Annotated in this window: 48 protein-coding genes, 3 tRNA genes and 2 pseudogenes (2 of these 53 cut by a window edge); 36 read left to right on the forward strand and 17 right to left on the reverse strand. The window is 57.7% G+C overall.

The window, feature by feature from the left end; translation table 11 throughout:
* The 24 genes and pseudogenes from AC1P02_RS14525 to AC1P02_RS14640 all read left to right on the forward strand — a co-directional run.
* Positions 1-2,925, forward strand: partial view of an RHS repeat-associated core domain-containing protein gene (locus AC1P02_RS14525; protein WP_485182526.1) — the 3' portion only. The gene continues 1,908 nt to the left of window position 1, outside the view; the window shows 2,925 of its 4,833 coding nt (coding positions 1,909-4,833); the start codon falls outside the window, past its left edge; its stop codon occupies positions 2,923-2,925.
* Positions 2,922-3,140 (forward strand): hypothetical protein, encoded by a 219-nt coding sequence (locus AC1P02_RS14530; protein WP_485182527.1) that lies wholly within the window; start codon positions 2,922-2,924, stop codon positions 3,138-3,140. Before AC1P02_RS14525 ends, AC1P02_RS14530 begins: the two co-directional genes overlap by 4 nt.
* Positions 3,141-3,244: 104 nt before the next feature.
* A pseudogene (locus AC1P02_RS14535) lies at positions 3,245-3,932 on the forward strand (transposase); the annotation flags it as partial.
* A gap of 125 nt (positions 3,933-4,057) precedes the next feature.
* Entirely contained in the window at positions 4,058-5,416 is a 1,359-nt protein-coding gene (locus AC1P02_RS14540) for a tetratricopeptide repeat protein (RefSeq protein WP_485182528.1), read from the forward strand.
* Positions 5,417-6,071: 655 nt separating this feature from the next.
* Positions 6,072-6,575: a type VI secretion system contractile sheath small subunit gene (gene tssB, locus AC1P02_RS14545; protein WP_485182529.1), complete on the forward strand. Its 504-nt coding sequence runs from the start codon at positions 6,072-6,074 to the stop codon at positions 6,573-6,575.
* Between the two features lie 38 nt (positions 6,576-6,613).
* Positions 6,614-8,092, forward strand: coding sequence for a type VI secretion system contractile sheath large subunit (gene tssC, locus AC1P02_RS14550; RefSeq protein WP_256688174.1), 1,479 nt, complete (start codon positions 6,614-6,616; stop codon positions 8,090-8,092).
* Positions 8,093-8,098: 6 nt separating this feature from the next.
* The gene (gene tssE / locus AC1P02_RS14555) at positions 8,099-8,530 is read left to right on the forward strand and encodes a type VI secretion system baseplate subunit TssE (RefSeq protein ID WP_087755878.1); all 432 of its coding nucleotides are present in this window, start codon (positions 8,099-8,101) and stop codon (positions 8,528-8,530) included.
* A gap of 3 nt (positions 8,531-8,533) precedes the next feature.
* The gene (gene tssF / locus AC1P02_RS14560) at positions 8,534-10,300 is read left to right on the forward strand and encodes a type VI secretion system baseplate subunit TssF (protein ID WP_159166139.1); all 1,767 of its coding nucleotides are present in this window, start codon (positions 8,534-8,536) and stop codon (positions 10,298-10,300) included.
* Positions 10,264-11,262, forward strand: coding sequence for a type VI secretion system baseplate subunit TssG (tssG, locus tag AC1P02_RS14565; RefSeq protein WP_485182530.1), 999 nt, complete (start codon positions 10,264-10,266; stop codon positions 11,260-11,262). The genes tssF and tssG overlap by 37 nt, the downstream gene beginning before the upstream one ends.
* Before the next feature lie 40 nt (positions 11,263-11,302).
* Positions 11,303-12,538 (forward strand): type VI secretion system-associated FHA domain protein TagH, encoded by a 1,236-nt coding sequence (gene tagH / locus AC1P02_RS14570; RefSeq protein WP_447831696.1) that lies wholly within the window; start codon positions 11,303-11,305, stop codon positions 12,536-12,538.
* Positions 12,538-13,053, forward strand: coding sequence for a type VI secretion system lipoprotein TssJ (tssJ, locus tag AC1P02_RS14575; RefSeq protein ID WP_485182531.1), 516 nt, complete (start codon positions 12,538-12,540; stop codon positions 13,051-13,053). Before tagH ends, tssJ begins: the two co-directional genes overlap by 1 nt.
* A 2-nt stretch (positions 13,054-13,055) precedes the next feature.
* Positions 13,056-14,390 carry a type VI secretion system baseplate subunit TssK gene (gene tssK / locus AC1P02_RS14580; RefSeq protein ID WP_485182532.1) on the forward strand — a complete coding sequence of 445 codons (1,335 nt, stop codon included), beginning with the start codon at positions 13,056-13,058 and terminating at the stop codon, positions 14,388-14,390.
* A 23-nt stretch (positions 14,391-14,413) separates the two neighbouring features.
* The gene (gene icmH, locus AC1P02_RS14585) at positions 14,414-15,193 is read left to right on the forward strand and encodes a type IVB secretion system protein IcmH/DotU (protein ID WP_201302828.1); all 780 of its coding nucleotides are present in this window, start codon (positions 14,414-14,416) and stop codon (positions 15,191-15,193) included.
* Positions 15,194-15,214: 21 nt separating this feature from the next.
* The gene (tssH, locus tag AC1P02_RS14590) at positions 15,215-17,857 is read left to right on the forward strand and encodes a type VI secretion system ATPase TssH (RefSeq protein WP_485182533.1); all 2,643 of its coding nucleotides are present in this window, start codon (positions 15,215-15,217) and stop codon (positions 17,855-17,857) included.
* A 2-nt stretch (positions 17,858-17,859) separates the two neighbouring features.
* Positions 17,860-19,398 (forward strand): sigma-54 interaction domain-containing protein, encoded by a 1,539-nt coding sequence (locus AC1P02_RS14595; RefSeq protein ID WP_485182534.1) that lies wholly within the window; start codon positions 17,860-17,862, stop codon positions 19,396-19,398.
* On the forward strand, positions 19,398-20,003 hold the full coding sequence (gene vasI / locus AC1P02_RS14600) for a type VI secretion system-associated protein VasI (protein ID WP_485182535.1): 606 nt from the start codon (positions 19,398-19,400) through the stop codon (positions 20,001-20,003). The genes AC1P02_RS14595 and vasI overlap by 1 nt, the downstream gene beginning before the upstream one ends.
* Before the next feature lie 8 nt (positions 20,004-20,011).
* Entirely contained in the window at positions 20,012-21,457 is a 1,446-nt protein-coding gene (tssA, locus tag AC1P02_RS14605) for a type VI secretion system protein TssA (protein WP_265434592.1), read from the forward strand.
* 41 nt (positions 21,458-21,498) lie between these two features.
* Positions 21,499-24,996 (forward strand): type VI secretion system membrane subunit TssM, encoded by a 3,498-nt coding sequence (tssM, locus tag AC1P02_RS14610; RefSeq protein ID WP_485182536.1) that lies wholly within the window; start codon positions 21,499-21,501, stop codon positions 24,994-24,996.
* Between the two features lie 44 nt (positions 24,997-25,040).
* Entirely contained in the window at positions 25,041-26,477 is a 1,437-nt protein-coding gene (locus AC1P02_RS14615; protein WP_408134147.1) for a VasL domain-containing protein, read from the forward strand.
* A 291-nt stretch (positions 26,478-26,768) separates the two neighbouring features.
* The gene (locus tag AC1P02_RS14620) at positions 26,769-27,056 is read left to right on the forward strand and encodes a type VI secretion system PAAR protein (RefSeq protein WP_111588344.1); all 288 of its coding nucleotides are present in this window, start codon (positions 26,769-26,771) and stop codon (positions 27,054-27,056) included.
* An 11-nt stretch (positions 27,057-27,067) separates the two neighbouring features.
* Entirely contained in the window at positions 27,068-29,113 is a 2,046-nt protein-coding gene (locus tag AC1P02_RS14625) for a type VI secretion system Vgr family protein (protein ID WP_485182537.1), read from the forward strand.
* Positions 29,114-29,147: 34 nt separating this feature from the next.
* Positions 29,148-31,874: a glycoside hydrolase family 19 protein gene (locus AC1P02_RS14630; protein ID WP_485182538.1), complete on the forward strand. Its 2,727-nt coding sequence runs from the start codon at positions 29,148-29,150 to the stop codon at positions 31,872-31,874.
* Positions 31,864-32,430, forward strand: a complete 567-nt coding sequence (locus AC1P02_RS14635; protein ID WP_485182539.1) for a hypothetical protein — start codon at positions 31,864-31,866, stop codon at positions 32,428-32,430. The genes AC1P02_RS14630 and AC1P02_RS14635 overlap by 11 nt, the downstream gene beginning before the upstream one ends.
* Positions 32,431-32,735: 305 nt before the next feature.
* Entirely contained in the window at positions 32,736-33,860 is a 1,125-nt protein-coding gene (locus AC1P02_RS14640; protein WP_485182540.1) for a hypothetical protein, read from the forward strand.
* Here AC1P02_RS14640 and AC1P02_RS14645 read toward each other — a convergent pair.
* The 3 genes from AC1P02_RS14645 to AC1P02_RS14655 form a co-directional block, all read right to left on the reverse strand.
* Positions 33,861-33,936, reverse strand: a tRNA-His gene (locus tag AC1P02_RS14645).
* A gap of 52 nt (positions 33,937-33,988) precedes the next feature.
* Positions 33,989-34,065, reverse strand: a tRNA-Arg gene (locus AC1P02_RS14650).
* Between the two features lie 37 nt (positions 34,066-34,102).
* Positions 34,103-34,179, reverse strand: a tRNA-Pro gene (locus AC1P02_RS14655).
* A 203-nt stretch (positions 34,180-34,382) separates the two neighbouring features.
* Here AC1P02_RS14655 and folD point away from each other — a divergent pair.
* Positions 34,383-35,246 carry a bifunctional methylenetetrahydrofolate dehydrogenase/methenyltetrahydrofolate cyclohydrolase FolD gene (gene folD, locus AC1P02_RS14660; RefSeq protein WP_485182541.1) on the forward strand — a complete coding sequence of 288 codons (864 nt, stop codon included), beginning with the start codon at positions 34,383-34,385 and terminating at the stop codon, positions 35,244-35,246.
* A gap of 110 nt (positions 35,247-35,356) precedes the next feature.
* On the opposite strand, the gene cspD is transcribed toward folD, so the two are convergent.
* The gene (gene cspD / locus AC1P02_RS14665) at positions 35,357-35,575 is read right to left on the reverse strand and encodes a cold shock-like protein CspD (protein ID WP_005300025.1); all 219 of its coding nucleotides are present in this window, start codon (positions 35,573-35,575) and stop codon (positions 35,357-35,359) included.
* 229 nt (positions 35,576-35,804) lie between these two features.
* On the opposite strand from cspD, the gene clpS reads away from it, so the two are divergent.
* Positions 35,805-36,122, forward strand: a complete 318-nt coding sequence (gene clpS, locus AC1P02_RS14670; protein WP_005310725.1) for an ATP-dependent Clp protease adapter ClpS — start codon at positions 35,805-35,807, stop codon at positions 36,120-36,122.
* 59 nt (positions 36,123-36,181) lie between these two features.
* On the forward strand, positions 36,182-38,434 hold the full coding sequence (clpA, locus tag AC1P02_RS14675; RefSeq protein WP_485182542.1) for an ATP-dependent Clp protease ATP-binding subunit ClpA: 2,253 nt from the start codon (positions 36,182-36,184) through the stop codon (positions 38,432-38,434).
* 68 nt (positions 38,435-38,502) lie between these two features.
* Here clpA and infA read toward each other — a convergent pair whose 3' ends face one another.
* From infA to aat, 3 genes are all read right to left on the reverse strand, one after another.
* The gene (infA, locus tag AC1P02_RS14680; RefSeq protein ID WP_005300033.1) at positions 38,503-38,721 is read right to left on the reverse strand and encodes a translation initiation factor IF-1; all 219 of its coding nucleotides are present in this window, start codon (positions 38,719-38,721) and stop codon (positions 38,503-38,505) included.
* A 68-nt stretch (positions 38,722-38,789) separates the two neighbouring features.
* Positions 38,790-39,506, reverse strand: coding sequence for an arginyltransferase (locus AC1P02_RS14685; protein WP_005310729.1), 717 nt, complete (start codon positions 39,504-39,506; stop codon positions 38,790-38,792).
* Positions 39,503-40,210 (reverse strand): leucyl/phenylalanyl-tRNA--protein transferase, encoded by a 708-nt coding sequence (gene aat / locus AC1P02_RS14690; RefSeq protein WP_485182543.1) that lies wholly within the window; start codon positions 40,208-40,210, stop codon positions 39,503-39,505. Before aat ends, AC1P02_RS14685 begins: the two co-directional genes overlap by 4 nt.
* Before the next feature lie 19 nt (positions 40,211-40,229).
* Here aat and AC1P02_RS14695 point away from each other — a divergent pair, with 19 nt between their 5' ends.
* Positions 40,230-40,700: an outer membrane lipoprotein gene (locus AC1P02_RS14695; RefSeq protein ID WP_485182544.1), complete on the forward strand. Its 471-nt coding sequence runs from the start codon at positions 40,230-40,232 to the stop codon at positions 40,698-40,700.
* Between the two features lie 102 nt (positions 40,701-40,802).
* Here AC1P02_RS14695 and AC1P02_RS14700 read toward each other — a convergent pair whose 3' ends face one another.
* From AC1P02_RS14700 to AC1P02_RS14715, 4 genes and pseudogenes are all read right to left on the reverse strand, one after another.
* Positions 40,803-42,050 carry a diguanylate cyclase gene (locus tag AC1P02_RS14700; RefSeq protein ID WP_125609316.1) on the reverse strand — a complete coding sequence of 416 codons (1,248 nt, stop codon included), beginning with the start codon at positions 42,048-42,050 and terminating at the stop codon, positions 40,803-40,805.
* A gap of 57 nt (positions 42,051-42,107) precedes the next feature.
* The gene (trxB, locus tag AC1P02_RS14705; protein WP_021140586.1) at positions 42,108-43,058 is read right to left on the reverse strand and encodes a thioredoxin-disulfide reductase; all 951 of its coding nucleotides are present in this window, start codon (positions 43,056-43,058) and stop codon (positions 42,108-42,110) included.
* Between the two features lie 58 nt (positions 43,059-43,116).
* Complete coding sequence (locus AC1P02_RS14710; protein ID WP_485182545.1) at positions 43,117-43,494, reverse strand: hypothetical protein; 378 nt, start codon at positions 43,492-43,494, stop codon at positions 43,117-43,119.
* Positions 43,495-43,782: 288 nt separating this feature from the next.
* Positions 43,783-43,980, reverse strand: a pseudogene (locus AC1P02_RS14715) (alanine dehydrogenase); the annotation flags it as partial.
* 150 nt (positions 43,981-44,130) lie between these two features.
* Here AC1P02_RS14715 and lrp point away from each other — a divergent pair.
* The 5 genes from lrp to serS all read left to right on the forward strand — a co-directional run bounded on the left by lrp (position 44,131) and on the right by serS (position 51,146).
* Positions 44,131-44,622, forward strand: coding sequence for a leucine-responsive transcriptional regulator Lrp (lrp, locus tag AC1P02_RS14720; protein WP_005300047.1), 492 nt, complete (start codon positions 44,131-44,133; stop codon positions 44,620-44,622).
* Positions 44,623-44,824: 202 nt separating this feature from the next.
* Entirely contained in the window at positions 44,825-47,347 is a 2,523-nt protein-coding gene (locus AC1P02_RS14725; RefSeq protein WP_485182546.1) for a DNA translocase FtsK, read from the forward strand.
* Positions 47,348-47,424: 77 nt separating this feature from the next.
* Complete coding sequence (lolA, locus tag AC1P02_RS14730; protein WP_034523846.1) at positions 47,425-48,033, forward strand: outer membrane lipoprotein periplasmic chaperone LolA; 609 nt, start codon at positions 47,425-47,427, stop codon at positions 48,031-48,033.
* Between the two features lie 118 nt (positions 48,034-48,151).
* Positions 48,152-49,495, forward strand: a complete 1,344-nt coding sequence (locus AC1P02_RS14735; RefSeq protein ID WP_485182547.1) for a replication-associated recombination protein A — start codon at positions 48,152-48,154, stop codon at positions 49,493-49,495.
* A 355-nt stretch (positions 49,496-49,850) separates the two neighbouring features.
* The gene (serS, locus tag AC1P02_RS14740) at positions 49,851-51,146 is read left to right on the forward strand and encodes a serine--tRNA ligase (protein ID WP_485182548.1); all 1,296 of its coding nucleotides are present in this window, start codon (positions 49,851-49,853) and stop codon (positions 51,144-51,146) included.
* Here serS and AC1P02_RS14745 read toward each other — a convergent pair.
* Positions 51,143-51,280 (reverse strand): hypothetical protein, encoded by a 138-nt coding sequence (locus AC1P02_RS14745; RefSeq protein WP_485182549.1) that lies wholly within the window; start codon positions 51,278-51,280, stop codon positions 51,143-51,145. The two genes, serS and AC1P02_RS14745, sit on opposite strands and share 4 nt — an antisense overlap.
* Positions 51,281-51,333: 53 nt before the next feature.
* Between AC1P02_RS14745 and AC1P02_RS14750 the strand changes: the two genes are divergently transcribed.
* From AC1P02_RS14750 to miaE, 3 genes are all read left to right on the forward strand, one after another.
* Positions 51,334-51,822, forward strand: coding sequence for a CvpA family protein (locus tag AC1P02_RS14750; protein WP_005310746.1), 489 nt, complete (start codon positions 51,334-51,336; stop codon positions 51,820-51,822).
* Positions 51,823-51,843: 21 nt separating this feature from the next.
* A complete protein-coding gene (purF, locus tag AC1P02_RS14755) occupies positions 51,844-53,364 on the forward strand; it encodes an amidophosphoribosyltransferase (protein WP_005310748.1) in 1,521 nt (506 codons plus the stop codon).
* Positions 53,365-53,577: 213 nt separating this feature from the next.
* Complete coding sequence (miaE, locus tag AC1P02_RS14760) at positions 53,578-54,336, forward strand: tRNA isopentenyl-2-thiomethyl-A-37 hydroxylase MiaE (RefSeq protein WP_021139607.1); 759 nt, start codon at positions 53,578-53,580, stop codon at positions 54,334-54,336.
* A 156-nt stretch (positions 54,337-54,492) separates the two neighbouring features.
* Here miaE and AC1P02_RS14765 read toward each other — a convergent pair whose 3' ends face one another.
* The 5 genes in view from AC1P02_RS14765 to AC1P02_RS14785 are tightly spaced (at most 35 nt apart) and all read right to left on the reverse strand, a layout consistent with a single transcriptional unit that may run on beyond the window.
* Positions 54,493-55,278, reverse strand: coding sequence for a peptide ABC transporter ATP-binding protein (locus tag AC1P02_RS14765; RefSeq protein WP_485182550.1), 786 nt, complete (start codon positions 55,276-55,278; stop codon positions 54,493-54,495).
* A gap of 34 nt (positions 55,279-55,312) precedes the next feature.
* Positions 55,313-56,311: a peptide ABC transporter ATP-binding protein gene (locus AC1P02_RS14770; RefSeq protein ID WP_017411679.1), complete on the reverse strand. Its 999-nt coding sequence runs from the start codon at positions 56,309-56,311 to the stop codon at positions 55,313-55,315.
* Positions 56,311-56,439: a hypothetical protein gene (locus AC1P02_RS14775; protein ID WP_290045896.1), complete on the reverse strand. Its 129-nt coding sequence runs from the start codon at positions 56,437-56,439 to the stop codon at positions 56,311-56,313. The genes AC1P02_RS14770 and AC1P02_RS14775 overlap by 1 nt, the downstream gene beginning before the upstream one ends.
* Entirely contained in the window at positions 56,439-57,332 is an 894-nt protein-coding gene (locus tag AC1P02_RS14780; protein WP_058394657.1) for an ABC transporter permease subunit, read from the reverse strand. The genes AC1P02_RS14775 and AC1P02_RS14780 overlap by 1 nt, the downstream gene beginning before the upstream one ends.
* A 35-nt stretch (positions 57,333-57,367) precedes the next feature.
* A protein-coding gene (locus AC1P02_RS14785; RefSeq protein ID WP_005310757.1) for an ABC transporter permease crosses the window boundary here: on the reverse strand, positions 57,368-57,671 show its end. It continues 656 nt past the right edge of the window; 304 of the gene's 960 nt are visible here — the last part of the coding sequence; its start codon lies beyond the right edge, outside the window — the gene reads right to left on this strand; it ends in the stop codon at positions 57,368-57,370.

The raw sequence follows: 57,671 nt of genomic DNA on the forward strand, positions 1-57,671 counted from the left end.
CGTCTCGCGGGTGGAGCCGGTTTCTTCTGGGAGTGGGAAGGAGAGGGGCGTGTTGCCCGAGCAACCCGACACTGGAGTGACGTCGCCCGTTTTGATGTCAGCTATCGTTGGGATGATGCCAGGGGGGAGGTGAGCGTCAGCAATGCGGATGGTAGCCTGGAAGTGTATCAGCATGACAGCAATGCTCGCCTCGTTCGAAAGCAGGATCCTGACGGTGCAGTCACCGAGTTTGGCTACAACGACAAGGGTCAGAAGGTATTGGCCCGTGATGCACTCGGTGGCGAAACCCACTACCACTACAACGAGCAAGGATTGCTGGCATTCGAAGTAGCTCCGGATGGCAGTCAGACAGCCTATCACTATTGGGATGGGCGTGTCCGCAAGGTGGTGCAAGGGGATCGTGAGTGGCGTTTCGATCGCGACGAGTATGGGAATGTGGTCACAAAAAGAGACCCCCTAGGTCGTGAGACTCGTTACGGCTATACCGCACAAGGCAAACTCTGTTCGGTCGTACAACCGGATGGCAGTCGTGTCGAACTTGTCTGGAATCGCCAGGGACAGCTGATCGAGGAGAAGGGGGCCGATGGTGCGCTAACTCGTTGGCGTTATGACGAGCGTGGTCGTCAGATCGTGCGACGCGATCCGCGTGGTGGCATCACCCGTTATGAGTGGGATGCCGCCGACCGTTTGCAGGTGGTACACCTGCCTGGTGGTGGTACCCGTCGTTTCGAATACAACGCCTATGGCAAGGTGACGGCCGAGTGGGATGAGCTGGGCCGCGAGACCCGCTATGAATATCACCCCGGCCTGCATCTGATAAGTCGTCGCATCAATCCCGATGGCAGCGAGCTCAAGTATCGCTATGACAACGCCAAGTTGTTCCTGAGCGAAGTCGAAAACGAGCACGGCGAGCAGCATCGCATCCACTACTACCCCAATGGTCTGGTTGCGCGAGAAACCGGCTTTGATGGCCGCACCATCGCCTATCGCTACGACCTCAATGGTCATCTGAGCGAGAAGATGGAGCAGGGCAAGCAGGAGACCGAGCTGGTGACTCGCTATGAGCGGGATGCTATGGGGCGCCTGCTCAAAAAATGCCTGCCAGATGGTCGTGAAATTCAGTTCAGCTATGACCAATATGGCCAGTTGACTCAGGTTGATGATGGCGCTTGGCCATTGGCCTTTGAATATGACACCGGCGGCAATCTGGTAGCGGAGCACCAGGGCTGGGCTTCCAGCTATTTCAAGCACGATGCCATGGGGCAGCTTGTTCATTGGCAGTTGCCGGATGGCAATCAGCTCGATTACCTCTATCAGCACGGCACATTAAGCGGCATCGATCTTAATGGGAGCGAGCTGACCCGCCACCAGATGGTGGGCGGGCTCGAGATGCGCCGCAGCCAGGGGGCGCTGACCCAGCAATATGAATATGACGAGCAGGGGCGCCTGACCGCGATGCGTGTGCAGCGGGGCAAGCAGGTAGCCCGTGAGCGACGTTACGGCTATGACAGCACAGGTAACCTGCTGCAGATCAATGACAGCGTACAAGGGGAGCAGCACTACCGCTACGACCCGCTGGATCGGTTGCTGGAGGTGCGCGGTGAACTGACCGAACGGTTCCTGCACGATCCGGCGGGCAATCTGTTGAGCCAGACCCTGGGGAGCCAGTTTGATGGGGCGCGTACTCAGGGCAACCGGCTGCTGTTTAGTGGCGCTCGCCATTTTGAGTACGACGAATTTGGCCGACTGGCAGTAGAGCGACGTGGCAAAGGCCAGTCGTTGGTCACCCGCTATCACTACGACTGTCAGCATCAACTTATTCGGGCCGAGTTACCCGATGGCAGCATAGCCCGCTATGACTACGACGCCTTTGGCCGCAGGATTCGTAAAACAGTCAGCGGGCATAAAGGGCCATCTGGCGAACAGGTTACCGAGTTTTTGTGGCAGGCCAACAACCTGATTGCCGAGAGCCGTCGCGATGGCGGATACCGCAGCTTTATCTACCAGCCGGGCAGCTTCAAGCCATTGGTGCAACTGGAAGGAGAGGGGCAGGATGCAGAGGTTTTCCACTATCAGCTGGATCATCTCGGCACCCCGCTGGCGCTGACCCGCGACAATGGGGCGACAGCCTGGCAGGTGCGTTATCGCGCTTATGGCAATGTGTGGCGGGAGGAGGTTGCTGAGGTGGCAACTCCCTTGCGTTTCCAAGGTCAGTATTATGATGCTGAGACAGGGTTGCACTACAACCGTCACCGCTACTACCAACCTGAAACGGGTAGATTTATCACCCCCGACCCGATAGGCTTGGCTGGCGGGCTCAACAACTACCAGTATGCCCCCAACCCGATCGGTTGGGTGGATCCGCTGGGGTTAAGCAATGTCCCCGGGCAGTGCCCGCCTATGTCAACAGTGCCAGATGGGGTACCATTATCTCAACGTAAATTTGATGAAATCTTAAATACTCCTAAAGGGGAGAGACCTTCCCCGGAGGTTTATTTACCTAGAGCATATATTGATACGCACCTAGCTCAGTTTGATAATGGCGCCTCACGAATCATGAAAGCATCAGATTACCATGAATATGGGTTGGGCAAACCTGACACAATGAAATCTGAATTTGTTAGCACTAAAGGTGATATAGATAATGTCATTTCACAATCAGATGGAAATATGAATGAGATAGCAAAGCAACTTGGCATCCCCCCAGAGCAGCTGCAAGGTGACGTTCTATTAAGAATAGACTTCCATAACCCTAAAAAACTAGGTTTACAGATTCCCTCTGGTAATGAGTGGGGTGCAAACTCACAATGGATTCCAGGTGGAAAGCTACCGACAGGAAAAAGTGAAGCTGTTATATCAACTGACGGCCTTAAAAGAAGCGATTTCATAATAACAAATCTAAAGACAGGGGAAATAGTACAATGAAGCTAATTGCAAAAAAAAATTGGTTTTACTCCTTGTATGATAATGGTGAATACCTGATTCTAAAAGTCGCTTATTGTAACGGTGCTGTAGATTTCACTAGAAATTTCAAATTTCATAAAGATGAGGTGGCTCTAGATGAAAAAAGCCTTGATGAGTTAGCCAAAGATATTATAGATAAATATGATAATTATAAATTGAGGGAGGTGTTTATATAAAGATGTTGGTGTCTTTATATTTTCTGATAGCGGTGTATGTAGTGGTCTAATCATCCCGGACACCATTTAGGTGGTACAGTCGCTATCATAACCTGAGGCGTTCAATGACAAGATTACGTCGTTCATTTACTGCCGAGTTCAAACTGGAAGCCGGCTCGGTCAAGGGTATTCAGTCCCGACGCTAGTCGTTCATTGGATGTCGGTGAAACCGTACTTCGCCGATGGGGCAGCAGCTTCAATCCGAATGAAGTGGCACAGCCCCTATTAGCAGGCTCTGACTCCAGAGCAGTGGAGAATCCAGCAGCTGGAAGCCCGCATCAACCGGCTTGAACGCGAAAATGGCATTCTAAAAAAGCTACTGCTCTCTTGCTGGCGGACGAATCCATACGTGCGCGCTGACCAATTAAGGGAGCAAACCCCACCACGCGGTCTGCTGTGTTTTCGATGTGCCAAATGACTGTCTTTATGACTATCTGGCTCGAAAGTGGACGATTAACCGTAAGCGGATGCCGCCACAAAGCGAGTTGCGTCGTTTTTTCAAAGAAAGCCGGAGCTCAGTGGTCAGCAGTGCCTTGATATCAATGATGCGGGAGTTGGGACATCAGACTGTCCGATTCAAAGTGCGCAGTCTGATGAAGGAAGCAGGGCTGATATCCAAACAACCGGGCGCTCATCGCTATCAGGTCGCCCGGTCTGAACGACTGGATATTCTCAATCTGTTGGCGCGAGAATTTGATGTTCTGCGACCCAATCAAGTGTGGTGATATCACCTACGTCTGGGCCGCTAGTCGTTAGTATTTCCCCGCCGCTGTGCTCGACTTGCATGCTTGCCGCATCGTGGGCTGGGCGATTTGATAAACCTCTGAAATGGCCATCGTCCATCAATCCATTAATTTCACTTATCGTAGATAGAAACCATGAACCATCGAATTTTATGGCTTGCACTGGCGAGCAGCTGGTTAACCGCTTGTACCACAACTACATCACTCACTGAGTCAGAGCTATCTCAAACAGCCCAACAGGGCCATGGCAAAGCCCAGTATGAACTGGCCAAGCGTTTGGCGGCCAAGCCTGATTATCCCGAGGCGATGCGCTGGATGAAGCAGGCGGCGCAGCAATCTGGCCCCTTGGCGGCGGATAGCAATATTCGTGGTGAAGCGGCGTTGCAGGTGGGTCGCTGGTATCAGTCCGGCCTGGGTGAGCCGAAGAGCCCAACGTTGGCCAATGACTGGTGGCAACGTGCGGCCAAACTGGGTAATCGTGAGGCCAGTTATCAGCTGGGGATGGATTGCCAGCTCCACCATAAAGGCAAATTGGTCAGCGAGTGTCTCGACTGGTTCGAACAGGCGGCCAAACAGGATCATGCCCAAGCGCAACTGATCCTGGGGCAGTGGTATGCCAAGCAGTCCGGTGCCGATACAGAGGCCATCAAATGGCTGGAAAAAGCGGCCGAGCAGGGCAATCGTGACGCTCAGTACCAACTCGGGCTGCGTTACGAGCAGGGGAAGGGGGTAAACAAGCGCTCCGATATTGCCCAGCGCTGGTTTGAGAAGGCTGCCGCCCAGCAACAACCGGACGCCTTGCTGGTGCTTGCTCGCCAAGCAAGTTCGGCAGAGGCATTTACTGCCTATCAGCGTGCGGCTAACGCGGGTTCGGCGCCAGCACAGTTGTGGTTGGGATTGGCCTATCAGGCCGGCGATCTGGTAGCGCAGGATCTTGCGCTGGGTCGATATTGGCTGGAGCTGGCGGCTGGTCGTGGTTCCCATGAGGCTGAATATCAGTTGAGCTTGCTGCAGACCGATGTTGTTTCACGTGAGCATTGGTTGACGCTGGCGGCCCAGGGAGGGTTCAGTCAGGCACAAGTTGCATTGGCGGAGCTGCAACAAGAACGGGGGGAGCTGGCCTCAGCCCGTCAGAGTTTTGCGCAGGCAGCCCAACAAGGCAATGTCGATGCCCGGTACGCTTATGCCGAGATGCTACGACTGGGGTTGGGCGGAAAGGAGGACTACAGTCAGGCACTGCAGCAGTATCGACTGGCAGCCAATGCCAATCACAGAAACGCGCAATATCGTATGGGGATAATGCGTGAGCAAGGGTGGGGAGCACCACGCAATAGATTGCATGCTTATGCATGGTACTTGCTTGCTGCAACGGATGGTAATAGTGATGCAACCAAGGCGCGCGATGAGCTGGAAAAGGGGATGACAGAAAAAGAGAAGAGTACCGGTCAGAAACTGGCGCAGCACTGGTTCGTTAAGTTGAAAGGCGCGATTTAAACGAATGAATTTTTTATTAAAAGCGTTGTAAATCATATGCCTGTCATCTGGGTGTTGAGTATCACCTCTTATTATATTCATTTTGTTTGAACGTATCTTTTTACCCTTCCATTGGTAATTCCTGTGTCAGATGAGTTTTAAAATGAGTGAATGAACGTATGTGACAAGGGTTGACGCAGCAGTAGGTGCTTGGCGTCAATACCTGTCGCGTCGTCATTGCTTTATTGGATGTTCTTTTATAATAGTCATCTCGAATATCTTTTGTTTCATCTTGCATGCAGGTTTTAATATTTTTTGTTTTTTCATGGATGGAGCATAAGTATTTGTTTTTTAACGTAAATATTTTATTTTAATCATGTCTTATTGACGTTTCTGAATGGATGAATATACCATTCGCCGCAATTGGCACTTTAAGCCAACATGACCTCTGACAAAGAGCAGAGGCATAATCGGGTTGTATAGATAACAAGGTGTATATTGTGTTTTTGATTATTAGGGTCTCTGCTCTTTTTATATCAAAAACATATCAGTCGGCCTATGGAGTCGCGTGTCGCTATTCAGCAACACAGTCAACTGTCATTTTTGACAGTTGTTGGTTAATCCATCGGCTATAAGCTTTTGGGTCTTGGCAGATCCACAACTTGGTATTTAGAGCATGGGAAAGAGTATCGATGGCGCCACAGTTGCGCCCAAAGAACGCATCAATATCAAATATGTGCCGGCAACCGGTGGGCAGCAGGGAGAAGTTGAACTTCCGCTGACCATGATGGTGGTAGGCAATATGAAAGGCCGTACCGAAGAAACCCCTATCGAGGAGCGTCAGACCGTCTCCATCGACAAGAACAACTTTTCTTCCGTCATGAAAAAATCTGCACTGGAACTGAATTTTTACGTTCCCAACCGCCTGGAGGAGAACAGCCAGGAGGAGATGCCGGTTTCGATCAAGATCCAGTCACTGGATGACTTCACCCCTGACAGCGTGGCCCAGCAGGTACCCGAACTGCGCACGCTGCTGGAACTGCGTGAGGCGCTGGTTGCCCTGAAGGGACCGCTGGGAAATATTCCCTCCTTCCGCAATCGTTTGCAGGATCTGCTGTCCAGTGATGAAGCTCGTGAGCAACTGCTCAAGGAGCTGGATTTGATTAAGCCTGCCGAGTGATCGGTAGGTTGGATTGATTGACGAGAAAGGAAAACAACATGTCTTTGGTCGAAGAACAGGTTCAAGCGGGGGCCAATACCGCCTCCCCGTCCTTGCTGGACGAAATCATGGCGCAGGCCCGTATCAGCCCGGTTGATGAGGGTTACAGTGTTGCCAAACAAGGCGTTGCCGCCTTGATCGCCAATATTCTTGATAACGGTACCACCAGCGATCCTGTCAACAAGGCGCTGGTAGACAGCATGATTGTCGAACTCGACAAGAAGCTGAGCAAACAGATGGACGTCATCCTGCACGCCAAAGAATTGCAGGAGATGGAATCTTCCTGGCGTTCACTCAAGTTGCTGGTGGATCGCACCGATTTTCGTGAAAACATCAAGATCCAGGTGCTGCATGCGACCAAGGAAGAGTTGCTGGAAGATTTCGAGTTCTCCCCCGAGATCACCCAGTCCGGCCTCTACAAGCATGTTTATTCCAGTGGTTATGGCCAGTTCGGTGGCCAGCCCGTCGGTGCCGTGATAGGTGATTATGCTTTCACCCACAGCTCACCCGACATCAAGTTGATGCAGTATGTCAGTGCCGTTGGCGCCATGGCGCATGCCCCCTTTATCTCCTCGGTTGCACCCGCCTTCTTTGGGGTCGACAACTTCACGGACTTGTCCTCCATCAAGGATCTCAAGTCTGTCTTCGAAGGCCCGTCCTACACCAAGTGGCGCGCACTGCGCGAATCGGAAGATGCCCGCTATCTGGGGCTGACCGCACCGCGTTTTCTGGCGCGTCTGCCGTACGATCCGACCGAGAATCCGATCAAGGGTTTCAACTATCAGGAAGACATCAGCTCGGATCACGACCACTACCTGTGGGGCAATACCGCGTATCTGATGGGCACCTCCCTGACCGACAGCTTTGCCAAGTATCGCTGGTGTCCGAACATTATCGGTCCGCAGAGCGGTGGTGCCATCCACGATCTGCCGGTACATGTCTACGAGGCCATGGGTCAGCTGCAAGCCAAGATCCCGACCGAAGTGCTCATCACCGATCGTCGCGAATATGAGCTGTCAGAAGAGGGTTTCATCACTCTGACCATGCGTAAAGACAGCGACAATGCAGCCTTCTTCTCTGCCAACTCGGTGCAAAAACCCAAGGTATTCCCCAATACCAAGGAAGGCCGGGAAGCTGAGACCAACTACAAGCTGGGTACCCAGCTGCCCTACATGTTCATCATCAACCGCCTGGCGCACTACATCAAAGTGCTGCAGCGCGAGCAGATCGGCTCCTGGAAAGAGCGTCAGGATCTGGAGCGTGAACTGAACGGCTGGATCAAGCAGTTCGTCGCGGATCAGGAGAACCCGCCGGCAGAGGTGCGCAGCCGTCGCCCATTGCGTGCCGCCCAGATCAAGGTGCTGGACGTGGAAGGGGAGCCGGGTTGGTACCAGGTTGCCATGGCTGTGCGTCCGCACTTCAAGTACATGGGAGCCAGCTTCGAGCTGTCTCTGGTAGGTCGACTGGACAAGGAATAATGCCCGATGCCGTATCTCTCTTCCTGGGATAGAGGAAATGCGGCCAGTCTGTTTGATCGTATCCGGGGGGAGGGGCTGAGCTCTTCCCCCCGCACGGAGTCTGAGGAACTGATCGCATCTGTCAAACGGCAGCTCGAACAGGTTCTCAATACTCGTCCCGGCAATTGCCGCAGTGCTCCTGATCTTGGCGTCATTGATCTCAATGACGCTACTCAGGGCAGTGCGGATATCAAGGGGCGGATCCGTGAGGCGATCCGGCAGTGCATCCGTCGTTATGAACCTCGGATCATTCATGTGGATGTACGGTCACCCGACTATCAGGCGAGTCCGCTTGAGATGTCGTTTCAGGTGACGGCTCACGTGAGGCTGGAGCATATCGAGCAGGTCACCTCGTTCAACGTCCATATGGACAGTCACCGTCACTACCGCATGGTCTGATCAATGTCGCTGGAACATTACTTCAGGGATGAATTGGCTTTTTTGCGCCTGCAAGGGCGCGAATTTGCCGACACCTATCCCGAGCTCACCCGTTTCCTGTCGGAGCAAAATACTGATCCGGATGTGGAGCGCTTGCTGGAAGGCTTCGCGTTTCTCACCGGCAATCTGCGCGCCAAGATCGAGGATGAGTTTCCCGAGCTGACCCATGGTCTGCTCAATATGCTCTGGCCCAACTATCTGCGTCCCGTACCCAGCATGACCATAATGCAGTTTTCGGTTATTCCGGGGGCCATCGCCCAACCGGCGCTGGTCAAGCAGGGGTGTCAGCTCGACAGCCTGCCCATCGACGAGGTGACCTGTCACTTTCAGACCTGTCACGATGCCTGGGTCTATCCGGCAGATATCCGCCATATCTCGGCGCAAAGTGGTAACGATCTCTCCACCATCTCGCTGGATATTGCCCTGCATGCTCCCTTGCCGCTCTGCGAGTTGCAGCTGGACAAGCTGCGTTTCTTCCTCGGTGGCGACAGCTATACCGCCTATGAGCTCTATTTCTGGCTCGCCAACCAGCTCTCCCATATCGAGCTGGAGATCGATGGCAAGCGCTTTCGCCAGGAAGCCAAGGCACTGAAATCGGTCGGTTTCGAGCGCGACGACGCGCTCCTTCCTTATCCGAACAATGTCTATTCCGGCTACCGGATCTTGCAGGAGTATTTCTGCTTCCCGGAAAGCTTTCTCTTCTTTGAACTCAGCGGCGGCGATTGGCCGAAACAACCCTTGCCGGTGAGCGAATTCAAGCTCCATTTCTGTTTCGACAAGCCCTTGCCTGCGGAGCTCAAGATCCGGCCCGACTCCTTCATGCTCAACTGTGTGCCGGCCATCAACCTGTTCCAGCACGACAGTGAGCCGGTCAACCTCAATGGCCGTCAGGCGGAATATCCCCTCAAGGCGAGTTATCGCCATGCGGACAGTTTCGAAATTTTCTCGGTGGATCAGGTCGAGGGCTGGGTGGAAGGCAACCTGGGACGCTCCCGCGGTACGCCGCGTATCTACCAGCCGTTTGAAAGTTTTCAGCACCAGATCGAACGGGCCAAGCACAGGTTGGCACTCTATTACCGGGTGCGGGTCAAAGAGTCGGTCAGCGGCGATGGCTTCGAGCACAACCTCTCGTTTGTACGCGGGGATGAGACCACCACGGTTGAGCTGGACGAATCCATTTCGGTCACGCTGACGTGCACCAACCGCTCCCGAGCTGCCCGTCTCAAGGCTGGCAGCATTTGTGTGCCCACCGGCAGCTCGCCTTCGTTTGCCACCTTTCGCAACTTGATCCGGCCGACCCGGCCGCTGCGTCCGGCGCTGGATGGCAGTCTGCACTGGACCCTCATCTCCAATCTGTCGCTCAACTATGTCTCTCTGCTGCGTCGGGATGCCCTGGTGCAAGTACTGCGCACCTATGACTTCCCCGCACTCCATGACAAGCAGGCAGAACAGGCATCGCGCAAGCGACTGGCGGGGATTGAGGAGATCGAGACCAAACCGGTGGACAGGCTGGTGCGCGGCATGCCGGTGCGGGGGCTCAAGTCGGTACTCTCCATTCGCCAATCCGCCTTTGGCAGCGAAGGGGAGCTTTATCTCTTCAGCACCGTGCTGGCTCACTTTTTCTCCCTGTATGCCAGCGTCAATGCTTTCCACCTGCTGGAGGTGGTCAATCTCGACAACAAGGAGCGCTATCAATGGCCAGTCCAGATCGGTCAGCACTCCCTGATGTGACCTCCACCAGGGACGCGCCCCGTTTCAATTTCTTCCAGCTGGTTGAACTGCTCAACCGGCTGGACGGTGCCGATCAGGAGCGCGGCCTCGATCATTTGCCGAGTGACGAAAATATCCGCTTCAAGGCGACCGCGTCCCTGGGTTTTCCCACCAGCGATGTATTGCAGGTGGGTCGCGATGGCAAGGGTCGCCATGCGCTTGAAGTAGCGTTTCTCGGCTTGCACGGCAGCCAGTCACCCATGCCCGGTTATTACCTGGATTCGTTGGCGTGGGAGTACGCGCAAGGGGAGCAGAAGCTCGGGTTGTTTCTGGACTTCTTTCACCACCGCCTGCTGACGCTGCTGCACAGGATCTGGCGCAAGTATCGCTATCACGTGCGCTTTCAGGACAACGGCGAGGATGGTTTCTCCCGCCTGATGTTTGCCCTGGTGGGGCTGGGCAATGAGGCCGTCTGCCAGAGCCTGCCGGTCAATCGCGCCAAGATGCTCTCTTATGCAGGCATGTTGGCCAGCCCCAGCCGCTCGCCCGAGGTGGTGGCCGGTCTGGTGGCGCACTGTTTCGATCTGGCGGATGTGGAAGTGAGTGCCTGGCAGTGGCGCAAGGTACCCATCCATCAGGATCAGCAAAACCGGCTGGGCGGAGCTTGCGCCACGTTGGGCGGCGACTTCGTCATCGGTGACAAGGTGAACGATTGTGCGGGCAAGTTTTTATTGAAGATCAATGACCTGAGTTTTGGCCAGTTTCTCGGTTTTCTCCCGAACGGGGAACACTTCCATGCGCTGGTGACCTTTGTCTCCTTCATCCTGCGTGACCAATTGGCCTGGGATCTGCGACTCGGCTTTGGCCAGGAGCAGGCCAGGGGGTTGCGATTGGGGGAAGAGCAGAGCGCGCGCCTGGGGTGGAGTACCTTTCTCGGCCAACCGCCGAGCGACCCGTTTGTGACTATCTGTGTACAGGAATAAACGCAGGAAATTCGGTGTAGGAATCAGTGCAGGAGTGAATGTGGACGATTTTAATCAGCAACTTTCCCTGGTGGTGCTCAACAGCGAACAGCTCGATGGCAGCCAGCAGGTGCAGTACCGCTTCGACGAGATGGGGGGCACTCTGGGTGCCTCAGAGCAGGACGACTGGCAACTGCGTGACAGATTGGGGTCGGTCATGCCAGCCCACGCCCGGATCGAGTTGAACGATGGCCGTTTCTGCCTGTGCGATCTGAGCGGTCAGACCTACATCAACGGCGCGACCTCGCCCATAGGGCGGGCCCGCAAGGTACACCTTGAGCAGGGTGACGAACTGATCGTCGGTCCGTTCCGGATGCGCGCCTATCTGGGGGCCATCTCCCCCGAGCAGAACCTGCACCAGGTGCTGGGCAACCGGCCCTCCGAGCAGCTTGATGAGTGGCTTGCCGGGGAGGATACCGGTCAAGCCATGGAGGATCCACGCGCCCTCGCCGTCGACCCCTTGCTGGCACTGCAACATGAACGCTCGGTGCTGACCCCGCTGGTGGATCCCCGCCAGCCGTCACCACTGCGTTCACAACCGGATATGGATGCCGTATCCCTCGCCCCTTTTTCTGCTGTCGAGAACACCATGAACCAAGAATTTCTGGATATGCCCACCATAGAGAATCACCCCGATTACCACCCTCCGCTGGAGGGGGTGGACCACGTGGCGCTGACCCCATTGATGCGCGGCCTGGGTCAGTCCCTGCAGTTGCAGGATACCCAGCAGGCTCACGACATGCTCGAAGAGATGGGCAAAACGGTGCGCGCCATGGTGGAAGGACTGCTGCAGTTGCAAACCGATCAGGCGGCGCTGGCAGACAAGCACCTGCGTCCCATCGAAGACAACCCGCTGCGCCTTGGCCTCGACTATGACGAGACCCTGGCGGTGATGTTTGCCGAGCAGAAGAGTCCGGTGCACCTGACCGCGCCTGCGGCCGTGGCCGAGAGCCTGCGCAATGTGCGCATTCATCATGTGGCGAACCAGCAGGCCATTGGCGCGGCGCTGGACAGCATATTGCAAGCCTTCTCGCCAGAGGCACTGATTGGCCGTTTCGAGCACTACCGTCGTACCGGCGCCCCCGGTGTAGCCGACGAAGGCTGGGCCTGGAACATGTACCAGCACTACTACCGCGAGCTCACTTCTGCCCGTCAGCAGGGGTTCGACAAGCTGTTCCATCAGGTCTATGCCCAGGCATACGACCAGGCCGTGCGTCAGCAACAGGGACTGATTTGATGATACGTGCGCTGATGCTGGGGGCCTGTCTGCTGGCCCTGGCAGGCTGTACCACCATGGGCAAGATGGCCGATGTGATGATGGATCCGGACATCCAGGTGGGCAGCAATGATGAACAAGCCACCACCCTGGGGCTGAGCCTGCTGGCCGAGCGGGATGTCAATCCCAACGAGAGCGGGGAGGCGGCACCCATCGAGTTCCAGGTGGTGTTGCTGGCCGAAGACTCCAAGCTGCTCGCCACCGATTACGACCAGGTGACCGAGGATGTGGAGAAGGCTCTTGGCAAGAACTACCTGGATCATCAGGACTACACACTGCTGCCAGGCCAGTTCAAGTATCTGCCGCCCATCAAGCTCGATGAGAAGACCCGCTACATCGGCGTGATCGCCCGTTATGCCGATCCTGACAGCGCCGAGTGGCGCAAGGTCATCAAGGTGAAGAGCATGGGACGAGCCTATCAAATCCTGGTTCATCTGCGTCTGGATGAAGTAGAACTGCAAAAAGAAGAAGAATAATCATGTCGAGTCGAAATCGGGTTATCTGGCGTGAGGGGCTCTTCATCAAGCCCCAGCACTTCCAGCAACAACAAAGACATTCAGAGTATGCGCTGCACGCCAGACTGAGTGCGCTCAGCGACTATTTCTATGGCTTGCAGTCGCTGGCCATCAACGAGGACTACCTGGGGTTTGGCCGTATCGCCCTGGTAGGTGCCACCGGCATACTGCCCGATGGCACCGTCTTCAATATTCCCAATGACGATGTGCTGCCAGCGCCCCTGGAAATTACCGATGCCTCGGTCGCCAACCAGAAGGTTTACCTGGCATTGCCGCTCTCGGTGAACGGGGTCAACGAAGTCAATCAGGGCGGCCAGGTCGCCACCCGCTTGCAGGCCCATCGCCACGATGTGCGCGATCTGCACAGCGAAGGGGGAGATGTTGTCTCCCTGGAAGTGGGGCGAGTCAGCCTGCGGCTGATGCTGGAGCGCGAAGACCGCAGCGCCTATGCCTCGCTCGCCATCGCCCGCATTCTGGACAAGCGTCCGGACGGTGGTCTGGTGCTGGATCCCAACTTCATGCCCTGCAGCATCAGCGTCTCCGCCATCCCGACCCTCAAGCGCTTCCTCGGCGAGTCGGCCGGGCTGGTGGCCGAGCGGGCTCGCAGCCTCTCCCAGCGTATCGCCACCCCCGGTCAGCAGGGGGTCGCCGATGTGGCCGAGTTCATGATGTTGCAACTGCTCAACCGCGCTCAGCCCCAGCTTTCCCATCTGGCGCGTCTTGGCACCCTGCATCCGGAACGGTTACACGAGGCCCTGGTGCAGATCTGTGGCGAGCTGATGACTTTCACCGATGAATCCCGTCTGCCGCCCGAGTTTGCCGCCTATCGTCACGACGATCAGCAGGTGAGTTTCGAGCCTGTGATGCTGGCCCTGCGTCAGGCACTGAGCACAGTGCTGTCGCCACGTGCCGTCTCCATCCAGCTGCGCAAGCACCAGTACGGCGTCATGGTGGCCATGGTCAACGAGAGCGAGCTGATGCAAAGCGCCGACTTCGTGCTGGCGGTGCGTGCCCGCATGCCGCAGGAGCAGCTGCGCAAGCAACTGCTGCAGCAGACCAAGGTGGCGTCGAGCGAAAAGATCCGCGAGCTCATCAGCCTGCAGCTGCCCGGCATTCCGTTGTTGCCGCTGCCGGTGGCGCCGCGCCAGCTGCCCTATCACGCCGGTTACAGCTACTTCCAGCTCGATCGGCAAAGCCCGGCCTGGCAGATGCTGGCGGTCAGCAACACGCTCGCCTTCCACATTGCCGGTGATTTCCCCGAGCTCGACATGCAGCTCTGGGCCATTCGCAGCCAGTGATCGCATCAAGGAAACAAGCAGAGATGACCACGGACATTATCAAGAACGAGCAACTCAGCGATCTGCTGTTCGATCATGCCGAGCAGCTGGACATGGACTCGGACTACTGGTTCCGCCTGCGCGGCCAGAGCATCAACCCCATGATAGATGCGGTGACCCCCTTGCTGGGGCTGGTGCAGCGGGTGCGCCTGCTGTCGCGCTACGACCGGGTGCCCGAGCTGTACCAGCGGGTGGTGACCGAGATCCAGGCCATAGAGCAGGAGCTGATGGCACAGGGCTACGAGAACGGTGTGGTGCTGTCGTTTCGCTACATCCTCTGCACCTTCATTGACGAGGCCGTAATGGGTCGCGACTGGGGTAGCCAGAGCGAATGGTCGGAACACTCCTTGCTGACGCGTTTTCACAACGAGACCTGGGGCGGGGAGAAGGTATTCGTGCTGCTCGCCCGCCTGCAGGAAGACCCGGTGCGTTATCGCGACATCCTGGAGTTCATCTATCTGTGCCTGTGTCTCGGTTTCGAGGGGCGCTACAAGGTGATGAACAAGGGGCGGGACGAGTTCGAGCGTATCGTCAAACAGTTGCACAAGCAGCTGGCCCCCGAGACAAGCGGTGAAGCCCCCAGCGTCTTTCACCTCGACCTCGGTCGTCAGGCTTCCCGTTACAGACTGCGCAAGCAGATTTCCCTGCGCAGCCTGTTCATGGGGGGCACGCTGATCCTGGCCATCATCTTTGGCCTCTATCATCACCAACTCAATAACCAGACCCAGGACGTACTGCGTCAACTGGGCGAATTATTAAAATAATTATTCTGAGGAGAGCACGCCTTGATTCGTATAGAGCTACCCGTACTGGTGGAAAGACTCAACCCCATCTGTCGTCATATGCTGGAGGAGGCTGCGGCCCTCTGCGTCAACCATCAGGGGGCCGAGATCCGCATCGAGCACCTGCTGCTCAAGATGCTGGAGACACCACTCAGTGATGTGCGCCAGATCCTCAAGCGGGCCGATGTCGGGGTCGACGAGCTCAAAACCCTGCTCCAGCCTGCCGGTGCAGACAGTGGTTATGTCCAGGGTTATCCCTCCTTCTCGCCGCTCCTGGTGGAGTGGTTGCAAGACAGCTGGCTGCTGGCTTCCGCCGAGCTGCAGCACGCCCAATTGCGCAGCGGCGTCATGCTGCTGGTGCTCTTGATGACCCCCCAGCGTTACCTGCCAGGCTCTGTGACGCGCCTCTTGGCTAACGTCAACCGCGAGCTGCTGCGCCAGCAGTTTGACGAGTGGGTGAAAGAGTCCGCCGAGACCCAAGTTACTGTTTCTACAAACGGCACCTCAACTCAGGCCGCCCTGCCAGCTGATGCCAGCCTGCTGGCCCGCTTTACCATCAACGTGACCGAGCAGGCACGCCAGGGCCGTCTGGACCCTGTTTTGTGTCGGGATCACGAAATCGATCTCATGATCGACATCCTGTCGCGGCGCCGCAAGAACAACCCCATAGTCGTGGGGGAGGCCGGGGTCGGCAAGAGCGCACTCATAGAGGGATTGGCGCTGCGCATCGTGGCGGATCAGGTGCCTGAAAAATTGCGCGAGGTGGAGCTGATGACGCTCGACCTTGGTGCCATGCAGGCCGGTGCGTCGGTCAAGGGGGAGTTTGAGAAGCGCTTCAAGGGGGTAATGCAGGAGGTCAAGGAGGCGGTGCGTCCTGTCATCCTCTTTATCGATGAGGCCCACACCCTGATCGGTGCCGGCAATCAGGCCGGTGGGCTGGATGTCTCCAACCTCATCAAGCCGGCGCTGGCCCGGGGCGAGCTGCGCACCATAGCCGCCACCACCTGGGGTGAGTACAAGAAATACGTGGAGAAAGATGCCGCCCTCTCGCGCCGCTTCCAGCTGGTGAAGGTGGGCGAGCCCAATGCTGATGAGGCTACCGTGATACTGCGCGGCCTGCGCAGCATCTACGAGAAGGCCCATGGTGTGCTGATCGACGAAGAGGCGCTGCAAGCCGCTGCCCAGCTTTCCGCCCGTTATATTTCAGGTCGCCAGTTGCCGGACAAGGCGATCGACGTGCTCGATACCGCCTGTGCCCGGGTGGCCATCAACCTGACTACGCCGCCGCGTGCCGTCAGCCATCTGCAAAACGCATTGCGTCAGCGTGAGCTGGAGATCCGCCAGCTGGAGCGCCAGAGCCTGATCGGGCTGGGTGACAACACAGAGCGACTGGCCGAGCTGCAGTCTGCCCAGCAGACCAGCCGTGATGCCCTGCGCGAGCAGGAAGCCAAGTGGCAACAACAACAAGGGCTGGTACATCAGATCGTTGAACTGCGCGCCGCCCTGCTCGCTGATCAGCAGGATGAGATGCTGACCAGAGAGGCGCTGGATCTCGCTGATGCGCCTCTGGATCCGCAAGCGGCCGCCGAGCAGCTGTCCGGGCTTGAGCGCGAGCTGGCCGAGCTGCAACAGGGTGAGGTGCTGGTCTCGGCCCATGTCGACAAAACCCAGGTGGCGGCGGTGATCGCCGAGTGGACCGGAGTGCCCCTCAATCGCATATCCCAGGGTGAGCTGGATGTGGTGACCCGTCTGCCGGAGTACCTCGGCGAGCTTATCAAGGGGCAGGATGTGGCGGTGGCCCACCTGCACAAACACCTGCTCACGGCTCGCGCCGACTTGCGCCGCCCGGGCCGACCGCTGGGGGCCTTCCTGCTGGTGGGACCGAGCGGGGTCGGCAAGACTGAAACCGTGCTGCAGATTGCCGAGCTGATGTTTGGCGGTCGCCAGTATCTGACCACCATCAACATGTCCGAGTATCAGGAGAAGCACACAGTCTCCCGCCTCATTGGTTCGCCGCCCGGCTATGTCGGCTTTGGCGAAGGGGGCGTGCTGACCGAAGCCATTCGTCAGAAACCCTATTCGGTGGTGCTGCTGGACGAGGTGGAGAAGGCCCATCCGGACGTGCTCAACCTCTTCTATCAGGCGTTCGACAAGGGCGAACTGGCCGACGGGGAAGGGCGCATCATCGACTGCAAGAACGTGGTCTTCTTCCTCACCTCCAACCTCGGCTTCCAGACCATAGTCGATTACGCCGAGCAGCCCGACGAGCTGCTCAATGCGCTGTATCCGGAGCTGGCCGCCTTCTTCAAGCCGGCCCTGCTGGCACGGATGGAAGTGATCCCCTATCTGCCGCTGGGTCACGACACGCTAGTGCAGATCGTGGGTGGCAAACTCAACCGACTGGTCAAGCTGCTCAAGGAGCGTTTCGGTGCCGAGGTAGTGCTGGAGGACGAGGTGGCGGAGGAGATACTGCGCCGCGCCAATCGCAGCGAGAACGGGGCCCGCATGCTGGAATCCGTCATCGACGGTGCCCTGCTGCCGCCAGTCTCCCTGCAACTGCTGCAGCGTCTCTCGGCCGGTGAGCCCATCAAGCGGGTGCGTTTCTCTGTGAGCGAGCGCCAGTTCGTGGCCGAGGTGGAGGGCTGAACATGGAACAAGCCCTCGCATTTGCCCTCGCCTTGACCCAGCAGCGCGATGAGCAGCACCTGTGCCACTGGTGGACCTCGACCCTCAATGCCAGCTTCCAGCCCAAAGGGATACTGCTGGGCATGCTGGACGTGAGCGGCCGTCAGCTCGAATGCAGCGGTTGGGTCAAGGGGCAGGCGGTGTCGCTGGCGCTGGCTGTGGATGACTTTTCCCATCCGCTCGCCTATGTGCTGCACAAGGCGCAGTCCCGCACCTGGGACTCCCTGCACGGTGGCGCCCGCATTGAACACGCCGCGTTTCGTACCTTGCTTGCCAATCTGGGCCAGCAGTGCGGCCTGCATGCCTTTCCCCTCAATGATGGCAACGGCAAGCCGTTTGCCGTGCTGGCCATGATGGACAGCGGCGATGTGCTGCAAGAGTGGGCGGCCCGCCCCGAGCTGGTTCAGTTGTCACAGGTGTTTTGCAACCAGCTCACCCTTATCCGCGATCTGGGGCTTAGCCGCCGGGATCAGAGCGTGCTGCGCGACTCCTTGCGCCAGATGAAGGGGGAGGGAGAGCGCCAGCGCCAGCATGAGAAGTTGCTGGGCGATCAGTTGATCGGCCAGTCGGCGGTGATCCGCGGGCTGCGCGAGCAGATAAGCCTGGCGGGCCGGCACAAGCTGACCGTGCTTATTCAGGGGGAGACAGGCAGTGGCAAGGAGGTGGTCGCCCGGCTGGTGCACCAGTGCTCGGATCGCGCCGCCAAGCCTTTTGTGGCCATCAACTGCGCCGCCATTCCGGAGAACCTCATCGAGAGCGAGCTGTTCGGTTACCAGAAGGGGGCCTTCTCCGGCGCGCTGTCCAACAAGACAGGGCTGGTGGCCCAGGCCAACGGCGGCACCCTGTTTCTGGATGAAGTCGGCGACATGCCCGCCGCCATGCAGGCCAAGCTGCTGCGGGTGCTTGAGACTCGCAGCTATCGGCCGCTCGGGGCAGAGCAGGAGTGCCACTCCGATTTTCGCCTCATCGCCGCGACCCATCAGCCGCTCACCCGCCATGTGGAGGAGGGGCAGTTCCGGGCCGATCTCTATCACCGCCTCTGCCAGTGTCTGCTGCTCATCGCCCCCCTGCGGGAGCACATGGATGACATCCCCCTGCTGTGCCAGCACTTCATGGCCCAGTTTGCCGACCAGGATGGAAAGACCCTGGCGGGGCTGCAGCGCAAGTTCTTGAAGCAACTGCAAAGTTATGACTTTCCCGGCAATGTGCGCGAGCTGCGCAATCTGCTGGAGGTCGCCTGCGCCCACACCCGTCACGGGGAAGAGGTGGTACTGGAGGCGCTGCCCCCCGAGCTGCGCGAGCGAGTCTGCGTCGAGTTGCCCGGCTCCATGGATGATTACAACCACATCCGGGATCTGCGCCGGGCCATGCAGCAGTACGAGGCTTCCGTCATCGAGGCGCGTCTACGCTACTTCCAGGGCAATCGCATGCTGGTGGCCGAGAGCCTGAATATTCCCAAGCGCACCCTGGATCACAAGTGCCAGAAACTGGAGGTGAACTGATGAGTGCCCTTGGCCTTTTGCCCCTGTTGCTGGCGACCGGCAGCGCATTACCCCCACAAGACATGGCCAGTTTGCAGGCGTGTCGCCGCGAGCCATCGCCGCTGATCCGGCTGGCCTGCTATGACGCCATCGGCAATGGCCTCGCCCAGACGAGCGAGGGCGGTGCCTCCAAGTCTGCCGCCTGGCAGGCCATCTGGGAACAGGAGCAGGCCCGCATGCCAGAGAGTGCTCCCTTCCTGCTGCAAAGCGATGCGGGGCGTGGCAGCGAAACCCTCACTCGCCCAGCCTTGCGCGGGGCGACCCTGGCCATAGGCTGTGTCGACAGCATTACCCATATCCGGTTAAGGCTTGATGCCCCCTGGGTTGGTGAGCGGGTACAGATTGAACTGGATGGCCAGCCCAGCCGCAACGCCCAGAGCTGGTTTATCCGGGATCAGGGCCTGCTGCTGGAATATGGCCGTGGCTTGCCCGCCATCGAGGAGCTCAAGCGCTGGATAGGTCACCGCGAGCTGCAGGTGAAGGCCGACAACGGCGCCTTGTTCCGGGTCGATCTCAGCGGTTTGAAAGAGGCGCTGCAGCCCCTGCGCCAACAGTGTCGCTGGTAGGGGGCGCCATGAGCTATCAACACCCCTGGTGTGCCCGTTTGCTCACCAGTTTGCCGGAAGAGCAGATCAAAGGTGCCGTGCTGGCCGACGAGCCGCGCTGGGATTACGTGGAGACCGAGCTGGTCAAGCTGGGATCCCTGGCCCACAGCCAGGTGGATCTCAATGCGGTGGCCGAAGCCTGCCTTGGCTTGCTGGAGAGCCGTACCAAGGACATGCGGGTGCTGGCCCAGCTGCTGCGCTGCCTGCAACATCCGGCCAAGGCGACCCCTCTGGGGGCTGCGCTCAGCTTGCTGGAGTCCTGGATCCGGGCCTACTGGCTGCAAGCCTGGCCCGGTAATACCAGCCAGAAACAGCGGCTGATGGTGCAGATCGTCAAACGCTTTGAAGGGGCTTTACCGCGAGTGAGCGAGAGCGCCTCGCCGGCTGAACTGGCCCAGCTGCTGGCCCAGGCCGAGCAGCTGGAGGCTTGCTGGCTGGCCCAGTGCCCGGACAAGGGGGAGCTGCTCGATCCCTTGTTGATGGGGCTGAAACGGGCTCAGCGCCAGCAGGTTGCCCAGGCCCAGGCAGATGCCGGTGGCCAACCTTCAAGCAGCACTGTTGCTGCCACCGCCAGTGCGAGCGGCATGTCGGGAACCATGGTGCTCAGTGGCAGCAGCAAGGGCTCCGGGGTCGAGATTGACAGCTCCAACGATCGTGCCTGGCGCCAGACCCAGCTCAAGGTGGCCGAGTTGCTTATCGAGCGCCAGCCGGAAGCGGCGGTGGGCTATCGTCTGCGTCGCCACGCCATCTGGGCCGGGATCACCACGCCACCCATGACGGCTCAGGGCAATAAAACCCAGCTGGCCCCCATGTCGGTGGACATGGTGGATGAGTACCGCGCCGCTCTGGCCACACTGGAGCGGTCCGCGCCGGATCTGGCGCTCTGGCAGCGGATCGAACAGAGCCTGACCCTGGCGCCCTACTGGTTCGAGGGGCATCGGCTCTCGGCCGAAGTGGCCCATAAGCTGGGGTTTGGCACCGTTGCCCAGGCCATAGCGCAGGAGCTGGATGGTTTCTTGCAGCGTCTGCCGGCGCTGCGGGATCTCACCTTCAGCGATGGCAGTCCCTTCCTGTCACCCGAGTGCAGCCGCTGGTTGCAGCCCGCCAAGGTGGGTGGTGCAGGTGGGGATGGGGAGTCCAGTCTGGCCGAAGAGGTTGCCCTGCGTCATGGGGAGCTGGGGGTGGCTGCGGCCCTCACCCTGCTCGATGAAAGGATGGCGCAGTTGAAAGAGCCAAGAGCCCGCTTCCATGCCCAGTTGGTGCAGGCGGAGCTGTTGGCGCAGGAAGGCATGAATTCGCTGGCTAGCCAGCACTATCAACACTTGTGGCAAGAGGCAAGTCGCCTGGGATTGGCGCAATGGGAGCCCGGGCTGGTCAGTCGCCTGGAAAGCCATGCGGCCCCGTTGTCGAAATAAGTGCCGAAATGAGTCATTGAGTCGGAGTTGGATCACATTTTATGTTCAAAACCATCTTTACTTTTCTGCGGCAACAGCTGCCGAAATTGAAACCCTCCTGGCCCCTGCTCGGCGTGGTGCTCTGGGGACTTGCCCTCATTCTGGTGTGGTGGCTGGGTCCTCGCCTCGAGATCCGCGGCGCCAAACCGTTCGAGCCGCTGTGGGGGCGGGTGGTATTCACCCTGCTCTGGCTCTGGCTGATGCTGGGGATACTCTCCTGGCGGGTGTGGCGCAAGATGCAGCAACTCAAGGCCGAGCGTCAGCATGAAACCGTGCTGGTGCAGGATCCTGTGAAAGGGCTCATCGACAAGCAGGCGTTGTTTCTCAATCGCTGGTTGCAGGCCCTTGGCGAACACCTGGGCAAGGGGGCGCTCTACGCCATGCCCTGGTATCTGGTGCTGGGTCTGCCCGGCAGCGGCAAGAGCAGCCTGATCCACAGAGCCAATCCGGCCAACAAGCTCAACCCCAGACTCGATACCGAGCTCAGGGACGTGGCGCAGGATCAGCTGATCGATTGCTGGCTGGGGGAGCAGGCAGTGATGCTGGATCCCGCTGGTGAGCTCTTGTCTCAATCCGAGCCGGAACTCGATCCGCTGGCGCGCAAGCATGAGCGGCTCTGGCTGCACCTGTTGAACTGGCTTTCCGAACACCGCCGCCGCCAGCCCCTCAACGGTCTGGTGCTGACCGTGGATCTGGCCTGGCTCTCCGGCGCCAGCGTGGCCGAACGCAAGGCTTATGCCCAGCTGATGCGTTCTCGCCTGCAAGAGGTGTCGGCCACCATGAATACCCGGTTGCCGCTCTATGTCACTTTTACCAAGCTCGATCTGCTGCGTGGTTTCGATGTGGTGTATGAGCAGCTCGACAAGGAGGCCCGCGAGGCCGTGCTGGGGGTGACGTTCAACCCGGCCGACAGCCGTGGAAAATCCTGGCAGCAGGATCTGGCCCTGTTCTGGGATCAGTGGGTGGACAACCTCAACCAGAACCTGCCCGAGCTGATGCTGGCACGACTCGATGCCACCCAGCGCAACGCGCTTTTCTCGTTCGTGCGTCAGTTGGCGGGGCTGAAGGATTATGTGACTGCGCTGCTCGATGAGACGCTGCAAATTGAGGAGAGCAAGCCACTGCTGGTGCGCGGCGTCTATATCAGCTCCGTCTATCAGCAAGGGGTGCCGTTCGATGCGTTTGCCCAGGCGGCATCCCGCCGCTACAACCTGCCAGAGCCCATTCACTCGGCCCTGCGCGGGGAGTCCAATACCTATTTCGTGCGCAAGTTGTTCTCCTCCATCATTTTCCCTGAAGCCCACCTGGCCGGGGAGAACCGGCTGCATACCCTCTATCGTCGTCGGCGCATGGCCATTGGCCTCGGTTGCCTGTCACTCTTTTCGGCGGCGCTGATCGGCGGTTGGCACTACTTCTATCGGGTCAACGAAGAGGCCGGTCGCAACGTGTTGACCAAGGCACAAGCCTTCATGGAGACCAACGAGGTCGTCGATGAGCATGCCTTCGGTGTGAGTCAGTTGCCGCGTCTGAACCTCATCCGCGAGGCGACCCTCGCCTTTGGCAACTACCGCGAACGCACGCCGCTGGTGGCGGATCTGGGTCTCTATCAGGGGGACGAAATCGGTCCTCATGTGGAAGGCTCCTATCTGCAACTGCTGGGTCAGCGCTTTTTGCCAGCCCAGATGCAGGGGCTGCTGGAGGATCTCAATCAGGCGCCTGCCGGCAGTGAGGAGAAGCTCTCCATACTGCGGGTGATGCGGATGCTGGATGATGCCTCCGGTCGCAACAAGGACCTGGTGGAGCAGTACATGGCAAGCCGCTGGCAGCGCGCCTTCCCGGGGCAGGGCGCTGTGCAGGAGCAGCTGATGGGGCACCTGGATTACGCCCTCGATCATACCGACTGGCATGGTGCCAGGGCTGCCCGTGATCAGGCCGCCATCATCGCCTTCGCACCGTTCAAGGAGCCTGTCTACGGCGCCCAGCGCGAGCTTGGCAAGTTGCCCATGTATCAGCGGGTCTATCAGAACCTGGTGGTGAAGGCGAATGACGTATTGCCGCCGGATCTCAATGTACGTGACGAAGTGGGGCCAACCTTTGACACCGTCTTTGCCCTGCGCAGTGACAATGCAGGGCAAGTGCCACGCCTGTTGACCTGGCCCGGTTTCAACGACTTCTTCCTCAAGCAGGACAAGGCGTTGATTGATCTCACAGCCATGGATGCCTGGGTGCTGGGTCAGCGCAGGCTGAGTCAATTGAGCGAGGCCGATCGCAAGGAGATCGGTCGTCAGGTCAACGACCGTTATGTCACCGATTACGTCAACCAGTGGCAGAAATTGCTGACCAATCTGGACGTGCAGACCCTTGAAAGCCCGGAGCAGGCACTGGACGTGCTCTCTGCCATTACCGGCAACGATCAGCCTTTCCAGCGGGTACTGGCTTCGTTGGATGACAACACCCGGATCCGCAAGATATCGGATGTGGAAGGGGATCCGGCGCAGGCCATCACGGCCCGCATCGGCCGTCCCTTCATGGCGACCAATGCCGCCCTTGGCGGTCGTGGCGAGCAGGGGCCGCTTATCCAGGAGGTCAATCAGAAGCTGGTGGAGCTGCAGCACTATCTGGAACTCATCGTCAACGCCACCGAGCCGGGCCAGTCCGCCCTCAAGGCGGTGCAGCTGCGTCTGACCAACAAGTACGCCGATCCCGTGTTCGCCCTGCAGCAATATGCACGCAGTCTGCCGGCCCCGCTGGATCGCTGGGTGGGGCAGCTCTCCGAGCAGAGCTCTCGTCTGGTGATCGACTTGGCCATGTCGTCCCTTAATCGAGAGTGGCAGGACAAGGTATTGGCACCGTTCAACAGTCAGCTGGCCGGTCGTTATCCGTTTGATCCGGGCTCAACCAAGGATGTGCCGCTGTCCGAGATGGAGCGCTTCTTCGCACCGAACGGCACCCTGGACAGCTTCTATCAGGTCAACCTCAAGCCCATGGTGGAGAGCGGCCTGATGGAGGGTGAGTTCAGCTCGCCTATCCAGACCGAGCTGGTGAAGCAGCTGGACAGAGCCGCTCGTATCCGCCAGATCTTCTTCACCCAGCAGGGCAACCTGGAGGTGCAGTTCGCCCTCGAGCCCATAGAGCTCACCGCCAACAAGCGGCGCAGCGTGCTGAACCTGGACGGTCAGTTGCTGGAGTATGCCCATGGCCGTCGTACCAAGGTGCCGTTGGTGTGGCCAAACACCATGCGTGACGGTGCCGAGAGCAAGATCACCCTGGTGCCGGCAGCCAGGGAACGTTCACCGCGCAGCGAAGGCTTCGTCGGCCCCTGGGCCATGTTCCGACTGATGGACAAGGGGGAGCTGACCCAGGTCAATGAAGCCACCTTCGATGTGCGCTTCCCGGTGGATCAGGGTTCCATGACTTATCGCGTCTACACCGACAGCGCGCAAAACCCCTTCACTGGCGGCCTGTTCAGTCAGTTCAGATTGCCTGAATCTCTCTATTGATAAAGTGGGGGTACTGTGTGACCCCTCAAGCTTTGGAAGCCGATATGTCACAGAATCAACAAGGTCAGCAGGCGCTGAAAGTGGGGCGCGATCCTCGCATGTTGCCGGAGTACGAGGCGTTGCGCAGCGAGATCAACAAACTCAGCCACGCCTCCCGCCCCGAGGTGGACTGGCTCAAGATCCATCGGCTCGCGAGCCTTATCTTCGAAAAGCACGGGGTGGACTTGCAAACCGCCATCTACTTCACCCTGGCGCGGTCGCGCCTGCAAGGGCTGAATGGCTTTACCGAAGGGTGCGAGTTTCTGGCCAACCTGATCGTGACCCAGTGGGAGAGCTTCTGGCCACCTGTGCATCAGGAGCGAGCCCGTATCGAAATGCTGGACTGGTTCATTGCCCGCATCAGCGATGTGATCCGCCAGTACCAGATCAGCCACGAAGACAAGCGCCTCGTCTATCGCTGCGAGCGAGCGTTGCAGCTTATCAGCGAGAAGCTGCACAACGTGGGCTTGAGCCGCATTCCCCGGGTCGAAAATCTGGTGCACTTCATCGAGGGGTATACCCATCTGTTTGATGAGACCGAGATCGTCATCGTCTCCGATGAGCCCGGTCTCAAAGAGGAGCTGCAGATCCCGCCCATGGTGTTCTTCAAGTCCGACATGGAACACGACAGCCCTTCTTCTTCAGCGTCCTCTTCCAGCACGCCACACCTGCCCCAGGGCAGCATACTGATTGGTCGCGAGAAGGGGCAGGTCAAACCCACAGTGCTCAAGATTGAACCTCACCGCAAGCAGCGCCCTGCCTGGTTCTGGTTTGGCTGTGGTTTGCTCAGTTGCGCCCTGCCGGTGATGAGCTGGCTGGGTTGGCAGCATCTGCAGCAGGAGAAAGCCGTGGCTGCCCAGCGCTTGCAGCAACCGGCCGCCGAGTTGCCACGGGCTCTCAGTTATGACGATATCCGCCAGGCGCGCATCGTACTGGGCGAACAGACCCTGCAAGGTATGGAAAGCGAGCTGGTGTCCCGTTATCAAGCCCAGCTGGGACGGCTTGAGCAGACCTCGCCGCTCTACTGGTATCGCTATGGGGAAGGGCTGCGCAACTCGCTGCAGATGCTCTATCCCGACTCGCTGGCGGTCAAGGCGCTGGACAAGCAGTGGCAGACGGCGTTGGCAGGTCAGCAGGGGGATGTGATCAGCGTACCGACCTATCTGGATGCTCGCGCCGGTGTAGACGCCTTGCTCGATCAGCTGCTGGAGCTGGAGCGTCAGCGCAAGACGGTGACCATCTCCTATCTCAAGTCCCAGCTCTATGAGGTGCAGAAAAACCTGATGCAGGATATCCCGTTCAGTCTGCGCCTGAGCGAACTGGAGGCGAGAAAGGCATCCCAGGAGCCCGTCACGGCAGCCGAGCTGAAAGGTCTGGAGAACGACCTGAAAGCACTCAATATCCGCCTCTACCAGTTGCAGCAGAGCAGTGCAGGCAGTTGATCATGCTGCAATGAGCAACAAGTCGCGTGCCTTATGGTGTATTCGACTGTCAGCGCAATCTCTTGCCTGGCGATCACACTGTCTTGCGCAAACTATTGCAGTCGTCCCTGCCAGCCTTGAGGTCCATGAACCTAATGGACTGATTTAAAACAGTATTATCGGCGTCTTTGTCATGGCACAAAGGCTGCTGGGTAGCCACCCCAAGTGTATCTGAGCCCATGGTCACGACGGTGAGCACGAGGCATGGCGGGAGCCCCAATGGCGGCTCCCTTGCCCATACGGAGAGTTCATATGTGTCCCTCTATTGCATTGCTCGGTGACATAGGCACCGACCACGATGGTTTTCACCCATCCCCAGTGATTGCCGCCAGCCCCGATGTGTTCCTCGATGGCAAACCGGTGGCCCGGCAGGGCGATCCGCTGGCGCCCCATGACAAGCCCAATAATCCCCCCCATCCGCGCAGCATCTCGGGGGGCGTCGGCACCGTTCTGGTCAACGGCAAGCCCATCGCCGTGACCGGTACCGCCATTGGTTGCGGTGGGGTTGTGATTGGCTCGGGCAGCGGACAGGCAGGATAAGGAACAGCGTTATGGCAGACAGCACAGGATTACAATTTACCGTCAAGGTAGGGGCGCTGCCCGAGAGCACTTTCGTGGTGGCCGAGTTTGCGCTGGAAGAGGCGCTGAACAGCCCGTTCCAGTTGCGGTTGGAATTGGCCAGCCCCCAGCCGGATGTCGACTTTGCCGATGTGCTGGACCAGCCGTGCGAGCTCCTGGTGTGGTACAACGGCGAGTTGCAGCGGCGGGTGTGCGGGGTAGTGAGTGACTTTGCGCAAGGGGACAGCGGTTTTCGCCGCACCCGCTATCAGCTCATGGTGCAGCCGGCGTTGTGGCGGCTTTCGCTTCGTCACAATTCCCGTATCTTTCAGGCGCAGAAACCTGATGAAATCCTGTCCATCCTGCTGCAAGAGCACGGCATTACCGACTACGCCTTTGCGCTGAAAAACGAGCACGCCAAGCGGGAATACTGCGTTCAGTATCGCGAGACCGACCTTGCGTTCGTCAACCGGCTCGCCGCCGAAGAGGGGCTCTTCTATTTCCATGAATTCGATGCGGGCAAACACCGCATCGTGTTTGCCGACGACGCGGCTGCATTAACAGCCGGCCCCGAGCTCTTCTTCAACCTGGGCAACCGCTCCTTGGAACAAGGGCCATATGTGCGCCAGTTCCACTACCGGGAAGCGGTACGGCCCAGCGATGTGGAGCTCAAGGACTACAGCTTCAAGACCCCGGCCTACGGACTCTCCCACAAGAAACAGGGCAGCGAGCTGGAGCACCAGCGCGATACTTACCAGCACTTTGATTTTCCCGGTCGCTACAAGCAGGACCCGAGCGGCAAAGCGTTTGCCCAGCACAGGCTCGATGCGCTGCGCAATGACGCAGTGGCGGGCAGCGGCAAATCCAATAGTGCAGCCCTGCTGCCGGGGCAGTTTTTCTCGCTGACCGAGCACCCGAACGGCAGCCTCAACACCGACTGGCAAATCGTGCGCATCAGCCACACCGGCTTGCAGCCACAGGCGCTGGAAGAGGAGGGGGGTAGCGGCCCGACCGTCTACCACAACGAGTTTGGGGTGGTCAAAGCTGCGACCACCTGGCGTGCCCGTATTGGCAGCCCACAAGCGCCGCACAAGCCCATGGTGGACGGTCCGCAGATTGCCATCGTGGTGGGCCCCGAGGGGGAGGAGATTTACTGCGACGAACACGGCCGGGTGAAACTGCAATTCCCCTGGGACAGATATGGCAGTTCCAACGACCAGAGCTCCTGCTGGGTGCGGGTGAGTCAGGGCTGGGCGGGTGGCCAGTACGGCATGATGGCCATTCCGCGCATCGGCCACGAAGTTATCGTCTCATTTCTGGAAGGGGACCCGGACCAGCCCATTGTCACCGGCCGCACCTTCCATGCCACCAACCGACCACCCTACGAGTTGCCGGCCAACAAGACCCGTACTGTGCTGCGCACCGAAACCCACCAAGGTGAAGGCTTCAACGAGCTGCGCTTTGAAGACCAGGCTGGTCAGGAAGAGATTTATATCCACGGTCAGAAAGACCTGAACGTGCTCATCGAAAACGATGCCGCCTGGCACATCAAGCACGACCAGCACACCGACATCGACAACGAGCGGGTGACTCGCATCAAGGCCAACGACCACCTGACGGTGGAGGGGGAGAAGCGGGACCATATCAAGGCAGACTATTCGCTGACCGTCGATGCCTCCCTGCATCAGAAGCTGGGCCAGTCGCTGCTGGTGGAAGCCGGTCAGGAAGTGCATATCAAGGTGGGCGACAAGCTGGTACTGGAGGCGGGCTCCGAGATCACCCTCAAGGGGGGCGGCAGCTTTGTGAAGGTTGACCCGAGCGGCATCAAGCTGGTTGGCCCCGCCATCAAGCTCAACGCAGGCGGCAGCGCAGGATCAGGCTCCGGCTGGGGTGGCAAGGCTCCCGTGGTGCCTAAGGGGGTAGAAGTGGTCAAGGCTCCCGAGCTGGTTGAGCTGGTCAAAGCGATCGCCACCGAGAAGGCGATGGAGGCGTTGCTCAAGGCGCTGGAGCCAGATAGCGATTATCAGCCCTCCGCTTGATGTTCGACGAATAACACAGGATTGAATAGCAAAGATGAAAATCGTCTATCCCATGCAGCTGGAAGGTGAGAACGGCCCTAGCGAGGTTCCATCCCTCGATGCCTTTATCGAGAAGATCAACAGTCTCAAGAGCGGCACCTTCTTGATTGGTCGCAACCGCATCTGGCACGGCGGCATCCACCTCAGTGAGAAAGGGGGCTGGCACCCGAGCGGCGCTGTACACGCCATTGCGGATGGGGAAATCGTGGCCTACCGGCTGGCGACCGAACCCGCCAAGGCGACCCGCAGCCCCGAAGCAGGAAAACAGGGGGAAGGCATTGACTTGTATACCTCCCCGTCGTTTTGTCTGTTACGCCATCACTACGAGGCGGGTGAGCAAAACAAGAACCGTCTGACCTTTTACTGCCTCTACATGCACATAGCGTGTGAGAACACTTACAACAGCCCAGAGGCGGCGCGAGTGACCGTCAAGGGGACAGGCGTGTCCACCTATGAACCGGTGGCGGGGGGGGATCCCCTCAAGCTGACACGCCGACTGTCGGGCAATAACCCTGTGCATGCGAAAACGGGGGCTGAGGTGAAGTTGCTCCAGCAAACCCCGAGCAATCTGCGAAACCACAGAGATGAGGTCCACAATTACTTCCTGGTGCACTACGTCGATGAACCGAACAGCCCGTTCTATATCGCACAAAGCCAGTTGCAGCAGGAATATCCGCAAAAGCCGAAGTGGATGACCCCACCAGAAGGCAAACCGGCCCGTCATAACATCCCCGGTAACACTTGGTTACGGCAAACGGCTGACACCACGGCGGGGAGCCTGGGGCTGCCTGCTGGCAGTGAGGTGGTGGTATCTGGTGAGTCACAGATGGTGACCGTCGGTGGCGGCCCGACCGAGTTTCGTAAAGTGCAGGTGTTCAAGGCGGGCAGCGGCTCCGTCAAAGACAGCGCCAATCGGGTGATGACCAATGCAGGCAAAGGGTCGCTTGGTTGGTTGGCAAAAAGCAAGATGGGTGCGGGACTGGCCGCCGAGCCGAGTGTCCCCGTCGAATTCAAAGAGGATGCGCCCGTTGTTGACCGAAGTGATAATCCGATAGCGGTGCAGGCCGGAGAGGTCATTGGTCACTGGGGCGAACATCAGATAGCCACTGCCGGTGCAAGCGGCTTCGTGAAAGACGCCGACAGTAAAGCCGTGCACTTTGAGGTGTTTGTTGCAGACAGCGACAAGCAGGCGCTTGAAGATTGTATCAATAACAAGGCGCGGGTAAGCGGTGGCCAAGGCTACCTGCTATTGAACCAAGAGGTCACCACCTATCGTCTCACCAGCGATAGCCAGCATGGTTTTCACGATGTTGCCAAATTTGGGCCACTGGTCTTACCGTTGGCCGTGAAAGAGTCCGATAAAGTCAGTCACGGTGCCAACAACTTTGTGAAGGTGCGTGAACGGACGGCGGCTGACGGGGAGCTGGCGGGCGAGTTTGTATTGCTGGCCGATGGTGTCGAAGTGGTCAGCCAGCATGACTGGCACAAGCTGGGCGTCAAGCTGGTCGATGGCAGCAGTGATGAAGATGGCTTTTTGGACAAGGCCGATACGGCCACTGACAGTGAAGAGTCCCAGCAGAAAGAGGCGAGCGAATTTTTCAGCACCCTCTATGACAAACTGGTGACAGACAGGGACAACGATGGCACCCTGAGCGGCAACGATATCAAGGCCGCGCTGGCCGAGGAGGAGTTGGCGGGTAAATTGCGCAGTTTTTTTATCAAGCACAAAAGCGAATGGGTAAAGCCAGGCGAGTGGCCGCGTTTAGAGCAGGAGTTAGCTGACCAGCCGAAGCTCTATGAGTACGCAAAGCAGGTACACAATAATATGGCGTGGATGGAAGATGCCAGCGCGATATTGGGTGATACCAAGCCTTGGTTTATTCATCCTGCGGGGATGATGGGGTTGGTGGGAAGAAAAAAACGTGGCTTTACATTTACTCTCGATGTAATGAAACGTATATACTCCAATTTCCAGAGCAACAATAGTAAGGATAATGAGTTACAAGGAATAGCTGATGAACTGAATGAACATATTGAATTTTACCAGCTTGACACCCCGTTAAAGAGAACCCATTTTTTTGCACAAATCTTACAGGAAACAGGGCCGGACTTGAATGTTATTGAAGGAGGGGTTTGGAGTGTTAGTGCTATAAAATCTTTTCGGGGGGGTAGAACTCGTCGCTATCCAGATGGGCGTCTTTATGCAGATGTCCATGGATATGTTACAAAAACAGAAAGACCACGTAGATATATTAAAAGCGATGGCAACGATGTTACCATTGATGATCAAATTGCCATTGTCAATACAATATATGGTAATAGAGCTGAACTGGGTAATGGCTCCTATAGCTCTAATGATGGGTGGAACTATAGAGGAAGAGGCCTGAAGCAAGTCACAGGAAAAAGTAACTATACAAGTTTTAATTACTGGCATCAAAACAATCAGTCGAAATGGCCTAATGATATAATTAATGCTGTTGATGATTTTGAAATACTATCCAAAATGAAGTTTGCTACAAGGTCAGCAGCATGGTTTTGGATAAGCAATAGTAGTAATGCAAATCCAGATTCACGCGCAAAATGCTTTGATTATGCAAATGAAGCAAGCGATGCAGCAGTGGATAGAATTACTAACATCATAAATCTTAATACAGATTCCAGACAAAAAAGAAAAAATAACTTTTGGCGCTTATGGAATGAGGAGGTTCTCCATGATCAATAAATATATATTAATCCCCCTTTTCATTTTCTCATCGCATTCTTATGCGGGCGATTATATCTTAGGCTCTCTGTGTAGCAGCCAAGAGCAAGTATATGCGTCGTGTACACTTAAAAATAAAAAAATAGTTTCATTTTGCGGTGTCCCTGTGGGCGATAAAAACAAAGATATGACATTGGTTCAATATAGATACGGTACACCTAAAAAGATAGAATTAATATATCCTGAAGAGGCAATGAGCCCAGAGGGGATTTTTTTTAAAATTGATGGTTCGTGTGGTGTTATTGGTGGCCCAGATGAGAAAAATAAAATGTGTGGTGAGGGTGGAATTAAACGCTCTGTTGCTTTAACATTTTATTCTGGATTGTTCAGATATTCATTTTTCTATCAAGGTAATTTTAATGACCATACTTTAGAGTCAGAAAAAATGGGACTAAAGGTTGACAGAAAGGAACGTAATGAATATAAAAAAAATGTTTTCTCTCAACTTTGTGATGAGAACCATAGCGAAACATTTAATGTCGATACAGGCATATTTGAGGAATTCAAGATAAATTGACAAAAATAGTATTCCCCAAGGCAACAAGGGGGATATTTTTGGGTTAAGGTTTTCTTTCCGAATGTCTGGTCTGTGGCGTGATGGTGATCACGCCATGGCTGCTGATCTCGCTGAATTAATTGTTAATGATTAGCGACATAAAGAAATTCTAGGATACCCACCTTTCTGAGCAAGGCGTTGTTTGGCCCGTTATCACCACAGTCGCTTTTCAAGATCAGGGATGACAGCTGGGGGAGGCAGTCCCCCAGCTGTCATCCCTTGATGCGTTTATCGAGAAGCTCAACAGCCTTAAGAGCGGCACCTTCTTGATTGGTCGCAACCGCATCTGGCACGGCGGCATCCACCTCAATGAGAAAGGGGGCTGGCACCCGAGCGGCGCTGTACACGCCATTGCGGATGGGGAAATCGTGGCCTACCGGCTGGCGACCGAACCCGCCAAGGCGACCCGCAGCCCCGAAGCAGGAAAACAGGGGGAAGGCATTGACTTGTATACCTCCCCGTCGTTTTGTCTGTTACGCCATCACTACGAGGCGGGTGAGCAAAACAAGAACCGTCTGACCTTTTACTGCCTCTACATGCACATAGCGTGTGAGAACACTTACAACAGCCCAGAGGCGGCGCGAGTGACCGTCAAGGGGACAGGCGTGTCCACCTATGAACCGGTGGCGGGGGGGGATCCCCTCAAGCTGACACGCCGACTGTCGGGCAATAACCCTGTGCATGCGAAAACGGGGGCTGAGGTGAAGTTGCTCCAGCAAACCCCGAGCAATCTGCGAAACCACAGAGATGAGGTCCACAATTACTTCCTGGTGCACTACGTCGATGAACCGAACAGCCCGTTCTATATCGCACAAAGCCAGTTGCAGCAGGAATATCCGCAAAAGCCGAAGTGGATGACCCCACCAGAAGGCAAACCGGCCCGTCATAACATCCCCGGTAACACTTGGTTACGGCAAACGGCTGACACCACGGCGGGGAGCCTGGGGCTGCCTGCTGGCAGTGAGGTGGTGGTATCTGGTGAGTCACAGATGGTGACCGTCGGTGGCGGCCCGACCGAGTTTCGTAAAGTGCAGGTGTTCAAGGCGGGCAGCGGCTCCGTCAAAGACAGCGCCAATCGGGTGATGACCAATGCAGGCAAAGGGTCGCTTGGTTGGTTGGCAAAAAGCAAGATGGGTGCGGGACTGGCCGCCGAGCCGAGTGTCCCCGTCGAATTCAAAGAGGATGCGCCCGTTGTTGACCGAAGTGATAATCCGATAGCGGTGCAGGCCGGAGAGGTCATTGGTCACTGGGGCGAACATCAGATAGCCACTGCCGGTGCAAGCGGCTTCGTGAAAGACGCCGACAGTAAAGCCGTGCACTTTGAGGTGTTTGTGACCGAGCAGGGTAGCAAAGATGATTCTGAGAAAAGGAATAAACAGGCGAGGGGGTAATGGGGTGGCTGATGGGGCTCGAACCCACGACAACCGGAATCACAATCCGGGACTCTACCAACTGAGCTACAGCCACCACTGAAAATATCCATTAATACCATCCATCCCGGGGAGAGAGGATTCATTAATGGTGCGCCCTGCAGGATTCGAACCTGCGACCCACGGCTTAGAAGGCCGTTGCTCTATCCGACTGAGCTAAGGGCGCTCTGTATCGATCAGCCAAGGTGGCTCATCGATGAACTTGGTCGGTGATAAAGGATTCGAACCTTTGACCCTCTGGTCCCAAACCAGATGCGCTACCGGGCTGCGCTAATCACCGAAAATTTCCTGTCCAGCATACCTATAGCGGCTGTACTGGGCAACGGGCGGGCATCATACCCAAGCGGGAAAGGCAGCGTCAACGTATTTTTCCGCCAGTAAATTCAAGTGCCTACTTATTGCCCGCCCAGCGAGCGCTGCTAACACCCGCGCCAAAAAAATGCGACAATGCGCGGCAGTTGAACACATGGTGAGTGAAGAACGATGTCTGCCAAAATCATTGATGGAAAACAGGTTGCGCAAACGATTCGCAATCAGGTCGCAGCGCAAGTCCAACAGCGGTTGGCACAAGGGAAACGGGCGCCAGGTCTGGCGGTGATCCTAGTCGGAGTGGATCCGGCGTCTCAGGTCTATGTCGGCAGCAAGCGCCGCGCCTGTGAAGAGGTGGGGTTTATCTCCCGCTCTTACGATCTGAGCGCGACGGCGAGTCAGGAAGAGCTGCTGGCCCTGATCGATCGGCTCAATGATGATGCGGACGTAGACGGCATTCTGGTGCAACTGCCGCTGCCGGCCCATTGTGATACGACTCAGGTGCTGGAGCGTATTCGTCCCGACAAGGACGTGGATGGCTTCCACCCGTACAACGTGGGCCGTCTGGCGCAGCGCATTCCGGCACTGCGCCCCTGTACGCCCAAGGGCATCATGACCCTGATAGAGACCACTGGCGTCAAGACTCATGGTTTGCATGCTGTTGTGGTCGGTGCATCCAACATAGTGGGGCGCCCGATGACGCTGGAGCTGCTGCTGGCTGGTTGCACCACGACCACCTGCCACCGCTTCACTCAGGATCTGGAACAGCAGGTGCGTCGTGCCGACTTGCTGGTCGTGGCCGTGGGCAAGCCGAACTTCATTCCGGGAGAGTGGATCAAGCCGGGTGCCCTGGTGATCGACGTGGGCATCAATCGTCTGGCTGACGGCTCTCTTGTGGGGGATGTGGAGTTCGAGACGGCGCGTAATCATGCCTCTTTCATCACACCGGTTCCGGGTGGTGTTGGCCCCATGACGGTAGCGAGCCTGATGGAAAACACCCTGAGTGCCTGTCAGGACTATCACGACCAGGCACTGTGATGATGGGTGAAGCCTGCATCTGATCGGCTTCACGCTCGCACCCAAAGCTCAAAATAAAAAACCCGGCAACCTTGCGGTTCGCCGGGTTTTTTATTTATCCAGTTTGACTCTTACATGTTCTGTGCTTCGTTTGGCACGATGACAGAGGCGTGATTTCCTTTCGGCCCCTGCTGCAGTTCGAAGTTGACTGCCTGACCTGCTTTCAAGGTCTTGTAACCTTCCATTTGTATCGTGGAGTAGTGGGCGAAGATATCTTCACCACCCCCTTCCGGACAGATAAACCCAAATCCTTTTGCGTTGTTAAACCACTTGACTGTTCCGGTTGCCATACATCTACATCCTTTTATTGATTACCCTGAAGTCGTTGAGTAACCTGCGCCAGCCCTTTATAACTAGTAGCATACGTCTATAGCAGACGGGCGCCGATTAGCAAGTAACCAATCTAGTCTAACTTTTGAGCGAGTCAAGGAGTTGTTAACAACTGATGTGATCTGGTTAACAAGTCTATTGACAATCTTGTGTTAGACGGTAGTAATCTAGAGGTACCGAAGCGCGACTATGAGCAAGCAGAAAGAACTCTTTGCTAATGAAGAGATTGCACAAGCAGAGAAAACGAAGCTGCAACCGCCACCCATGTACAAGGTCGTCCTGAACAACGACGACTACACACCGATGGAGTTTGTGGTGGAGGTGCTGCAAAAGTTCTTTGGTATGGATTTGGACAAGGCTACCCAAGTGATGCTGAGTGTGCATTATAGTGGTAAGGGAGTCTGTGGTACGTTTACCGCCGAGATTGCCGAAACCAAAGTGGTCCAGGTCAACACCTATTCACGTAACAATGAACATCCACTGCTGTGTACCATGGAAAAGGCTTGAATCTGATGACTTGATGGCGAGAACGACACCACATTGTTGCTGTACTAGGGGAGGTGCCTATGTTGAATAAAGATCTAGAAAAGACGCTGAACGAGGCTTTCAAACTGGCCCGTGACGAGCGCCACGAATTCATGACTGTCGAGCACCTGTTGTTAGCCCTGCTGGATAACAGCTCAGCCCATGAGGCGTTGAGTTCGTGTGGTGCTGATGTGGAACTGATGCGCAAAGAGATCAGTGCATTCATCGGTCAAACAACCCCGCTTATTCCCCGCGATGATGAAGACAGAGAAACCCAGCCCACGCTTGGCTTCCAGCGGGTGTTGCAGCGTGCTGTCTTCCATGTGCAATCCTCCGGCAATACTGAGGTCAACGGCGCCAACGTGCTGGTAGCCATTTTCAGTGAGCAGGAATCTCAGGCGGCCTATTTTCTGAAAAAGGCCGAGATAAGCCGGCTGGACGTGGTCAATTTCCTCTCCCACGGAGTGCGAAAAGACAGCAAGCCGGACAACAGCAGTAACAATGCCGAGTCTGACGATGATGTCTCTGCTGCCCAGATAGAAAGCTTTGCCACCAACCTGAATCAGCTGGTGCTGGAGGGACGTATCGACCCGCTCATCGGCCGCGATCAGGAACTGAGCCGCACCATTCAGGTACTGTGCCGTCGCCGCAAGAACAACCCGCTGCTGGTGGGGGAGGCTGGTGTAGGCAAGACAGCCATCGCCGAGGGGCTGGCCTATCGCATCGTCAAGGGTGATGTGCCCGAGGTGATTGCCGGCAGCACTATCTATTCACTCGACATGGGCTCCCTGCTGGCGGGCACCAAATACCGTGGTGACTTCGAGAAGCGTCTCAAGGTGCTGCTCAAACAGATTGAGCGCCAAGAAGGGGCCATCCTCTTCATCGACGAGATCCACACCATCATAGGGGCCGGTGCGGCTTCGGGTGGCCAGCTTGACGCCGCCAACCTCATCAAGCCGTTGCTCTCCAATGGTTTGCTGCGCTGTGTCGGGTCGACAACCTACCAGGAATACTCCCAGATCTTCGAGAAAGACCGTGCCTTGGCCCGTCGTTTCCAGAAGATCGATATTGTCGAGCCGAGTGTGGATGACACCACTCGCATTCTGATGGGGCTCAAGAGCCGTTACGAATCGCACCACGGCGTGCGTTATACCGTGAAGGCGATCCGTGCTGCGGTCGAACTCTCGGCCAAATATATCAACGACCGTCATCTGCCTGACAAGGCTATCGACGTGATCGACGAGGCCGGGGCAGGGCAGCGGCTGCTGCCGGTGAGCAAGCGCAAGAAAGTGATCAATGTGCCGGAAATCGAAGCCATCGTTGCCAAGATTGCCCGTATCCCGGAGAAATCTGTTTCTTCTTCCGACAAGGAAGTGCTGAAGAACCTGGAGCGCAATCTCAAGATGGTGGTGTTTGGCCAGGACAAGGCCATAGAGGTGTTGACCGATGCCATCCGGCTGTCACGCTCCGGTCTTGGCAATGAACGCCGCCCAGTGGGTTGCTTCCTGTTTGCCGGCCCGACCGGAGTGGGCAAGACAGAGGTCACCCAGCAGCTCGGCAAGGCGCTCGGGGTGGAAATGCTGCGTTTTGATATGTCCGAGTACATGGAGCGCCATACCGTCTCACGTTTGATTGGTGCCCCTCCCGGTTATGTCGGTTTTGAACAGGGCGGCTTGCTGACCGACTCAGTGCTCAAGCATCCTCACTCGGTGGTGTTGCTGGACGAGATTGAGAAGGCGCACCCGGATGTGTTCAACCTGCTGTTGCAGGTAATGGACAACGGGACCCTGACGGACAACAACGGGCGCAAGGCCGATTTCCGTAACGTGATCCTGGTGATGACCACCAACGCCGGTGTGCAGGAGACCCAACGCAAGTCCATTGGCTTCCAGCAACAAGATATGAGCCACGATGCCATGGCGGTGATAAACAAGACGTTCAGTCCAGAGTTCCGCAACCGGCTGGATCACACCATCTGGTTCAACCATCTGGATATGCAGGTGATCCACCAGGTGGTCGACAAGTTCATTGTCGAGTTGCAGGTACAGCTGGATGCCAAGGGCGTGTCTCTTGAAGTGTCCGAGGGTGTCCGCCACTGGTTGGCCGAGAAGGGATATGACAGGGCCATGGGAGCCAGACCCATGGGACGGGTCATCCAGGAACACCTCAAGAAACCACTGGCCAATGAAATCCTGTTTGGATCACTGGTTGATGGAGGGGTAGTGAAGGTTGAGTTGGTAAATGACAGCCTCAGCTTTGACTTTCAGGTCAATATTGAAGCTGTCTCCCACTAAGCACTGATAGTTAGAAAGCGACAAAAAACCCCAGCCGAGAGGTTGGGGTTTTTTGCTGAATTCCTGGCTTAGCGAGAGCGGAAAACAATACGTCCCTTGGAGAGATCGTACGGAGTCAGAGCTACCGTTACTTTGTCCCCAGTCAGGATACGGATGTAGTTTTTGCGCATCTTGCCGGAAATATGAGCGATAACCACGTGACCATTTTCCAGTTCCACACGGAACATGGTATTGGGCAGGGTTTCGAGAATGGTGCCCTGCATCTCAATACTGTCTTCTTTAGCCATTGAATCCTCTTGATAAGCCACAACAAAAATCCGCTGGATCATGCCGGATTTAAGGCTATGTGTAAAGTTTACTCGGGCTTGGTGTCGATATTTTTCCATTCCCCCTGTATCAGCCGCTCGTGAGGCAGGTATTGGCGCTTGTAATTCATCTTGCGGCACGCCTCCACCAGATAGCCAAGATACAACCAGGTGCGACCTGTGCGCTTGGCCAGATCCAGCTGACTCAGAATGGCAAAGGTACCGAGGGAGCGATCGGCGTGAGCCGGATCGAAAAAGGTATACATGGCGCTCAAGGAGTGGGGGAGCAGATCCGTGGTAGCGACCCCGATCAGCCGGTTGTCCTTGCGCATTTCGAGGTAAAGTGGCGGCATCCAGTCGCAATGCAAAAAGCCCTTGTATTGGGTCCGGCTGGGGGGATACATGCTGCCGTCATGGTGGCGCTCGCGAATGTAGCGCTCGTAGAGCTGGTAATACTCGGGCTTGTCGTCATAGCTGAGCACCAGTTCAAGGTCCTGATTCAACTGCCGGATCCGCTTCTGGCTGCGGCTCGGCACGAAGCGTTCGCTGTGAATGCGCAGCGACTGGCAGGCACTGCAGGCCGGGCAGTGGGGCCGATAGATGTCATTTCCGCTGCGCCGAAATCCCGCCGTCAGCAATCGCTCATAGCCGCTGGCATTGAGCAGGTTGTGGTCCATCAATACCAGCAGTTGCTCCTGTTCATGGCCCAGATAGCTGCATTGATGCTTGGGGGTCAGGCCTACCTTGAGGATCACTTCTTCTGTCATAGGCTGATGTTCCCCGCTTGCCAGCAGTTATCTGCCAACGGCTGCCGGCTCAGTTTGGTCAGCGCCGTCAAAAACGTCTCTCTTGGCCACTCCTGGATCCCCATGGTGGCCAGAAAATCATTCTGCATCTGGCAATCGATCAGTGCACCACCGTGGCTGGCGAAGTGGTGACAGAGCGCCACCATGGCCAGCTTGGCGCCGTTGTCGATGCGGCTGAACATGGACTCACCGCAGAAGAGGCGGCCGAGGGAGAGGCCATAGAGGCCAGCTTGCAACTGGCCATGTTGCCAGATCTCGACGGAGTGGGCATGGCCAAGGTGATGAAGTTGTCGATAGGCGTCGATCATGGGCGTGCTTATCCAGGTTCCACTGGCGCTGCGACGGGGGGCGGCGCAGGCCGCTATTACCTCATTAAAGGCGCGATTGATGGAAATATCGAATGAGGTGCGGCGGATAAATTTGCGCAGGCTGCGACCTATGTGCAACTGTTCGGGGATGATGACCCCTCTGGGATCCGGCGACCACCACAGCAACGGCTGGTGGGGCTCATTCCACGGGAAGATCCCCTTGTGGTAAGCTGCCAGCAATCGTTCAGGGGAGAGATCCCCGCCGATCGCCAGCAGGCCGTTGGGTTCATCCAGTGCGTGCTCGGGGTCGGGAAACCAGCACAGCGCATCATCCAATTGGGTAAGATAGCGAGACATAAGGCGAAGAGGTTCACAGATGAAGGCCATTATCCTGATAGTATCCAGCTTGCTCTGCTTTGTCACTGCGCCCGCCGGGGCCCAGGTTTACGAGCGCAACACGGCGCGGCCCGTCAATCAGGTGGTGTTTGGCCAGGTGGAGACGGTGCGCAACATCACCCAGCGCCAGATCCTGGAGTCTGAACATTCCGGCTGGAAAACCCTGGGCGGCGCCGTTTTGGGCGGCCTGCTTGGCAACCAGTTTGGTGGTGGTCATGGCCGTGAAATTGCTACCGCCGTGGGGGCACTGGCAGGGGCCGCTGCCGCGCAGCATTATCAATCAGGTGGATCCGTGGTGGAGAACAAGCTGGTGGAGCTGCTCATTCGCAACGAGCAGAGCGGGCTCATCAATGTCATTCAGGATTATGATCCGGCCATGGTATTCATGAACGGCGACAAGGTGCGCATCCTCTATTTCGACGATGGGGTACGAGTCGACAAGACCTACTGAGGCAAGGCATATCGAGCGAAGCAGGGAAGAGGGAAGGGGAGCAACCCGACGGTCTCCATTGACAGGAGCCAGTCGGGCGGTACTACACGGAACTCATCTAGCTCATGCAGATGAGCCCTGAGACACTATCTTGTCGCGACCTGTGTTTTTTGCCTGATAGAGCAGGCGATCCGCTTCACTCAGTGCCTCGTCCATGGAGACTCGCCCGACATTGATCACCCCGAAACTGGCGCGAACGAACAGCGGCGTCTCCCGTGACAAGGGTTGCTGACGCAGTTGTTGGCGCAGTCCCTCCAGCCGTTTGAGCAGCACTGGCACTGTGCAATGGGGCACCATAAGGGCAAACTCCTCTCCCCCAAAGCGGGCAATCATGGCATCGGGGAAGAACTGGGTCAGCAACCGGGTGAGGTGGCAGAGCAGCTGATCGCCGATGGCATGACCCCAGTGATCGTTGACCTGCTTGAAGTGATCCACATCGAGGACACACAGCGCGAGCGGCGTCTGCTGGCGTTGATGCTCCTCAAACCACTTTTGCCCCTCGTTGAACCAGTAGCGCCGGTTATAAAGCCCGGTCAGGTAGTCGCGGTTGGCGGATTCCTGAATGCTGTTGAACTGCTCAAGCGCCTCCAGGTTATGGCTGACCCGACACTGCAACTCTTCCGGCTCGAACGGCTGGTTGAGAAAGTCGTTGGCCCCTTGCTTGAGGTAGCGAGCAGACAAGCCCCGTTTGTCCGACACCGAGATCCCTATGATGGCGAGCTGCTGCTTGCTGTAGCGCTCTCGCAGCATCCGTACCAGGCTGATGCCGTCAATTTCCGGCATATAGTAGTCGACCAGTACCAGCCGGATGGCCGGATTCTGCTCAAGGGTGGCCAGGGCTTCGCGGGCATGGCTCGCCTCGTGGACCAGCAACAACTGCTTGCGTAGCTGTGCCATGGTGCGGTGGCGGGAGGTGCGTGAATCATCGACGACCAGCACTTCAATCTGCTGATTGAGATAGAGGCGATGCACCAGACCGACCGCGTATTGCAGGGAGTGACGTGAATCTTTCATCACATAATCCAGCACCCCTGCTTCCAGCCAGGCCTCCCGCTTGTCTTCGCTGATGTCGGCGGTGAGGATCACCACTGGCAAGCCTCGTTCCAGCAGTACCTTGACGGCTTCCCCGCTGGGAGCATCAGGCAGGGTGAGATCCACCAGTGCGACCACGTATTCGTCTCCCTGGCAGTGACGTGCCCCCTCCAAGGTATCGAAGGCATCAATCTCCAGGCCAGTTTGCTGCGCGATGGCCTGGATCAACATGCGACGGATCGTCATGCTATCTTCGACAATCAATATTTTCTGTTTCATCCGGCTCCTTAACGTAAAAAGGCATGCCTCACGGCATGCCTTTTATATCCCTTGCGCTTATTGCGCGTCCAGATATCGCTCGGCATCGAGGGCTGCCATGCAGCCGGTGCCGGCAGACGTAATGGCTTGACGGTAGTTGTGATCGGCCACGTCACCGGCGGCAAATACCCCTTCAATGCTGGTCTGGGTGGCAAAGCCGTCCAGCCCGCCACGGACGATCAGGTAGCCGTTTTGCATCGCCAGCTGGCCCTCGAAGATCTGGGTATTCGGCTGGTGACCGATAGCGATGAATACGCCCATCAGCGGCAGATCCGTGGTGGTGTCATCCTGCGTGCTGCGCAGGCGCACACCGGTCACGCCCATCTGATCCCCCAGCACTTCGTCCAGGGTCTGGTGGGTGTGCAGCACTATGTTGCCGCTCGCTACCTTGTCGTGCAGACGCTTGATCAGGATCTTCTCGGCGCGAAACTCATCGCGGCGGTGAATGAGGTGCACCTTCTTGGCGATGTTGGCAAGATAGAGTGCCTCTTCCACTGCGGTATTGCCGCCGCCGATCACCGCCACTTCCTGGTTGCGATAGAAGAAGCCGTCACAGGTAGCGCAGGCGGAGACGCCGCGTCCCTTGAAGGCCTCTTCGGAAGGCAGTCCCAAATATTTGGCGGAGGCGCCGGTGGCGATGATCAGTGCATCGCAGGTGTATTCGGCGCTGTCGCCCTTGAGGCGGAACGGACGCTGGGTCAGCTCCACTTCATTGATGTGATCAAACAGGATGCGGGTATCGAACTTCTCCGCATGGGCCTTCATGCGCTCCATCAGGGCTGGACCGGTCAGACCTTCGGGATCACCGGGCCAGTTTTCCACCTCTGTGGTGGTGGTCAGCTGACCACCTTGCTGCATGCCTGTGATAAGCAGAGGATTCAGGTTGGCGCGGGCTGCGTAGACGGCGGCAGTGTAACCGGCCGGGCCTGACCCCAGGATCAGCAGTTTGCTGTGAGTGACTTGGCTCATGATGTGATTTCCGAGACGTGATGAGTTTGCGCGATTGTAGGTAATTCGTGATATGGGGTCAAAGGTCAGTGAGTCGATTGTGCCAATCGATGATAGGTGCAGGCTGATGCTTATTTTGAGGTGAAAAGAGTCCATTCTGGACGGATCCTGACTCAGAGAAGTGCGTTTGCCGACGCCATGTTGGGCGTGGCTTGCGAGTTCGCTCGGGATGGCCTTGGTCCCCCGGTATTTCGGCTGCGTTGTCGGGTCTTGCCTCGTTGATGAAGCCGCAAACCGGATGTGTACGGGTGAGGGGGCTTCTCGTCTTTGTCCGTATCTGTGTCATGTCGACGATGGCCGAACCCGGCTTCATGCGGACAATATGGTCATGGTTGACAACTCTTGGCGCAGTGGCGCCCGGTGCCATCATTGCGCAGCTGATCCCTGTCTTGACCATTTCAACAGCGAGATGACGGTCAGCAGAGTACTAAGACAGTCAGGCTGAAGAGGAGCATGCGGGCTATTCGAATGAATAGAGATGCGTTCAGCCACTTTCTTCGCCATGGGCGGCAGCGTCAGGTCATTTCGGGCGGATGGTTTAGCGGGGGCCGCGATTGACTGACAGAGCCAGTACCCGGGACCCAATGCAAACAGGTGGCACAACGGAATTAAAGAGGGGGTGTTCCCCGCGGGTCAGGCATGTTTGATGTGCGGAGTTATCTGGTCTGGATGATCATCCGGTCTAGGCGAAAACGGCTGCTTCAGAGACCAAAATATCGGCACCGACAGCGCGATAATCTGCCTCATCCAAGCCAATGCCGCTTCCTGCGCCGCTTTGGACGAAAACAGTATGGTTTCGTGCTGTCAGTTCACGTACACTGGCCGGAACCATGTCTAGGCGATATTCATGGTTTTTTATTTCTTTAGGTACACCGATAATCATGCTATCCCTCGTCTATCGACCGGTGTTTTATGTTGCTTCAAGGTTACGTAACATTTGCGCCTAGCATATTCAGGTATTGACAGTATTTGTGACCATAATTATAAAATGACTGGTGATTCTTACCAAAAAATAGCCAAAGGATGGAATAAAATGATGGAAGCTAAGAGTCGGCTAAAGGATTTGGACAGGATTGACCGCAACATTCTGAATGAACTGCAAAAGGATGGCAGGATTTCGAATGTTGAGTTGTCCAAGCGAGTTGGCCTGAGTCCTACACCGTGTCTGGAACGGGTTCGTCGCCTCGAGCGACAAGGTTATATCGAAGGATATGCCGCTATTCTGAACCCTCATTATCTGGATGCGTCTCTGCTGGTGTTCGTGGAAATTACCCTCAATCGCGGTGCGCCGGATGTGTTTGAACAGTTCAACAAGGCTGTTCAGGTGCTTGAAGAGATCCAGGAGTGCCATCTGGTCTCCGGCGATTTCGACTATCTGCTCAAGACCCGCGTCAGCGACATGTCGGCCTACCGCCGCCTGCTGGGGGAAACCCTGCTGCGACTACCCGGCGTCAATGACACCCGCACCTATGTGGTGATGGAAGAGGTCAAGCAGAGCAGTCGTCTGGTGATCAGCACCCGTTGAGTTGGGTTATGCTGTGGCTTGCCAGGCTAATGACAAGTCACGACAGTCAGAAACGAGCGGCCGGTCCGCTCGTTTCTTCTTATCGAGTTGGTTGTGAATATGGCCCAGCCCATCAGGCACTGGCTGACAATCGGTGGGCTTTTCAGGGATACTAGGCCCCCTTATCCCCCCGCATTATATGTTTTCAGAAAGGAGCCGGAGTTTGGCCGATAAAAAGCTGTTTACTCCTTTATCAGGTACACAACGGATCTTCGAAGCCGTCTTGATCGCCATCACTCTGATGGCTGCCTATCTCTTGCTTGCCCTGTTGTCCTATCATCCCGCCGATCCCGGTTGGTCGCAGACCTCCTGGCAAGGGGAGGTGAAGAACCTCGCCGGCAGCGCGGGGGCCTGGCTCGCCGATATCACCATGTTTACCTTTGGGGCTTTCTCCTATCTGGTTCCCCCCCTGGTGGTTTTACTGGGCTGGAGCCTGTTCTGGCGTCCGAGCCGGCTGCTGGATGTGGACTATCTCACCCTGTCGGTGCGCATCGTCGGCTTCGTGCTGACCGTGCTCGGCATGTCCGCCATTGCCAGCATGAACTTCAATGACATGCAGAATTTTTCCGCCGGTGGCCTGGTGGGGGACGTGATCGCCTCCGCCGTGGTGCCGCTGTTTGGCGGCGTCGGTGCCAATCTGATGCTGCTCTGCTTCGTGGCGACCGGCATCACACTGTTTACCGGCTGGTCCTGGCTCACCATAGTCGAGCGGATTGGCGCCACCTGTACCGGTTCGGTCAGCGCCATCTACCACTTCCCCACCACACTGGGTCGCTGGTTGACCGGTGGCTGGCGTCAGCCCCGTTACGAGGGAGCCGATCCCTTGCTGGAAGGGGGCGTCGGTGCCCTCGAGCTCGATGATGAAGACGAGGATGAGCCGCACTCCAGCTGGACCCGTCGTCCCAAGGGTAACGGTACCTCCAAGGGCCAGAAGGCAACCTCCGATGAGTGGCTGCCGGAGCTCGATGACGATACCTTCCAGTTCGACCCGCAGTTTGATGATGAAGATGACGAGCCGGCACCCGTGGCCAAACCCAAGCGCGCTGCCGCTGCCAATGCCCGTCGCCAGCCGGCCCTGACCACGGCAGATGACGAGGATGACGAATTCGATCTGCCCTGGGCCGAGGGTGAGGATGAGCCGGTCGCACCGGTTGCCGCCGCGCCGGGCAAGCCCAAGCGCCGTGTGCAACTGAGCATGCCTCCCTTGCCGAGCATCGAGCTGCTGGACAGACCGCCCGCCAAGACCCAGATGATGAGCAAAGACGAGCTGGATCGTATGGGCCGTTTGGTGGAAGCCAAGCTGGCCGACTACAACGTGCAGGCCAAGGTGGTCGGTGTCTATCCGGGCCCTGTCATCACCCGTTTCGAACTGGATCTGGCCCCTGGCATGAAGGCGAGCAAGATCACCAATCTGTCGCGGGACTTGGCCCGCTCCCTCTCCGCCAGCAGTGTGCGGGTGGTGGAAGTGATCCCGGGCAAGACTTTCGTCGGTATCGAGTTGCCCAATCGGGTGCGCCAGACCGTTTACCTGCGTGAGACCCTCGATTGCGATGCTTTCCGCGATAGCCGCAACCCCCTTACCATGGGGCTCGGTCAGGACATTGCAGGGGAGCCCGTGGTGGTGAATCTGGCCAAGATGCCGCACTTGCTGGTGGCCGGTACGACCGGTTCGGGCAAGTCGGTGGGGGTCAACACCATGATCATCTCCATGCTCTACAAGTCGTCCCCGGACGATCTGCGTTTCATCATGATCGATCCCAAGATGCTGGAGCTCTCTGTCTACGAAGGGATCCCCCATCTGCTGACCGAAGTGGTCACCGACATGAAGGATGCTGCCAACGCCCTGCGCTGGTGTGTGGGCGAGATGGAGCGTCGTTACAAGCTGATGTCGGCGGTCGGGGTGCGTAACCTCAAGGGCTACAACGACAAGGTATTGGCCGCGGCTGCTGAGGGAGAACCGATGCGGGATCCCTTGTGGCGCCCGGGTGACTCCATGGATCAGATGCCGCCCGAGCTGGAAAAGCTGCCCCACATAGTGGTGGTGGTGGACGAATTCGCCGACATGATGATGATTGTCGGCAAGAAGGTTGAAGAGCTCATCGCCCGTATTGCCCAGAAAGCGCGGGCCGCCGGTATTCACCTCATACTGGCGACCCAGCGTCCCTCTGTGGATGTGATCACCGGTCTTATCAAGGCCAACATACCGACCCGCATCTCGTTCCAGGTGTCGAGCAAGATAGACTCGCGTACCATTCTGGATCAGGGCGGTGCTGAATCCCTGCTTGGCATGGGCGACATGCTCTACATGCCGGCCGGTACCTCCAACCCCACCCGTGTCCATGGCGCCTTCGTCGATGATCACGAGGTACACAAGGTGGTGGCGGACTGGAAACTGCGCGGTGAGCCGAACTACATCGAGGAGATCCTCTCCGGTGAGTCGGGCGGCGAGGGCGGCGGCGAATATGGCGGTGGTGGCGATGAAGAGCTCGACCCCCTGTTTGACGAGGCGGTGGCCTTTGTGGTGGAGTCGCGCCGTGGCTCGACGTCCAGCGTGCAGCGCAAGTTCAAGATTGGTTACAACCGTGCGGCTCGTCTCATCGAGCAGATGGAAAATCAGGGTATCGTCAGCTCGCCGGGCGGCAATGGTCAGCGCGATGTGCTGGCACCGCCGCCGGTACGGGACTAAGGCTCACCCTTCCTCTACCCTGGCCATGCCCTCACCGGGTGTGGCCTTTTATCGAGAGCGTCTTCATGAAAAGCGTGATGAAAAAACAACTGTTGATAGGGTCTGTGCTGCTGGTTGCCAGCAGTCAGGTGTGGGCGGATGCGGCCAGCAGCCTCAAGCAGAAACTGGCCGATGTGAGCCTATTCTCCGCCAAGTTTGCCCAGACCGTTTACGACAGCAAGGGCAAAGAGCTGCAAAAGGCCGGTGGCGATCTGCTGGTGCAGCGCCCGAATCGTTTCAACTGGCATACCACCTCGCCGGACGAGAGCCTGATAGTAGCGGATGGCAAGGACGTCTGGGTCTATGACCCCTTCGTCGAGCAGGTGACGGCTCTCAAACTCAAGGATGCGGTGCTCAATACTCCCTTCATCCTGATCGCCGGCAACGATGACAAATTCTGGAAGCACTATGACGTGACCCAGGAAGGGAATGTCTACACCGTTACCAGCCGCAACAAGGATGAGCTGATCGCTTCCTTTCGCGTCACGTTCGACAGGCAGAACAACATCAGTCGTTTCGATGTGAAAGAGGCACAGGGGCAGTGGAGCGAATTTACCCTGAGCAGTTTCAACCGCCAGCCGGTGCTCAAGGGCAACGAATTTGTCTTCAAGATCCCGAAGGGGGTCGAGCTGGACGACCAGCGCTGATGAGCAATTTCTCTTTGGATGTCTCGTCGGGCCATCACCTGCTGGCGGCCCGCATGATGTCTTTGGATCTATCGTCGTACTGTCCTCCACTGGCGGTCGGCATGACGCTGGATGGTCAATGCAGATGAGCAATTTATCGCTGGATTTTTCGTCGGACTTTCGTCCGCTGGCGGCCCGGATGCGGCCGCAAGACCTCGACCAGTACATAGGTCAGCAGCATATCCTGGGGCCTGACAAGCCCCTGCGCAAAGCGATCCTGGCCGGTCACTGCCACTCGATGATTTTGTGGGGGCCGCCCGGTACCGGCAAGACCACCCTGGCGGAACTGATGGCGCACTATTGTCAGGCGGAGGTGGAGCGACTCTCTGCGGTGACCTCCGGCATCAAGGAGATCCGCGCCGCCATCGACAAGGCGAAGGAGAACAGCTGGCGCGGGGTGCGTACCATATTGTTCGTCGATGAGGTGCACCGCTTCAACAAGAGCCAGCAGGATGTGTTCCTGCCCCACATCGAAGATGGCACCATCACCTTTATCGGTGCCACCACCGAAAACCCCTCGTTCGAACTCAACAACGCACTGCTCTCCCGGGCCCGGGTCTATCTGCTCAAGCGACTGGAAGAGGACGACATCCTCGCCATGATCGATCAGGCAATGACAGACTCCCGCGGTCTCAATGATCCGGCACTCACCTTTGCCCCCGGAGTGAAGGAGGCGCTTGCCAAAGCCGTGGATGGTGACGGGCGCAAATCCCTCAACTATCTGGAGCTGCTGGCCGACATGGCCGAGACCAATGGGGCAGGGGAGAGGGTGATCGACAGCGCCTTGCTCGCCGCCGTGGTGGGTGAGCATGTGGCGCGCTTTGACAAGGGCGGCGATCACTTCTACGACCTCATCTCGGCGGTGCACAAGTCCATTCGCGGCTCGGCCCCCGATGCGGCGCTCTACTGGTATGCCCGCATGGTGAGCGCAGGTTGCGATCCCCTCTACATCGCCCGCCGCTTGCTGGCGATTGCCTCGGAAGATGTGGGCAATGCCGATCCGCGTGCCATGCAGGTGGCGTTATCGGCCTGGGATTGCTTCCACCGCATCGGTCCGGCCGAAGGGGAGCGGGCCATCGCCCAGGCCATCGTCTATCTTGCCTGCGCCCCCAAGAGCAATGCGGTCTACACCGCCTGGAAAGCAGCGCTTAACGACGCCAAAAACCTGCCCGATTTCGAGGTGCCGCCGCACCTTCGCAACGCACCCACCAAGCTGATGAGCGATCTGGGCTATGGCGCCGAGTATCGCTATGCCCACGACGAGCCGGGTGCTTATGCCGCCGGCGAGAGCTATTTCCCGCCGGAATTGGCTGGCAAGCAGTACTACCAGCCCACGGATCGCGGTCTCGAGAAGCAGATCGCCCAGAAGCTCGATTATCTCCACGAGCTGGATAAACAGAGCCCACGCAAGCGGGACACCTGACAGGGCGAGCCAGCTGATGTGCATTCGCCCAAGTGTGCAGTGTGGTCCCCGGTGCTATATGAGCCTTGCATCGTCAAGGGGCCAGCAGGGGGCGTATTTGCCCTCACATGGCAGGTAACGTCAGTAAAAACGACATAAATAGTCCCTGTTCGCGCGGGGGGGCGGTCTGATACACTGCCCCTCTGACCCCGCTTGTCTTGGCCTGATGCCATCTTCTTGATTTCGAAGGCCTGATTTTGAAGGCCCGAAGCTGAAGACGATAGGGGTGCGCCAACCGATGTTAACTTCCGGATCTGTTTTCTCGCCCGGTCTGATGACCCAGGCCCAGATCCCATTTTAAAAAAGTAGGTAAACCATGCTGGATCCCAAATATCTGCGTAGCGAGATTGACGAAGCTGCTGCTCGTCTGGCGACACGTGGCTACGTTCTGGACGTAGCGGCTGTCAATGCTCTGGAAGAGAAACGCAAGGATCTGCAGTCCCGTACCCAGGAGCTGCAGGCCGAGCGTAACGCCCGCTCCAAGTCCATCGGTGAGGCTGCCCGTCGTGGTGAAGATGTGGCCCCACTCAAGGCCGAGGTGACCAAGATCAACGACGAGCTGGAGACCAGCAAGGTTGAGCTCGACGCGCTGCTGGCTGAGATAAAATCCATCTCCGATGCCATTCCCAACCTGCCGAGCGACACCACACCTGTGGGTCGTGACGAGAACGACAACGTCGAAGTGCGCCGCTGGGGTACCCCGCGCGCGTTCGACTTCCCGGTACGCGATCACATCGATCTCGGTGAAGCGGCCAAGGGTGTCGACTTCAAGAACGGCGTCAAGCTCTCCGGCGCCCGTTTCGTGGTGATGAAGGGTCAGATTGCCCGCCTGCACCGCGCCCTGGCGCAGTTCATGCTGGACCTGCACACCCTGCAGCACGGTTACACCGAGTGCTACGTGCCTTATCTGGTGAACCCGGACAGCCTGTACGGCACCGGCCAGCTGCCCAAATTCTCCGAAGACTTGTTCAACACCGGCATCAATGGTGAAGGGGAAGAAGAGGGCAAGGTGCGCAAGTTCTCCCTGATCCCGACCTCCGAAGTGCCGCTCACCAACATGGCACGCGACGAGATCTTCGATGAGCAGGAATTGCCCATCAAGATGACGGCCCACAGCCCCTGCTTCCGCTCCGAAGCGGGTTCCTATGGCCGTGACACCCGCGGCCTCATCCGCATGCACCAGTTCGACAAGGTCGAGATGGTGCAGCTGGTTCACCCGGAAAAATCCTGGGAAGCGCTGGAAGAGATGGCCGGTCACGCCGAGAAGGTGCTGCAACTGCTGGAGCTGCCGTATCGCGTGATGGCGCTGGCCACCGGTGACATGGGCTTCTGCGCCGCCAAGACCTACGATCTGGAAGTGTGGCTGCCGGCCCAGAACACCTACCGCGAGATCTCCTCCGTCTCCAACTGCACCGATTTCCAGGCGCGCCGCATGCAGGCTCGCGTGCGTATCGATGGCAAGCCCCAGCTGCTGCACACCCTGAATGGCTCCGGCCTGGCAGTGGGTCGCACCCTAGTGGCCGTGATGGAGAACTACCAGCAGGAAGATGGCCGCATCGCCATCCCGGCTGCGCTGCAATCCTACATGGGCGGTCTGACCCACATAGGCTAAGCGCACTCGCGTAAATACAACGCCATGGCCATGCCATGGCGTTGTGCATTTTGGCCCGGCACAATCGTTTCAACGCTGGGGAAGGTGCCGCTGTCGGCACTTCTTTGAATGTTTAACACAATTTTATCAAGCATTGCGCAATCGTTTTTGTTAGACTGCGCCGCAATTTCGCAGGACACTTTTTCCTATGGTCTGGATTGATTACGCCATCATCGGCATCGTCGGTTTCTCCGCCCTCATCAGCCTGGTGCGCGGCTTCGTCAAGGAGGCCATGTCTCTTGTCACCTGGTTTATCGCCTTCTTTATCGCCAGCCATTTCTATCCCGATCTCGCCGTCTATTTCACCTCGTTCTCCGATCCCCTGGTACGCAACGGCCTGGCCATTGCAGCCCTGTTCGTGGCGACCCTGATCCTGGGCGGGGTAGTGAACTATGTGGTGGGTTTGCTGGTGGAAAAAACAGGCCTGTCAGGAACGGATCGGGTGCTTGGCATCTGTTTTGGCGCCATTCGCGGAGTGCTGATCGTCAGTGCCCTGCTGTTTTTTATGGATACCTTCACCAGCCTCTCCCAGAGCGACTGGTGGGTGGCGTCCAAGCTGGTACCCGAGTTCAAACCGGTTATCCAGTGGTTTTTCGGGTTCATGTTGAACTCATCCAGTTTTCTTAAACAGGTATAGTGACTTCGAGGTAGCAAAGACATGTGTGGTATTGTCGGTATAGTTGGCACCACCCCCGTCAATCAGGCCCTCTACGACGCCTTGACGGTGTTGCAGCACAGGGGACAGGATGCCGCCGGGATCGTGACCATAGACAGTGGAAACTTCCGGCAACGCAAGGCCAACGGCCTGGTGAAGGACGTGTTTGAAGTGCGTCACATGCAGCGACTGAAGGGGCATATCGGCATAGGTCATGTCAGATATCCCACCGCAGGCAGCTCAAGTGCCGCTGAAGCCCAACCTTTTTACGTGAACTCTCCCTACGGCATGGTGCTGGCCCACAACGGCAACCTCACCAACGCCAAGGATCTCAAGGAGCAGCAGTTCAAGGTAGCCCGTCGTCACATCAACACCACCTCCGATTCGGAAGTGCTGCTGAACGTGCTGGCCCACGAACTGGATCTCTGCGACAAGATGGCGCTGCGTCCGGAGGATATCTTCTCTGCGGTGCGCAAGACCCATCAGCAGATCCGTGGCGCTTATGCCGTCGTCTCCCTGGTGATCGGTCACGGCCTCATCGGCTTTCGTGATCCCAACGGCATTCGTCCGTTGATCCTGGGTCGTCGGGCAGACGAGCAGGGCCAGGTGGAGTACATGCTCGCCTCCGAGAGCGTGGCGCTTGACGCCATCGGTTTCGAGACGGTGCGCGATGTTGCGCCGGGTGAAGCCATCTACATTACCGAGCAGGGCCAGCTCTTCTCCGAGCAGTGTGCGGAAAACCCGCAGATGAGCTCCTGCATCTTCGAATATGTCTACTTCGCCCGTCCCGACTCGTGCATCGACAAGGTCTCCGTCTACGCCGCCCGCCTCAACATGGGTCGCAAGCTGGGCCAGAAGATTGCGCGCGAGTGGGAAGATCTCGATGTGGATGTGGTTATCCCCATCCCGGAGACTTCCTGTGACGTGGCGCTGGAGATAGCCCATACCCTGAACCTGCCGTACCGTCAGGGCTTCGTGAAGAACCGCTACATAGGCCGTACCTTCATCATGCCGGGCCAGACCCAGCGCAAGAAGTCGGTACGCCGCAAGCTCAACGCCATCAGCTCCGAATTCAAGGGCAAGAAGGTGTTGCTGGTGGATGACAGCATAGTGCGCGGTACTACCTCTGAGCAGATCATCCAGATGGCTCGAGAAGCGGGCGCGGCCAAGGTCTACTTCGCCTCGGCGGCACCGGAAATCCGTTTCCCCAACGTCTATGGCATCGACATGCCCACCGCCAACGAGCTGATCGCCCACGGCCGGGAAGTGGAAGAGGTGTGTGCACTGATTGGTGCCGATGGCCTGATTTTCCAGGATCTGGAAGATCTGGAAGAAGCGGTGCGGGAGATCAACCCTGAGCTGCGCCACTTCGAGACCTCGGTGTTCAACGGTCACTATGTAACCTCCGACGTGGATCAGTCCTATCTGGATCACTTGAACGCCATGCGCAGCGATGACAACAAGGCGGTGCGTGAGTGGCAGGAAGGCACCAGCAATCTGGAAATTTTCAACGAAGGCAGTTAAACGTTTTCGTTGTCAATGACAGAGATGAGATGGGGGCTGCGGCCCCCATTGTTGTGTCTGGGTAATGGGTATCTGCTTGAAAAAAAAGCGCTTATGCAGCCGGGTGTGGGCAGTGGCGGCGGGATCCGCTAGCATAGTCACCCTGTCGCGCCCTTCGCGCAGTCGTATCCATTCGACTAAATGCCGTATCAACCAGAACAGACGAGAATTCAGATGGATGACTTGTTAGCTCCCGTGCGCCAGTTTTTGCAGTGCGAGACCCCGGACGAGTGGGTGGCAATGGCGCGCGACCCCGCCCATCTGCCCACCCTGCTCATCGATCACGCCAACTGCGAGAACAAGGCTGCGCTCACCGCCCACAGCCTGGTGCGTCGCTACTGCCTGCCCAAGGGAAAACGTCATCTGCTGCCCAAGCTGGAATTTTATCGGGAGCTGGATGCCATCCCGGAGAAGGCCGAGATCCTGGGCAAGCGCAGCATGGGGGAGTCCGATCGCACCGTGTTTGAGGAGCTGGCACGCAACCCGCTGCTGTTTCCCATGGTGCGCCTCATCCAGGAGGAGCTGCACCACTTCGAGCAGGTACTGGCGCTGATGGCCGCGCGCAACATCCCCTATGGCCCCGTGACCGCCTCCCGCTACGCCCGCAACCTGATGCAGCATGTACGTACCCACGAGCCTGCAACCATAGTTGACAAGCTGATCATCGGTGCCTACATAGAGGCGCGCTCCTGCGAGCGCTTTGCCAAGCTGGCGCCCCATCTGGACGAGGAGCTGGGCCGTTTCTATGTCTCCCTGCTGCGCTCCGAGGCGCGCCACTATCAGGACTATCTGGCCCTGGCCGAGCAATATGCGGGTGAGGATATCAGCGAGCGGGTGGCTTATTTTGGCAAACTCGAAGCCGAGCTTGTCTGCTCGCCGGATCCGCAGTTCAGGTTCCATAGCGGGCTGCCTGTCAGATCTGACAGTTGTTGATGTCAAGGGGGCTGCCTACCATGGCCATGTTCCTACTACGAGCGACGCATCATTTTTGAGCGCAATTCCCGGCCCCTGAGCCGGGATTTTTTTGCGCGTTTTCAAGCAGGTGAGCAGGGGAGAGTGCCGGTGCCAGGGCTGGCACCGGCCACGGGATCAGCGGCGGTATTCGTTGTTGTAGTTCTGGATCAGGCGGCGGGTCACCTCATGCTGGGGATCGGCGAACACCTTGAGGGTTTTGCCACGCTCCACCACTCGTCCGTCGTGCATCACCAGCACCTCGTCACTGATGTGGCTGACCACCCCCAGATCGTTGGCTACCAGCACATAGCTCAGTCCCATGGTCTCCTGCATCTCCAGCAGCAGGTTGATGATCTGGGAGCGTACCGAGATATCCAGGGTGGAGAGCGCCTCATCGGCTACCACTATCTTGGGATTGAGGATCAGCGCCCGTGCCAGCGCCACCCGCTGTTGCTGACCAGCGGAGAGCATCTGGGGGTAGAAGAGGGCGTGATCCGGCAGCATGCCCACCATGCGCAGGGTCTGCACTACCTTGTCGTGGCGCTCCTCGTCACTCATTTCGGTGTTGAGCCGCAGCGGTGTCTCCAGGATCTGGCCGACCCGGATCTTGCGATTGAGGGAGGAGTTGGGGTCCTGGAAGATCATGCGCAGCAGCTTGCAGCGGGTCTGGTAGTCGCCATGCACCAGGGTCTGACCCTCGATGGCGATGTCGCCGCTGGTGGGCTCTATCATGCCGGCCAGGATCCGTGCCAGGGTACTCTTGCCGGAGCCGGCTTCACCGACGATGGCCAGCGTCTGGCCCACCTCCAGATCAAACGAGAGCGGCTTGATGGCTTCCACCGCCCGGCGGCGAAACAGGCCGGTGCGGTTTTGATAGGTCTTGCTAAGGCCTCTGACCTGCAACAGGGAAGGTTCAATCACAAGCTGTGCTCCTTGACGGGGGCGTTAACGAACATCATTTTTTCGGCTCCTCCATGTTCAGCGGGAAGTGGCAACTGAACTGGTGGCCCTTGATCTTGCTCATCAGCGGCGTCTGTACGCACTGCTTCTGGGCATAGGGGCAACGGGGACCGAGTCGGCAACCTATGGGCAGATGCTGCAGCGGTGGAATGACACCGGGCAGGGTTTCGAGTCGCGACTTGTGGCGCACCAGCTTGTCAAAGTCGGGAATGGACTTGAGCAAGGCATCGGTATAAGGGTGGTGCGGGGTATCCAGGATCTGATCCCGGGTACCGACCTCCACCATCTGGCCGCAGTACATCACATTGATGGTGTCGGTCAGGTTGGCGATGGCGGCAATGTCGTTGCTGATGATGAGAATGGTGGTGTTGCCCAGCTTGTTCATCTTGTCCAGCAGCCGCAGGATCTGGGAGTGGGTGGTGGACTCCATGGCGCTGGTGGGCTCATCGGCTACCAGCAGGCGCGGCTTGTTGGCAATGGCCATGGCGATCATCACCTTCTGACACATGCCGTCAGAGAGCTCGTGCGGATAGGCGCGCATCACCTTGCGGTGATCCTTGACGCCGACCCTGTGCAGCAGCGCGATGGCTTTTTTCTTGCGCCACTGGAAGCGTTGCCAGAATTTCCCTTCAAACGAATCGGTCGGGATCGCCTCTTCCAGTTGGGCGCCTATCTCCCCGGACGGATCCAGGCAGCTGATGGGGTCCTGAAAGATCATGGCTATCTCGCGGCCCATGATCCGGCGCCGCTCCTTGGGGGCCATGGTCAGCAGATCCATGTCGTTGAAGCGCATCCGATCGGCACGTACCGTCCAGTTGTCTTTCTGGATGCCGACGATCACTTTGGCAATCAAGCTCTTGCCGGAGCCGGATTCCCCCACCAGGCCGCGGATCTCCCCCTCGGTCAGGGTCAGGCTCACCTTGTCCACCGCCTTGACCTTACCCTGTGGCGTGTCAATTTCGATGGTGAGGTTGCGTATGTCGAGCAAGGGCATTAATCATTCCCCTCTTTGAGTGCTTCACGGATGCCTTCACCAACCAGCGGCTGGTTGACCAGCACGCCGTCCAGGAATGAACAGCGGCCAAGGGTGAACATATCTATCTTCGGCAGAGCGCGCTGCATCAGTCGTTCCCCTCTTTGAGTGCTTCGCGAATGCCTTCACCAACTAAATTGGTTACCAGCACGCTGAACAGTATTGCCATGCCCGGCAGGGTCACGGTCCAGGGGGCGAGATAGATGAGATCGCTCGAGTCGGCCAGCATGGCACCCCACTCCGGCTGGGGAGACTGGGCACCGAGGCCGAGAAAACCCACCGCCGAGATATCGAGGATAGCGGCAGAGAGGGTGCGAGTGGTCTGGGCGACCAGTGTCTCCACTATGTTCGGCAGTATGGCCAGACGCATGATACGAAATGGGGGCGATCCATCGAGGCGGCTGGCAATGATGTACTCCTTTTGCATCTCGGTATGGACCGCATTGTAGGTCGCCCGGATGAAGGGAGGGATCAGCGCCAGCGTGATGGCGATCAGGGTGTTGAACAGGCCGGGCCCCAGGATGGCGACCATGATGATGGCCAGCAGCAGGGAAGGGATGGAGAGCAGGGTGTCGAGCAGGTGGTGCAGTACGCTCGATTTGAGCCCCTTGCTCATGCCGCCCAGGATGCCGATGGCGGTGCCGGCCACCATGGCGATCAGCACCACCAGCAAGGCATTGCCGAAGGTGAAGCGCGCGCCCACCACCAGACGGGAGAGGATGTCACGGCCCAGATCGTCTGTGCCAAGGAAGTAGTCTATGTTGCCGCTGTTGGCCCAGGAGGGGGCCAGCAGCAGGCGGGAGCTGTGTTGATCATCGATGCCGTAGGGCACCAGCAACGGGCCAATGAGGGTGATGAGCAGCAGGATCACGAAGCACCAGAGTGCCCCCATTGCCAGTGGATTGCGGCGATAGGAGGCCCAGGTCTGCTCCAGCGGGGAGAGGATCTTGAGCTCGGGGTAGAGGCTAGTCTTGTCTTGCATAGGATTCCTGGCTCCGGGTCATGCCATGAGCACGTTCAGTCTTGTTTTGCATAGAGTTCTTTGCGCCGCGCCGGATAGATGATGGTGGTCAGCAGCTCTGTGCTGACGCTGGTAAAAATGACGAAACCAGCCACCACCAGGGTGGCGCCACGGATGGCGGCATAGTCCTGCAGGGCTATGCTGCTGATGAGCCAGCGGCCGATCCCGTGCCACTCGAACACCACCTCAGTGATCATGGCGGAGGTGAGCACACTGCCCAGCTGCAGACCCAGCAGCGGCAACACGGGGGGCAAGGCATTCTTGAGACCATGGCGCCAGACAATCTGCCGGCGGGAGAGA

This window comes from Aeromonas sp. TS_SC_11, assembly GCF_057318915.1.

What these genes read in the sequence shown, in the direction of transcription:
- AC1P02_RS14540 (WP_485182528.1), top strand. Translation starts at nt 4,058, where the DNA reads ATGAACCATCGAATTTTATGGCTTGCACTGGCGAGCAGCTGGTTAACC.
- AC1P02_RS14780 (WP_058394657.1), bottom strand. Translation starts at nt 57,332, where the DNA reads ATGCAAGACAAGACTAGCCTCTACCCCGAGCTCAAGATCCTCTCCCCG.
- AC1P02_RS14750 (WP_005310746.1), top strand. Translation starts at nt 51,334, where the DNA reads ATGGTCTGGATTGATTACGCCATCATCGGCATCGTCGGTTTCTCCGCC.
- AC1P02_RS14735 (WP_485182547.1), top strand. Translation starts at nt 48,152, where the DNA reads ATGCAGATGAGCAATTTATCGCTGGATTTTTCGTCGGACTTTCGTCCG.
- serS (WP_485182548.1), top strand. Translation starts at nt 49,851, where the DNA reads ATGCTGGATCCCAAATATCTGCGTAGCGAGATTGACGAAGCTGCTGCT.
- purF (WP_005310748.1), top strand. Translation starts at nt 51,844, where the DNA reads ATGTGTGGTATTGTCGGTATAGTTGGCACCACCCCCGTCAATCAGGCC.
- miaE (WP_021139607.1), top strand. Translation starts at nt 53,578, where the DNA reads ATGGATGACTTGTTAGCTCCCGTGCGCCAGTTTTTGCAGTGCGAGACC.
- AC1P02_RS14700 (WP_125609316.1), bottom strand. Translation starts at nt 42,050, where the DNA reads ATGAAACAGAAAATATTGATTGTCGAAGATAGCATGACGATCCGTCGC.
- tssF (WP_159166139.1), top strand. Translation starts at nt 8,534, where the DNA reads ATGTCGCTGGAACATTACTTCAGGGATGAATTGGCTTTTTTGCGCCTG.
- tssB (WP_485182529.1), top strand. Translation starts at nt 6,072, where the DNA reads ATGGGAAAGAGTATCGATGGCGCCACAGTTGCGCCCAAAGAACGCATC.
- tssM (WP_485182536.1), top strand. Translation starts at nt 21,499, where the DNA reads ATGTTCAAAACCATCTTTACTTTTCTGCGGCAACAGCTGCCGAAATTG.
- AC1P02_RS14530 (WP_485182527.1), top strand. Translation starts at nt 2,922, where the DNA reads ATGAAGCTAATTGCAAAAAAAAATTGGTTTTACTCCTTGTATGATAAT.
- infA (WP_005300033.1), bottom strand. Translation starts at nt 38,721, where the DNA reads ATGGCTAAAGAAGACAGTATTGAGATGCAGGGCACCATTCTCGAAACC.
- lrp (WP_005300047.1), top strand. Translation starts at nt 44,131, where the DNA reads ATGATGGAAGCTAAGAGTCGGCTAAAGGATTTGGACAGGATTGACCGC.
- AC1P02_RS14745 (WP_485182549.1), bottom strand. Translation starts at nt 51,280, where the DNA reads ATGCTTGATAAAATTGTGTTAAACATTCAAAGAAGTGCCGACAGCGGC.
- folD (WP_485182541.1), top strand. Translation starts at nt 34,383, where the DNA reads ATGTCTGCCAAAATCATTGATGGAAAACAGGTTGCGCAAACGATTCGC.
- icmH (WP_201302828.1), top strand. Translation starts at nt 14,414, where the DNA reads ATGACCACGGACATTATCAAGAACGAGCAACTCAGCGATCTGCTGTTC.
- lolA (WP_034523846.1), top strand. Translation starts at nt 47,425, where the DNA reads ATGAAAAAACAACTGTTGATAGGGTCTGTGCTGCTGGTTGCCAGCAGT.
- tssE (WP_087755878.1), top strand. Translation starts at nt 8,099, where the DNA reads ATGCCGTATCTCTCTTCCTGGGATAGAGGAAATGCGGCCAGTCTGTTT.
- AC1P02_RS14625 (WP_485182537.1), top strand. Translation starts at nt 27,068, where the DNA reads ATGGCAGACAGCACAGGATTACAATTTACCGTCAAGGTAGGGGCGCTG.
- AC1P02_RS14770 (WP_017411679.1), bottom strand. Translation starts at nt 56,311, where the DNA reads ATGCCCTTGCTCGACATACGCAACCTCACCATCGAAATTGACACGCCA.
- tssC (WP_256688174.1), top strand. Translation starts at nt 6,614, where the DNA reads ATGTCTTTGGTCGAAGAACAGGTTCAAGCGGGGGCCAATACCGCCTCC.
- tssA (WP_265434592.1), top strand. Translation starts at nt 20,012, where the DNA reads ATGAGCTATCAACACCCCTGGTGTGCCCGTTTGCTCACCAGTTTGCCG.
- aat (WP_485182543.1), bottom strand. Translation starts at nt 40,210, where the DNA reads ATGTCTCGCTATCTTACCCAATTGGATGATGCGCTGTGCTGGTTTCCC.
- vasI (WP_485182535.1), top strand. Translation starts at nt 19,398, where the DNA reads ATGAGTGCCCTTGGCCTTTTGCCCCTGTTGCTGGCGACCGGCAGCGCA.
- tssJ (WP_485182531.1), top strand. Translation starts at nt 12,538, where the DNA reads ATGATACGTGCGCTGATGCTGGGGGCCTGTCTGCTGGCCCTGGCAGGC.
- clpA (WP_485182542.1), top strand. Translation starts at nt 36,182, where the DNA reads ATGTTGAATAAAGATCTAGAAAAGACGCTGAACGAGGCTTTCAAACTG.
- AC1P02_RS14775 (WP_290045896.1), bottom strand. Translation starts at nt 56,439, where the DNA reads ATGCAGCGCGCTCTGCCGAAGATAGATATGTTCACCCTTGGCCGCTGT.
- clpS (WP_005310725.1), top strand. Translation starts at nt 35,805, where the DNA reads ATGAGCAAGCAGAAAGAACTCTTTGCTAATGAAGAGATTGCACAAGCA.
- AC1P02_RS14630 (WP_485182538.1), top strand. Translation starts at nt 29,148, where the DNA reads ATGAAAATCGTCTATCCCATGCAGCTGGAAGGTGAGAACGGCCCTAGC.
- trxB (WP_021140586.1), bottom strand. Translation starts at nt 43,058, where the DNA reads ATGAGCCAAGTCACTCACAGCAAACTGCTGATCCTGGGGTCAGGCCCG.
- AC1P02_RS14685 (WP_005310729.1), bottom strand. Translation starts at nt 39,506, where the DNA reads ATGACAGAAGAAGTGATCCTCAAGGTAGGCCTGACCCCCAAGCATCAA.
- AC1P02_RS14615 (WP_408134147.1), top strand. Translation starts at nt 25,041, where the DNA reads ATGTCACAGAATCAACAAGGTCAGCAGGCGCTGAAAGTGGGGCGCGAT.
- AC1P02_RS14635 (WP_485182539.1), top strand. Translation starts at nt 31,864, where the DNA reads ATGATCAATAAATATATATTAATCCCCCTTTTCATTTTCTCATCGCAT.
- AC1P02_RS14695 (WP_485182544.1), top strand. Translation starts at nt 40,230, where the DNA reads ATGAAGGCCATTATCCTGATAGTATCCAGCTTGCTCTGCTTTGTCACT.
- tssG (WP_485182530.1), top strand. Translation starts at nt 10,264, where the DNA reads ATGGCCAGTCCAGATCGGTCAGCACTCCCTGATGTGACCTCCACCAGG.
- tssK (WP_485182532.1), top strand. Translation starts at nt 13,056, where the DNA reads ATGTCGAGTCGAAATCGGGTTATCTGGCGTGAGGGGCTCTTCATCAAG.
- cspD (WP_005300025.1), bottom strand. Translation starts at nt 35,575, where the DNA reads ATGGCAACCGGAACAGTCAAGTGGTTTAACAACGCAAAAGGATTTGGG.
- AC1P02_RS14710 (WP_485182545.1), bottom strand. Translation starts at nt 43,494, where the DNA reads ATGGTCAAGACAGGGATCAGCTGCGCAATGATGGCACCGGGCGCCACT.
- AC1P02_RS14595 (WP_485182534.1), top strand. Translation starts at nt 17,860, where the DNA reads ATGGAACAAGCCCTCGCATTTGCCCTCGCCTTGACCCAGCAGCGCGAT.
- AC1P02_RS14620 (WP_111588344.1), top strand. Translation starts at nt 26,769, where the DNA reads ATGTGTCCCTCTATTGCATTGCTCGGTGACATAGGCACCGACCACGAT.